This is a genomic window from Streptomyces sp. NPDC048523, assembly GCF_043199815.1.
GTDB lineage: Bacteria > Actinomycetota > Actinomycetes > Streptomycetales > Streptomycetaceae > Streptomyces.
On sequence record NZ_JBICWQ010000005.1, the window covers coordinates 619,827 to 674,899 of the forward strand.

The following is a 55,073-nucleotide window of genomic DNA, read 5'->3' on the forward strand; positions in this document are numbered from 1 at the left end:
TCGGTGGACTGCTCCGGATCGCGGGCGTAGCTGCCGCGCGACGTGGTCAGGATGAGCCCGTCCTCGCGGAGGATCGCAAGGGCGCGCTGCACCGTCATTCCCGAGATCTTGAACCGTGTGGCCAAGTCTCGCACGGAACCCACGTGGGCCCCCGGCTTGATGTCGCCACGCAAGATCTCCTGCCGCAGAATGTCGGCCGCCTGCTCGGATTCCGGTCTGGGGTCGTCTTTCGAGATTTCAGCGCTCATCACGCCATCGAGCGTACCCACCCCTAGTACGACCTAGCACGAATCTTCGCGGCCCTCTTGCGCCGTGGTACGTGCTAGTACACGCTGTTACATGTCAGCACGGCAAGCCCGAAAGGGCTTCGCCGGACTGCGCCTGCAAGTGCTTGACCTGCAAGACCGCACGACCAGGAGCCCCGCATTGGACGGGGGGAGGCGACCCGGCGCCTTGTCATTAACCGGAGGGCTTAGACCGAAAGGTCACGTCTCCATACGCCTACTTCGAGGCCGGACAGCTCTACCTGACACGGGAGCGCGGTCGCGATGAAGGAGACATGCACTACCGCCCCGATGGTCGTAGGCCGGGTTCGACTCCCGGTCGGGGCGCTGCGGGACGGCCGCCGTCTCACCACCTCACTGCCGCGGCCGTCTCGCCTTCGCGCACTTCAGGTCCCACTCCAACAACCTGGGAGCATCCCCATGACCGAGCGCACCTTTGACTCGAAGACCTCCGGCCCGATCGTGCTGGGCCTGTCGCTGCCCGTCGGCAACGTCCACGTGCAGGTGCTCAACAGCATCACGACCGCCCGCATCACGCTGCACACCGAGGACAGCACGGGGCCCGCGGCCGACGCGGTCAACCAGGCCCGCACCCACCAGGACGGGCAGGCGCTGGCCATCGAGGTTCCGGAGATGCCGGGCAACGTGATGGTGCAGAGCATCCGAGGCAACCGCATCGTGCAGAGCGTCGGCACGGTCTACGGCTCGATGACCGGCGTGACCATCATCAACGGCCGCGTCGTCTCCGGCGGGATGAGTAACGCCCAGACGGTCAGCCCGATCACGGCCACGGTCATGCTGCCCGCCGGGTCGTCCCTCGCCGTGGTTGCCACCTCCGCGGATGCGTTCGTGTCCGGCTACATCGAGCGCATGGAGTTCCGCTCCGTCTCCGGCGACCTGGACGCCGACGGAGTTCGGCAGCTCACCGCCAACACCACCTCGGGAGACATCAACGTCGGCCGGGTCACCGAGCAGGTGACCGCGCAGTCCGTGTCCGGTGACATCGAGGTAGGGCTGTACGACGGCCGCACCGCCACCCTGAACACCACCTCCGGAGACATCGAGGTGCAGGCGACCGGTGCCGCATCCGGGCACGTGAGCGCGCGCAGCGTCTCCGGTGACGTCCGCATCTCCGGCGCCCGCCACCTCAGCGTGTCCGCCGACAGCGTCTCTGGCCGCGTCCGCAACCGCTGATCTCTCGCACTTCCGCCCCGATGGTCGCAGGCCGGGTTCGACTCCCGGTCGGGGCACTTTCCCCTGCCGTGTTGCGGCTCGGGTTCTTCCGGAGTAGTCGCCGTCTCACCAAACGCCTGCGGCTCTCCGGCTCCGTGTCCCTCCCACTTCAGGAGCTGTCATGCGTACGTACATCGGCCACCAACAGGCCGTCTCTGCCGCGGACTTCGCGGAGCTGGCGCTCGGCACCCCGGTTGAGCTGTGGCTCGGGGTCGAGGGCGAGACGGACGAAGAGCGCGCAGCCCGCGAGGACGCGGCGCGCGACATCCTCGCCGACGACCCCGGCCTTCCCGACGACCTGATCCGCATCGCCGCGCAGGTCATTGAGGAGAACCCGGACCTGTTCGACGTCACGCCCCTTACCCGCCCCGCCCGGCGCCGCCGCGCGGCACGCAAGGGGGTGGCCGCATGAGTGCCCAGGACACCATGCTTGCCGCCGCTCACGCGGAGGTGAAGGCGGAGATCGCACGGACCGACACTAAGACCGGTCTCCTGCTCGCGTTCGTCGGTGCGGTCCTCGCCGGATCGTGGACAGTCGCCAAGGACATGCCGCTGAACCTCCCCGCCTGCATCGTGGGCGGTCTCGGGATGGCTCTGTTGGTTGCGGCGGCCGGTCTGCTGTTGCGGTCGGTGCGCCCGAACCTTGGCGGCCGTCACGGCTTCCCGCTGTGGGCCACGCTCACCGCGGACGAGATCACCGCCACCCTGACTAACGACCGGGCCGCGGACATTGCGGTCCTGTCCCGCATCGCCGTGGCCAAGTTCACCGGCCTGAAGCGCGCGGTCGACCTGACCTGTGCGGGCGGCGCGCTGCTCATCATCGCGGCCCTGATCACGGCGGGAGGTGCGGCATGAGCACCCACTCTGCACCCCAGATGCCCGCCCCCGGGGTACCGCCACTGACAAAGCCTGAGATGGGGCTCGCCGGTATCGGCGCGCTCGCCGCGGCCGGAGTCGGTGCGCTCGGTCTGATCTCCTCCTTCGACGCCGTGTCCGAGGCTGCGGCCCGTTGGGGCTTCAGCGAGGCGTGGATGCTGCCGGTCGGTATCGACGTGGCTATCCCGGTGTTCACCGTGGCCAACCTGCTGTTGATCCGGATGGACATGGCGCTCGCCTGGGTGCGGTTCGTGCCCTGGGTGCTCACCCTGATCACCTGCGGGCTGAACATCGCGGCCGGACACGACGTGTGGGCCAAGGTCGCGCACGGCACCATGCCGCTGCTGTGGGTGGTTTTCTCCGAGATCGGCGCGCACATCTACGCCGTCCGCATCGGCGCGGCCACCGGCCGCCGCATGGAAAAGATCCGATTCTCTCGCTGGCTGCTGGCCTTCCCCTCCACCTTCGCGCTGTGGCGCCGGATGACGTTGTGGGAGGTCACCTCCTACTCGGAGGCGCTGGCGCGGGAGAAGGAACGGCAGTTGGCCCGCGCGGACCTGCGCGAGCGCTACGGCCGCAAGTGGCGCTCGAAGACTCCGCGGCGCGAGCGCGTGATGCTGCGCATGGGCGAACTCGCCCCCGCCACCGAGCAGGAGACGCCCGCGCCGCCCCCGGTGGAGAATCCGCCGGCACGCCCGGCTGAGCCCAAGCCGCGTCCGCGTCGCCGGACGACCACCAAGGCCAAGGGCACGGCTCAGCGCACCTTCGAGGAGGCGCTGACCGAGGCGCGCACGGTCACCGCTGAGTGGACCGAGGCGGAGCTGACCGCGGACCGTCTGCGCACCACGCTGCATGTCTCGCAGGCCAACGCCCGCAAGTTGCGGGAGCAGTTGAAGGGCGAGCGCGTCGACGGCCGTCCGCTGCACGCGGTCGACGAAAACGCCGTTACCGATTCGCGTCAGGATGACGCATCGGCTGAGGCTGCCTGATGTTCGCCAAGTGCTTCGACCCGACCGGCGCGAGGCACGGACTGCCCACCTACCCGTGGCGCTACGCCCCCGACGGGCTCGCCACAAAACGGCAGTTACGGGCCCGCGGCTTACGGCCCGGTGGGCAGTCCATCGCGGCGCAGATCATGCGCCCGCGCTACAGGCGCGGCCCGCTGGTCGCCTACCTCTACCGCGTCGACCGCGCCAAGCCCGTCCGGCCGATGACGCCGGGCAAGTGGGCCGCGCTCGCCAAGGCGAACCGTGCCCGCCGCACGTGCCCCGCCTGCCGACAGGACGCCGGATACGTCATCCCCACGTCGCTCGGCATGTGCGTGCCCTGCGCCTACCCCGAGGAACAGCGCGCCGCCTGACCTGCACATCACGATCCGGCGGGGCCCGTCCGCCCACCTCCTACAGCGACGGCCGGGCCCCGCCTTTCCTCCCCTTGGAAGGGACGTTCAGTGAAGCACCCCGACGACGACAACGAACTGTTCAACCGACTCGAAGCGGAGATGAGTGCCGACTCCGGGGGCGAGGTAGTCGACCTCGACAAGGCGCGGTCGGCCCGTACCGAGTCGGCCGACCCGACCGCCCGACCCGACTCCGACCCGTCGGCCGACTCCGAGACCGGTCGGTCGGGTGCCGAGTCGGGCGACCCGACCGCGCGCGTGATGGTCGACCTGCCGACCCCGACGGCCACCGGTCCGGGCTACCTCGGTCGGCTACTCGGTGCCCAGCGCCGTGCGGTCGTTCCCGTGTGGCTGCGGTCGGTGGCGGAACTGCGGACTGCCACGGCGTGGGTGGCCCGTCACTACGCCCACGCTGCCGGGTATCACGCGCTGCGTGCCCCGGTCTACGCCGCCCGGCTCGCCCTGCAAGCCCCGACCGGCGCCGCCCGGTTCGTGGGCGGCACGATGCGTTGGGTGGCCGACCGAGAGGGCGAACCGGTCCGGCTCGCCGCGGTCCGGCGTGAGGACGCCGCGGAGTACCTGAAGCTGTCGCGGCAGCGCGATGGACGGGTCCGACTGCGCACCCTCGTTGCCGTGCTCGCCATGTTCGTCGGGCTCGGCTCCGCGCTCGCCATCTACGTGCTGGCCCCCGACTGGCTTCAGGCGGTGTCGGTGAGCGCGGTCGTCATGGCGCTCGGGTTCGCCGGACGCCGCGCGGATGCCCCGGTCATCCACCGCGCCGTGGAACTGCCCAAGGCGGTCAAGCTCACCAGTGACATCGTGCTGCGGGCGCTGGGTGCTCTCGGTATCCCCGCCATCAACCAGGCGCAGGCCAAGGGGCGCGACGGGTTCGAGTTCACCGCCCCGATCACCCGTGACGGCCCCGGATGGCGCGCGGAGGGCAACCTCCCGTACGGCGTCACGGTGACCGACGTCATTGAGCGTCGCGACCGGCTCGCTTCCGGCCTGCGCCGCCCGCTCGGGTGCGTGTGGCCCGAGGCGGTACCGGATGAGCACACCGGTCACCTCGTGCTGTGGGTGGGGGATCAGGACATGTCTCGCGCCAAGCAGCCCAAGTGGCCGCTGCTCAAGTCGGGTTCGGTGGACCTGTTCAAGCCGGTCGCCTACGGCACTGACCAGCGTGGACGCTGGGTCGAAGCGACGCTGATGTACATCGCGGGCGTCATCGGCGCCATCCCGCGCATGGGCAAGACCTTCCTGCTCAGGCTCCTGCTGCTCATCGCTGCGCTGGACCCGCGCGCGGAGCTGCACACCTACGACATGAAGGGCACGGGCGACCTGGACCCGGTCGGTGACGCCGTCTCCCACCGCCACGCCGCGGGCGACGATGACGAGTCCATCGAGTACTGCCTGAACGACTTCCGGGCACTGCGCGAGGAACTGCGGCGCCGTACCAAGGTGATCCGCTCGCTTCCGCGGGATGTCTGCCCGGAGTCGAAGGTGACCAGCACTCTCGCCGACAAGCGCTCCCTGGGTCTGCACCCGATCGTGATCGGAGTGGATGAGTGCCAGGTCCTGTTCGAGCACCCCGAGCACGCCAAGGAGTTCGAGGAGATCGCAACCGACCTGGTCAAGCGCGGTCCGGCCACCGGCATCGTGCTGCTGCTCGCCACGCAGCGCCCGGACGCCAAGGCGCTGCCCACCGGCATCAGCGCGAACGCGTCGGCGCGTTGGTGCCTGAAGGTCATGGGTCAGCTCGAAAACGACATGGTGCTCGGCACGTCCGCGTACAAGCGGGGCGTGCGGGCGACCATGTTCGCCTGGGGTGACAAGGGCATTCACTACTTCGTCGGTGAAGGCTCCGACGCCCGGATCGTGCGCTCCGTCTACATCGACGGCCAGGGCGCCGAAGCCATCGGCGCCCGCGCCCGCCGCCTGCGCGAGGAAGCGGGCACGCTGTCCGGGCACGCGCTCGGGGAGGCACCCGAGCCGGTCACCAGCGCGTATGACCTGCTGCGCGACATTCTCGCCGTTGTGCCGGCCGATGAGCCCAAGGTGTGGTCCGAGACCGTCGTCGCCCGGCTCGCAGAGCTGCGCGAGGAGGTCTACGACGGCTGGGACCCCGAGGGACTGGCCGCGGCCCTGAAGCCGCACGGCGTCTCCACGATCCAGGTGGGCCGCCGGGTCAAGGGCAAGGTCGTCAACCGGCGCGGCATCGACCGCTCCCACATCGTCGCCGCGATTGCGGAGCGTGACGGAAAGCGGGACGCGGGCTGACTGTCCGGGGCCGCTAGCGCTAGCGGCACACCCCGCTAACGTTAGCGGCCCCGCTAGCGCCCCAAACCTGCTCTGATCAGGCCGCTAGCGGATAGCGGCCCACCTGCGGAAACCCTTGAAACCCGCCTGGAAGGGCCCGTCATGACCCCTGTCCTGCTCGCTATCACCCTGATTCTTGGCGTAACGCTGTGTTACGTCGCCGTGTGCGCTGCCTCGCCGTTCGGCAACTGCCGCAAGTGCAACGGCTGGGGCTTCGCGATGAAGACCGACCGCAAGGGCCGCATGAAGCGCGGCAAGGACTGCCGCCGCTGCAAGGCCACCGGCAAGCGCATACGCGTCGGCCGCTGGCTCTACAACCGCTGGGCCCGCATCTACCGCGCCGGTACGAACACCCCCTGACTGGAAGGCTCCCGATGATCCTGAACATCTCCGCCGTCCTGCTGTTCGGCGCCGCATCCGCCCTCGCCGTCAAGACCAAGTCCGCCGGAGGGGGTTCGGCCATCGTGCTGTTCCTGTTCGGGTTCTTCGTCGCCGGGACCGGCGCGTACGAGCCCATCCACAACCTCGTGCAGGCGTCCGCCGACGCCCTGTCCGCCCTCGGCAACTGAAGGAGGCTCGCTGTGCACGAACACGCCAACCTCGTACCCGGCCGTCGTGAGGCGACCGTGGAAGTCCACCGGCCCACTCCGCTCGCCCCGATGCCGTCGGCGCCGGTCGTACCGATGCAGCCGGGCACGATCCCGGCTGTGACGAGCGTCGTCCTGCCGGACGGCCGTGTCGTCACCGGCTACACCCTCGAACCCATCAAGCCCGAACCCGTTGCGGTCAAGCCGCCCGTCTCCCGCGCGGCGGTGAACATCGCCCTCGGGGGCATCGGGTTCGGCGCGGTGTGCGGCGGGCTGTTCCTGCTGACCGCGTTCATCACCGCGCTGACCGCGCTCATCACTCAGCTCATCACCCTCGCCGCCGTCATCTTCGGCGGCTGGGTCGCCGTACAGGTCTTCAGCGCGAGCGGCCACGGCAGCGGGACCACGGTCAACATCCGCAAGGCCGTCTTCAAGCGCAACCACTTCCACGGCTAGCTACGCCCGAGGCGGGCGCCGTCTCACCACAAGCCTGCGCCCGCCCCGGTTCTCCAGTCCCTCCAAGAGAGCAGGAGACATCCAGCATGACCCAACGAGCGTCATTCGGCGAGGGCCGTCCGGCCCATGCCATCCCATCGAGCGTGACGGGGGTGACGGCATGAACCGTCACCTCCTGTTCGCCGCCCTGGATGCCGCGGAGCGAGGATGGGCCGTCCTCCCGCTGCGTCCCGGCGACAAGCGTCCGGCCCTGCATGGTGAGGACGTCTGCCCCGGCATCGGGGACTGCGCGGGCGGTCACCGCAAGTGGGAAGAGCGCGCCACCATCGACCCGGACCGCATCCGCCGCGCGTGGGGCGACCTGCCGTTCAACGTCGGCATCGCGACCGGCCCGTCCGGGCTGGTCGTCGTCGACCTCGACATGCCCAAGCGGAAGAGCGGTACGGACACGCCTAACGGCGTGACGACCTTCACGGCGCTCTGCGAGCGCGCCGGGCACGCCGTCCCCACCACCCGTACGGTGCGGACCGCGAGCGGTGGGGTCCACCTGTACTTCACCGCCCCGTCCGGCATCCGGCTCGGCAACACTGCCGGACGGCTCGGCAAGCGCATCGACACCCGCGCGTGGGGTGGTTACGTCGTTGCACCCGGCAGCCTCACCCCCACGGGCGCCTACGCGGTCGTCAACGACACGCCGCCCGCACCCCTGCCCGATTGGCTGTACGCCTGCCTGACGGTCCGTCAGACTTCGCGGGCACTAACGGCTGCACCATCGTCCGTACGGGCGTCCAGCTACGCCGCAGCGGGCCTGAACGCGGAAACCGCGTCTGTGCGACAGGCCCCGGAGGGCGAGCGCAACGCCACGTTGCTGCGGGCGGCGCGAGCCTTGGGGCGGTTCATCGCGTGGGGCGACCTTCCCAGGGAGCAGGTTGAGGAGGCTCTTCAGTGGGCGGGGGAGCAGGCCGGTCTGTCACCGCGGTCGTGTGAAGCGACCATTCGCAGCGGTCTGAACTGGTCGATTGCCCGCAACGGTCAGGGGAGGGCGGCATGAGCACCCCGCCCCGCCATGCACTGAAGAGCCTTCCCGCCACCCCGACCGGTCCGGGTGCCGCCGCACAAGCCGCACCCGGTCCGGCCGTGGGCGAGCCGAAAGGCGCCGCCCGCAAGGGCGTCCGAAGTGCTCTTCGTCCTGACCCGCGCCGGGGTGATGGCCGGTACCCGATCGCGTGGCTGTGCATCTGCGCTCCCCTCGGCGCCGTGCCTACCGCCACCTCGAAGTGCCTGTGCGGCAGGGACCGCAGCGCCGTCGGTCACACGAAGGTGCTCGCCCTGATCGAAGACCACACCGCCCACCGCGACGTATGCCCGCTCCGCACCAACCAGGAAGGGAGGCAGGCGGCATGAGCGCCAACCCGCCGGCACCCGCCATGGACGGCTCCGCACTGCTCGATGAGGTGGAAGCCTTCCACCGACGCTTCAACATCTTCCCGCTCGAAGCCGCGTACGTCGCCGTGACGCTGTGGGACGCACACGCGCACCTGCTCGACTGCTTTGACTCCACACCGCGGCTCGCGTTCCTGTCGCCGGAGCCGGGTTCGGGCAAGTCCCGCGCGTTGGAGATCGTAGAAACCCTCGTGCCGCAACCGATGGTGGCGGTCAACGCCTCGGCCTCCGCGCTCTTCCGTGCGGTGTCCGGGATGGAGGGACGGCCGACCATCCTGTTCGACGAGATCGACACTGTCTTTGGCCCCAAGGCCGGGGAGAACGAACAGCTCCGCGGGTTCCTGAACGCTGGGCACCGCCGCTCCGGCGTCATGTGGCGCTGCGTGGGCGACGGCTCCAATCAGCAGGTACAGGAGTTCCCGTCGTTCTGCGGGGTCGCGGTCGCCGGTCTCGGCTCGCTGCCGGACACGATCCTGACCCGCTCGGTCATCGTCCGCATGCGCCGCCGGGCACCGAACGAGCGGGTTGAGCCGTTCCGGCAGCGCATCCACGAGAAGGAGGGCCACGCGCTGCGTGACCGGCTCGCCGCATGGGCACAGTCCGTGCGCCACCTGGTCGACGGGGTGTTCCCGGCACTGCCGGAGGGCATCAGCGACCGGCCCGCGGACGTGTGGGAACCCCTGCTCGCCATCGCGGACGCCGCGGGCGGCGCGTGGCCGGAGCGGGTCCGAACCGCGTGCATCGAGCTGGTGAATGCGGCCAAGACCAGCGACAAGGGCAGCATCGGCATCCGCCTGCTCACGGACCTGCGCGACTACGTGTTCAACGGCATCGACCGCCTGCCCACAGTCGCCATCCTCGACAGGCTGCACAGCCTCGAAGAGGCGCCGTGGGCGGACATGAGCGGCAAGCCGCTCGATGCCCGCGGGCTGTCTCGGATGCTGCGCGAGTACATGACCGCGGACAACACACCCATCGCGGCCCGCAACATCAAGGCAGGCGGGAGCGTCATGAAGGGCTACTACGCGAGCGATCTGCACGACGCGTGGCAGCGCTACTGCCCACCCCCCGCGGAAAGTGCGCTACTTCCGCTACCTCCGCTACCGGGCAGCTCAGAGGCGGTTTCTGGGTAGCGGCAAGCCGCTCCGCATCCGCTACCGCAACACCCCATCCGCTACCCGCCCCGCGGTCACGAACCCGGGGCCGGTAGCGGCTCCATCCGCTACCGCTACCCCTATCCGCTACCTGGATCATGTCCCTGACCAGGGAGGTAGCGGAGGTAGCGGAAGTAGCGGACCTGACAGGAAGGGGGCCACCGTCCCCGGAACCCTGCCGAGGAGGCACCGCCGCATGGCCACCGTTGCTGAACCTGCCGAACAGCTCCTATATCGCCCCGAAGAAGCGGCCAAGGCACTCAGGATCGGACGCTCCATGGTCTACGAGGAGATCCGCCTCGGACGCCTTCAGACCGTCCGCATCGGCCGCCGCCGACTCGTGCCGCCGGAGTACATCGCGCGGTACGTCGAACTCCTCAAGAGCGAGGCAGAAGCCACCGCCTGAATCACCTTCACCGCAGATCTACAGGGCCGCGTCCATCAGGGCGCGGCCCTGTCTTATGGAGGAACAACAGAACATGAGCGAGACCCCGAAGCGAGCCCAAAGGGCAGGCCACGGTGCGGACACGATCTATTGGGACCCCGCCAAGAAGAGCTATGTGGGAGCCGTGTCCCTGGGATTCGCCCCGAACGGCAAGCGCCGTCGACCGAAGGTGTACGGCAAGACGAAGACCGAAGTCCGCAACAAGATCCGAGACTTGAAGAAGGAGATGCAGACCGGCGTCAAGGCCCCGGCGAACTACACCGTGGCCGACGCGGTGAACGACTGGTTGGAGCGTGGACTCAAGGGTCGCGACGAGAAAGGCACCATCGGCAAGAACCGTTCGATGGCGAACAAGCACCTGATTCCGTTCATCGGCAAGGCCAAGCTGAAGGATCTCAGCGCGGACGATGTCGACGACTGGTTGGACGACAGGGCCGAATTCCTCGCGACGCGAAGCCTGCGCGACCTGCTTGCCATTCTGCGCCGCTCCGTCGCCCACGCTCAGCGCAGGGACAAGGCCGCGCGGAACGTCGCCCTGCTCGTCACCGCCCCGGAGGGGCGCCCCGGCCGACCGAGTAAGGCGCTGAACTTGGAGCAGGCGAAAGCGGTACTCATTGCCGCGCGCCCGTCACGGCTGTACGCCTACCTCGTGCTCTCACTGCTCAGCGGTGTACGCACGGAAGAGGCGCGGCCTCTCACCTGGGATCACGTTTTCCTGGAGCCGAAGGACGGGGCCCCGCCGCACGTCGCGGTGTGGCGCTCGGTCCGCAAGCACGGTGAGACCAAGACCAGGAAGAGCCGCCGGACCATCGCTCTGCCGAAGCAGGTGGTCGACGTCCTCGAAGAGCACATGCGATGGCAGAAGCAGGAGCGGGCATCGCGGGGGATGGAGTGGAGCCCGACCGGCCGCGTCTTCACGACCCGGAGCGGCGAACCACTCGACGCGGCCAACGTCCGGCGAGACTTCAAGGCCATCGTGAAGAAGGCCGGGCTGAAGCCTGAGTGGACCCCGCGGGAGCTCCGGCACAGCTTCGTGTCCCTGCTCTCCGACCATGGCATCCCGCTGGAACGCATCGCGCTCTTGGTCGGTCACAGCAGCCAGGCGACCACAGAGGCGGTCTACCGCAAGCAGCTCCGGCCGGTCATCACTGAGGGCGCCGAAGCGATGGACGACATCTTCGCCGAAGATCAGGAAGGGGAGGATGCGGAGGAGGAAGGAGAGGGCGACGCGGTGGCCTGACCGGATTCGTTTGGCCCCCTGTTTGGCCCCCCGGGCATGAAAGAGGCCACCTAGTAAATTTACTAGGTGGCCTCTGACCAGCGTCGGGGTGGCGGGATTTGAACCCACGACCTCTTCGTCCCGAACGAAGCGCGCTGCCAAGCTGCGCTACACCCCGATCGTCGCTGCTCATCGCGGCGACGTCGTTTACTTTAGCCCACCGGTGGCTGGAGACGAAATCCGGTTTTGCCGCGGTGGCGGGTGGGGTTCGGGCGGGCGTGGTCCAGGGCTACCAGGAGGATCGCGAGGGCGTAGAAGGAGAGGCCGAGGAGGAGGGCGTTGCCGAGGACGTTCTTGTAGCCGTGGAGGTCCACGTCCAGGAAGGGGTAGAGGTAGCGGACCGGGTTGCCCGGAGGGATCAGTTCGCCTCGGGTGAAGGAGAACAGCAGGTACGCCAGGGGGTACAGCAGCCACGTCGCCGCCTGGCGCAGGTGCAGGCGACGGCTTGGCGTCAGCAGGAGCCAGTCCGCCAGCGCCGCCGCGGGGATCGCCGTGTTCAGGAGGTGGGCGGTCACCGCGTGCCAGCCCGCCGGGTTCGCCGCCGCCCCCGTCAGGGAGAAGGGGCTTGCCGCGTTCGCCAGCAGCAGGTGGTGCACCAGGGCCGTGATCGTGACGTAGAGGAGGGCCGCGCCCGTCAGGGCGGACGGCAGGGGGCGGCGGGCGCTCCACGCCCTGCGGGCCGACAGCAGGAGCACCATCGCCAGCAGGATCGTGCTCTGGATCGAGAAATAGCTCAGAGTGCGGACCGCGCTGCTCAGGAGCAGTTCGACGGTCACGGCCCCCGCGGCCACCAGTGCCACCAGCACGCGGAAGGCGGCGGCCACGGGATGGCGTACGGGAGCCACCACCGCCGTGGCGGGGACGGGCGAGGGCAGGAAGGTGGGCATGCCCGGGAGGGCGGGGAGGTCCGGGATGTTCCGCGGTATAGGCGTGGTCATGCCCTCACGCTAGACAGACATGACAAAAGGGGCGATACGGGCGGGCTGTGCGGGTTAATGCCCCACTCCCCGGACACCTTCCCGTACGACTACTCCCGGCCCACCAGCGTCAGCAACGTCACCTCCGGCGGGCAGGCGAACCGTACCGGTGTGTAGCGGTTCGTGCCGCAGCCCGCCGACACGTGGAGGTACGACCTGTGGCCCTCCGCCTCGTGCGTGGACAGACCCTTCACGCGGTCCGTGTCCAGGTCGCAGTTGGTGACGAAGGCGCCGTAGAAGGGGAGGCAGAGCTGGCCGCCGTGGGTGTGGCCGGCGAGGATCAGCGGGTAGGCGTCGGCGGTGAAGGCGTCCAGGACGCGGAGGTACGGGGCGTGCACCACGCCCATCGAGAAGTCGGCCGCACCCGACGGGCCGCCGGCCACCTCGGCGTAACGGTCCCGCTTGATGTGCGGGTCGTCCAGGCCGGTCAGCTCCACCGACACGCCCTCGATCTTCAGCATGCCCCGCGTGTTCGTGAGGTTCTGCCAGCCCGCCGCGTCGAAGCCGTCCCGCAGGTTCTCCCACGGGTTGTGGATGACCCCTACGGCGGGCGCGTTGCCGTTCAGGCCGTGGCGGCCCTGGGTCTTCTCGTACAGGTAACGGGCGGGGTTACGGAACTTGGGGCCGTAGTAGTCGTTGGAGCCGAAGACGTACGCGCCCGGGAACTCCATCAGCGGGCCCAGCGCGTCCAGGACCTCCGGCACGCCCTCCGGGTCCGACAGGTTGTCGCCCGTGTTGATCACGAAGTCGGGGCGCAGGCCCGCGAGCGATCGCAGCCATCGCTGCTTCTTGCGCTGGCCGCCGACCATGTGGATGTCGGAGATCTGGAGCACCCGCAGTGGGCGCATGCCGGACGGCAGGACGGGGACCGTCACTCGCCGCAGCCGGAAGGAACGGGCTTCGAACCCCGCCGAGTAGACGAGGCCGGCGGCGCCAACCGCCGCGATTCCCAAGGGGACTCCGTATCGCGCGCGCATGTCTCCATCGTGTCAGATCACGAGGACATCCTTGACCGGGCGTCCAGCGTCCCGTAATGCCGGGGGCCCACTGTCCCGTAATGCCGGCGTCCGCAGTCCCACAAGGCCGGCCCCCCCCACCAGCCCACAACGCGAGGCACCCCCCACACCCACCCCGCAAGTCCAGCCACCCCCACCCCCACCCAATAAATCCGCACGCCCCCCTCCCCCGCACCTGCGACAATCAAACCCATGACCACGCTCAAGTCGAAGCTGCAGGAAGACCTCAACGTCGCGATCAAGGGGCGTGACGAGCTGCGCTCCTCGACGCTCCGGATGACGCTCGCCGCGATCACCAACGAGGAGGTCGCGGGCAAGGAGAAGCGCGAGCTGTCCGACGCCGAGGTCCTGAAGGTGATCGCCAAGGAGGCGAAGAAGCGCCGCGAGGCCGCGGACGCCTTCGCCCAGGGTGGTCGCGCCGAGTCCGCCGAGCGGGAGAAGGCGGAGGGCGGGGTTCTCGCCGAATACCTGCCCAAGCAGCTCAGCGACGAGGAGCTGAACGACATCGTCGCCCAGGCCGTCGAGGAGGCGAAGGCGGCCGGGGCCGAGGGGCCGCGGGCCATGGGTGCCGTCATGAAGATCGTGAACCCGAAGGTCGCGGGCCTGGCCGAGGGCGGCCGGGTCGCCGCCGCGGTGAAGAAGCTCCTGGCCGGCTGAGCGCCCGTCCGCCCCGCCAGGCGTACCCATGGACGAGAGCCCGGTCCCGCATGATCAGCGGGACCGGGCTCTCATTTGTAGGTACGCCTGCGGGCGTCAGCCGCGCCCGCCCCCGTTGCCGCCGTTCCCGTTCCCGTTGCTGTTTCCGTTGGTCGTGCCCTGGATGAAGTTCTCCGGGATCGAGAAGGTCGGCGTCGGGAAGGTGGTGTTGCCGTCGTCTCCGCCGTCGTTCCCACCGTTGTCGTTGCCGCCGTTGTCGTTCCCGCGGTTGTCACCGTTGTCCCCGTCGTCGCCCTTGTCGGGGTCTTCCTTCTTCGGCATGTCCGGGATGTAGACGGTCTTGAACTGCGGGGCGTCCTTGCCCTCCAGCGCGCCGGTCATCATGTCCCGCCAGATCGGGCCGGGGACCTTGCCGCCGAAGACCTTTCCGTACCCGATGCCGCCGATGGTGATGTTCTGCATCTTGCGCTTGTGCGCCGGGTCGCCGACCCAGACCGCGCCGGCCATGTTCGGCGTGTAGCCCACGAACCAGGCCGCGTAGCGCTCGTCGGTCGTACCCGTCTTGCCCGCGCTGTCACGGCTGGGGCCGAGGCCCGCCTCGGAGCCCGTGCCGTCCTCGACGACGCCCTTGAGGAGCGTGTTGATGGTGTCCGCGGTGTTCTCCGACATCGCCCGCGAGCAGGTCGACTTCGGGACCTGGAGGGACTTCGACTTCTCGCCGGCCCGCTGGGTGATCGACTCGATGGCGACCGGGGTGCAGTACATCCCGCGCGCGGCGAAGGTCGCGTACGCGTTCGCCATCGTCAGCGGGGACACCTCCTGGGTGCCCAGGGCGATCGACGGGGCCTGCTGGATCTTGCCGCCGTCCGCCCGCCCGACGCCCATCTTGGCGGCCATCTCCGTCACCGGGCAGATGCCGATGTCGCTGATCAACGACACGTAGTAGGTGTTGACCGACTTCGCGGTCGCGGTCTTCATGTCGTACGGTCCGACCTCGGACTCGTTCTCGTTGGAGACCGAGACACCCTTCTCGTTCCAGACCTTGCCGTTGCACGCCTGGACCGGGGCCGGGTAGTCCATCTTGTACGGCGAGGGGTAGATCTGCGTCGCCGGCTTGCCGCCCTCTATGGCAGCCGCGGCCACGATCGGCTTGAACGTCGAACCGGGCTGGTAGCCCGCTCCGCCGCCCATGTCCTGGTCGACCGAGAGGTCGAGCGTCGTCTCGTTCTTCTTGTTGTTGATGCCGTACGGCCGCGACTGGCCCATCGCCAGAACCTTGCCGGTGCCCGGCTGGACGATGGTCGCGGCGGTGGCCACCTGGTCGTCCTGGTAGACGTGGTCCTTGATGGAGTTCTGCACCGACTTCTGGGCCTGCGGGTCCATGGTGGTACGGATCGTCAGGCCGCCCTGGTTCCAGACCTTGGCCCGGGCCTCCTGGGTCTTGCCGAAGACCGGGTCGGTCAGGAAGACCTGGCGGACGTAGTCACAGAAGAAGCCGGCGCCCTTGACCGCCGTGATGCAGCCGTTCTTCGGCTTGCTGACCTTGAGGCCCAGCGGCTGCTCCTTGGCCTTGTCGGCCTCCGCCTGGGAGACGTCGCCGACCTCGGCCATGCGCTGGAGCACGGTGTTGCGCCGCTTGGTCGCCTCGGCCTCGTCGTTGACCGGGTCGTAGCGGCTCGGGGACTGGACGATGCCGGCGAGCAGCGCCGACTGCTCCAGGTTGAGGTCCTTGGCGTGCCGGGAGAAGTAGCGCTGGGCGGCCGCCTCGACGCCGTACGCCTGCTGGCCGAAGAAGGTGATGTTCAGGTAGTTCTCGAGGATCTTGTGCTTGCCGAGTTCCTCTTCGAGCTGGATCGCGTACTTCAGCTCGCGGATCTTGCGTCCGATGGTCTGCTGGGTGGCCTCGGCGACCTTCGTCGGGTCGTCGCCGGCCTCCTCCACCGCGACGTTCTTCACGAGCTGCTGCGTCAGGGTGGAGGCGCCCTGGGCGACCCCGCCGCTCTGGGCGTTCTTGTTGAGCGCGCGCAGGACGCCCTTCAGGTCGACCGCGCCGTGCTGGTAGAAGCGCGAGTCCTCGATCGCGACGATCGCCTTCTGCATGTACGGCGAGATGTTCTTGAGGTCGACCACCGTACGGTCGCGCGAGTACACCGTGGCGATGGTGCCGCCCTCGCTGTCGAGGATCGTGGTGCGCTGGCTCAGCGGCGGGGTCTTCAGGTTCGTCGGGAGTTCGTCGAAACTCTCCACCGACCCCTTGGCCGCGAGCCCCAGCGCGCCGGCCGCGGGCAGCGCGATGCCGGCCATCACCGCTCCCGCGAGAACACTGACACCGAGGAACTTGGCGGCCTGCTGCGTGGGCGACAGACCGCCGCCCGAGCGCTTCTTCGACATAGGGGGCAGCCTAATCCGTACTCATGAGCGTTCAGAGGGAGCCCGTGTCACGGCATGGCGACAGAAGCGCGACGGAAGCGGGTACGACCGCACCGGAGCGGGCATGGCGACAGGAGCGCCCTACCTTCTCATTCGCCGGACACGCGCACAGGCGTTGGCCTAAGCTGCTCTCAACTGTCACAGCAGTAGGGCCACGTATCAATACGTCCGGCGACCCCGAATCGTTCCGGATGTTCCCCGATTTTTTCGGTGGGGACGTGTCCGAATCCGCCTCGTGTGTCATCAGGTGCCCGTTGTGACGCAAGACAAGTGTCCTGGTTTGCCGGGATAGTCATGTATGTCGCGGGCTCACTCCCCCGGGTGATCTGCCGCTTACGCATAGTCCGTTCGGGCCATTCAAGATTGGGCCCGAAGGGGGTGTTGCGCTGTGCCTGCCTTCCGTAACGTCCTCAACTGGCGGCGGTGAATATGCCGCTGCCGCCGTGGGGGAGCCTCGATTCGGGAGAGGACGGCGCCGGTATGGGCTGGGTAGTCGACTGGAGTGCGCAGGCGGCCTGCCGCACTACCGATCCGGATGAACTGTTCGTTCAAGGAGCAGCGCAGAACCGGGCGAAGGCGGTGTGCACCGGATGTCCGGTGCGTACGGAGTGCCTCGCCGACGCGCTGGACAACCGCGTCGAGTTCGGCGTGTGGGGAGGCATGACGGAGCGCGAGCGCCGCGCACTGCTGCGCCGGCGGCCGACCGTCACTTCGTGGCGCAGGCTGCTGGAGACCGCGCGCACGGAGTACGAGAGGGGCGTCGGCATCCTGCCCCTCGAGGACGACGAGCTCTACGAGAACTACGCGGCGGTGAGCTGAGGAGGACACCCCCGGCGCCGAGGAGGACACCCCTCGGGGCGCCGAGGGGAGCACCCCTCGGGTCAGTCCACGGCAGCCTCGGGCAGCTCCGGTCGCCCGGCCGCGAGCCGGTTTCCGATGTCCCGCAGCCCCGCGAGGTCGTGCACATCGCCGGGCAGCGCGGCCACTTCGGCCACCGCCACCTCGGGGTGGAGCGCGGTGAAGCGGTCACGCGTGCGCTGCTCGCGGGAGAGCAGCTGCATACGGTCGGCGTGCAGCCTCAGCAGGCCTGCGGTGAGCCTCTCCGTGCGCTCCGGGCTCGGGTTCTTCGGGTCGGCGGGGGAGCCTGCGTCAGGAGCCGGTGCCTCGGAAGCGGGAGATTCTGAACTGCCGTACGTGTCGGGAGAGTTACGAAGTCCAGCTTTCCCGCCCTCCTGATCGACAATGCGGGGCTCTTCAAGATTTTCCACGGGCTCGGGATGTGCCACCGATTCGGGACTCTCGGCGGCTTCGAGGTTTTCCGCGGCGGCGAGCGCCCGCTCGGCCGAGAGCCGGTCGGCGCCGCTGCCGTGGACCCGGTTGAGCACCAGACCGGCGAGGGGCATGCGCTCCGCGGCCAGCCGCTCCACGAAGTACGCGGCCTCGCGCAGCGCGTCCCGCTCCGGGGCCGCGACCACCAGGAACGCCGTCCCGGGCGCCTGGAGCAGCTTGTACGTGGCGTCCGCGCGGGTGCGGAACCCGCCGAAGGTCGTGTCCATCGCGGCCACGAACGTCTGGACGTCCTTGAGCAGTTGACCGCCCAGCAGCTTGCCGATGGTGCCGGTCATCATCGACATCCCGACGTTCAGGAACTTCATCCCCGCCCGTCCGCCGAGCTTGGCCGGGGCGGTGAGCAGCCGGATGAGCCGTCCGTCGAGGAAGGAGCCGAGCCGCTTCGGCGCGTCCAGGAAGTCCAGGGCGGAACGGGAGGGGGGTGTGTCGACGACGATCAGGTCCCACTCGTCCCGGGCCCGCAGCTGCCCGAGCTTCTCCATCGCCATGTACTCCTGCGTGCCCGCGAAGCCCGCCGAGAGCGACTGGTAGAAGGGGTTGCTCAGGATGGTGGCCGCCCGCTCGGCGTCCGCGTGCGCCTCGACGATCTCGTCGAAGGTGCGCTTCATGTCGAGCATCATCGCGTGCAGTTCGCCGCTCGCGGAGTCGTCGAGGCCCTTCACCCGGCGTGGCACGTTGTCCAGCGAGTCGATGCCCATCGACTGGGCGAGCCGGCGTGCCGGGTCGATGGTGAGCACGACCACCTTGCGGCCCCGCTCGGCGGCGCGCAGGCCGAGGGCCGCCGCGGTCGTGGTCTTGCCGACGCCGCCCGAGCCGCAGCACACCACGATCCGGGTCTTCGGATCGTCGATCAGGGGGTCGAGGCCGAGCACGGGCGCGGGGGAGAGGCGGTGGTGGCGGTCCGGGGGCGGATTCTGGGACGTTCGGTCGTACCGGTCGGCGTCCGGGCTCATGACATCCCCTGCTTCCGCAGCTCGGTGGCCAGTTCGTACAGACCCGCCAGGTCCATGCCCTCGGTCAGCAAGGGCAGTTCGTGCAGCGGCAGCCCCAGTTCGCCGAGAACCGAGCGCTGTTCGTGCTCCAGGTCGTACCGCTCGGCGTACTCCTCGGCCTGCTGGATCAGCGGGTCGACCAGTTTCTCCGCGTTGCCCCCGCGGCGGGCGCCGCCGAGTCCGGCCGAGGACAGCGCCTTCGCCACGGCCGAACGCCGTACCGTCCGTACGAGTTCCAGGTCGTCCCCGTCCAACACCTCCGGGCGCACCATGTTCACGATGATCCGGCCCACGGGGAGACGGGCGGCCCGTAGTTCGGCGATGCCGTCCGCGGTCTCCTGGACGGGCATCTCCTCCAGGAGGGTCACCAGGTGGACGGCCGTCTCCTTGGACTTCAGCACTCGCATCACGGCCTGCGCCTGATTGTGTATCGGGCCGATCTTGGCGAGTCCCGCGACCTCGTCGTTCACGTTCAGGAAGCGGGTGATACGGCCCGTGGGGGGCGCGTCCATCACGACGTAGTCGTAGGCGAACCGGCCGGACTTGTCCTTACGGCGGACCGCCTCGCACGCCTTGCCCGTCAGCAGGACGTCTCTGAGGCCGGGCGCGATGGTGGTCGCGAAGTCGATCGCGCCGAGTTTCTTCAGGGCGCGTCCCGCTCCGCCGAGTTTGTAGAACATCTGGAGGTAGTCCAGAAGGGCCAGTTCGGGGTCGATGGCCAGTGCGTACACCTCCCCGCCCCCTGGAGCGACGGCGATCTTCCGCTCCTCATAGGGCAGCGCCTCCGTTTCGAAGAGCTGCGCGATTCCCTGGCGACCCTCCACCTCGACGAGAAGCGTCCGCTTCCCCTCGGTGGCGAGGGCCAGCGCGAGGGCTGCGGCGACCGTGGTCTTGCCGGTCCCGCCCTTGCCGCTGACGACCTGGAGCCTGCTCACGTATTCGAGCGTAACCAGTCGGCGGCGAACCTAAGCAGGAGGCTGTGGATAACGCGGGTGCCGACTGCGGGGAACAGCGGCTGAAACCCGGGGGTGAGCAGCGGCTAAAGTCGGCCGCATGACCAAGAAGTGGGAATACGCGACCGTGCCGCTGCTCGTCCACGCCACGAAGCAGATTCTGGACACCTGGGGCGAGGACGGGTGGGAGCTCGTGCAGGTCGTGCCCGGGCCGAACAACCCCGAGCAGCTGGTGGCGTACCTGAAGCGGGAGAAGACGGCGTGAGCGTGCGTGAGGGCGGGGCGGTCGAGGCGCGGCTCGCCGAGCTGGGGCTGACGCTGCCGGCGGTGGTGCCGCCGCTGGCCGCGTACCAGCCGGCCGTGCAGTCCGGGGTGTATGTGTACACCTCGGGTCAGCTGCCCATGGTCGACGGCAAGCTTCCGGTCACCGGGAAGGTGGGCGCGGAGGTCACGGCCGAGGAGGCGAAGGCGCTGGCCCGTACGTGTGCGCTGAACGCGCTGGCGGCGGTGAAGTCCGTGGCCGGTGATCTGGACCGGATCGCGCGCGTGGTGAAGGTCGTGGGGTTCGTGGCGTCCGCGGCGGACTTCACGGGGCAGCCGGGTGTGATCAACGGCGCGAGCGAGTTGCTGGGCGAGGTGCTCGGCGAGGCGGGTGTGCACGCGCGGAGTGCGGTGGGGGTGGCTGTGCTGCCGCTGGATGCGCCGGTCGAGGTCGAGGTGCAGGTGGAGCTGGCCGGGGGTTGACCGGGTTCGGGTTCGGGTGCGGGTTCGTTGGGGGCGGGCGTTGTGCGCAGTTCCGCGCGCCCCTGGATGCCTGCGGCGGCCTGCTTGGCTCCGGTGGGGGCGTGTGTAGCGCGTGCGGTTCGGTGGGTGGGTCACCCCGTCCCCTCGCCGCCGTACGCGGGTGCACGAGTCCGACCCAGGGGCGCGGGGAACTGCGCGACCAGCCACAACTCATCCGCACCCGCCCCACAACCTGACCCGGCACCCCCCGAGGCGCCCCCTCTCGAACATCCGGCCGTCAGGAGTTAGCCTCCGGCCATGGCAAACGGGCAGTGGTACCCAGCGGAATGGCCGGACCGTATCCGCGCGCTCGCGGACGGCTCGCTTCGGCCGGCCGTGCCCAGACGTGCCGCCACCGTGATGCTGCTGAAGGACACGGCGGCCGAAACCGTCGTGCACATGTTGCGCAGACGGGCCTCGATGGCTTTCGCGGGCGGCGCCTACGCCTATCCCGGCGGTGGCGTCGACCCCCGTGACGACGAGCACCAGATCCACTGGGCGGGCCCCACGCGCGCGTGGTGGGCGGCTCGGCTCGGGGTGGACGAGACGGCGGCTCAGGCGATCGTCTGCGCGGCCGTGCGGGAGACGTACGAGGAGGCGGGCGTCCTGCTCGCCGGGCCGACGGCCGAGTCGGTGGTCGGTGACACCACGGGCGAGGAGTGGGAGGCGGACCGGGCCGCTCTGGTGGCGCGGGATCTGTCCTTCGCGGAGTTCCTGGAGCGTCGGGGGCTCGTGCTGCGGTCGGATCTGCTCGGGGCCTGGACGCGCTGGATCACGCCCGAGTTCGAACCCCGTCGCTATGACACGTGGTTCTTCGTCGCCGCCCTCCCACACGGCCAGCGCACCCGCAACGCCTCCACCGAGGCCGACCGTACGGTGTGGATCCGGCCGCAGGACGCGGCGGACGGCTACGACAAGGGCGAGCTGCTGATGATGCCGCCCACCATCGCCACGCTGCGGCAGCTCACCGCGTACGGCAGCGCCGCCGCCGCACTGGCCGCCGCCCCCGGCCGTGATCTGACCCCTGTGCTCGCGCAGGCCCGGCTGGTGGACGGCGAGATCGTGCTCTCCTGGCCGGGGCACGACGAGTTCACCAAACACATCCCGACCGGTGGAGCCTCCGCATGACCGACGCCGCAGCCCTCCCCGGCCAGCCACGGGGCGGGGTCCTCTCGGGCCCCGCCACCCCACGGGCCGTCAACGTCCTCGCGCCCAACGCCTCCGCGATGACCCTGGACGGGACCAACACCTGGATCCTCTCGGAGCCGGACTCCGAGCTCGCGGTCGTGGTCGACCCCGGGCCGCTCGACGAGGGGCATCTGCGTGCCGTCGTCGACACCGCCGAGGCCGCAGGCAAGCGTGTCGCGCTCACGCTGCTCACCCACGGCCACCCCGACCACGCCGAAGGCGCCGTCCGTTTCGCCGCGCTGACCGGCACCGAGGTGCGGGCCCTCGACCCCGCGCTGCGGCTCGGGGAGGAAGGGCTCGGCGCGGGGGAGGTGGTGCGTGTCGGCGGGCTGGAGCTCGTGGTCGTGCCCACTCCCGGGCACACCGCGGACTCGCTGTGCTTCCATCTCCCGGCCGATCAGGCCGTCGTGACCGGTGACACCGTCCTCGGGCGCGGTACGACCGTCGTGGCCCATCCCGACGGCCGCCTGGGCGACTATCTCGACTCCCTGCGGCGGCTGAGGTCCCTGACGGTCGACGACGGCGTCCACACCGTCCTGCCGGGCCACGGGCCCGTCCTGGAGGACGCCCAGGGTGCCGTGGAGTTCTATCTCGCCCACCGGGCCCACCGGCTCGCCCAGGTCGAGACGGCCGTGGAGGACGGATACCGGACGCCCGGTGCCGTCGTGGAACACGTGTACGCGGATGTCGACCGGTCGCTCTGGCCGGCCGCCGAGCTGTCGGTGCGGGCCCAGCTGGAGTATCTGGAGGAGCACGGGCTCATCTAGGGGTCTTCGTGCCGTGCACGCGCGTGTACTCGGCTGCCAGCCAGGGGCCCAGGTCGTCGACGTACGCGCGCAGTACGGCCGTGTCGGCGGTCGGGGCGTGGCCCAGGGCGGCCGCCGTTCTCAGCCGGTCGGCGCGGTCCGGGTAATACGCGGCGAAGACCTCCGCCATCTCTCGCAGATCGCTCGTCCAGCCGTTCCAGCGGGGCATGACCAGGGTGAACGCGGTGCGGACCAGGTGGCGCGACATGAAGCGGACGAGACGGGTCCGGGTCTCGTCCGAGTCCGCCGCCTCGATCCGTTCGCGCCAGCGGGGGAGCAGGAGGGCGAGGTCGCCGTTGGTCTCGCGGGCCAGGAGGGAGTCGGGGCGGTAGCGGGGCAGGTACTCCGCCAGGTCGTCGCCGAGCAGCGGGGTGCACAGACAGGCCACGAACCAGCCCAGGTCGTGTCGTTCCACGTCGCTCAGCAGGAGATCCCGGCTGTGGAGCAGCGTTCCGACGCCGTCGATCTGCGGGAACTCCTTGTCGAGCGCCTGCCCGAGCTCCCGTACGCCCTCCCGGTCCGCGTCGGTCGGCTCGTCCCGCAGGGCGAGCAGGAGGTCGAGGTCGCTGCGGCCCACGCGCGCGGTGCCGCGCGGGACGGAGCCGTAGAGGTACGCGCTGTGCAGCCTCGGCCCGAACAGGTCCAGCACCCGGTCGCGCGCGGCGGCGACGACCGGGCGGAAGGGCTGCGGGATCCGTCCGAGGGAGCCCTCGCGCTCGATGTAGCCCTGGGCGTCGAGTCCCTTGGGGGCGATAGGGGGAAGTGTTTCGGCGGCCATGCGATCACTGTGCCGGGGGGCAGGCCCGGGGACAGCTCATTTACGGCCCTGGGCGGCCCGTGTGGGGCCGAACGTGGCCGAAGCCCGGCCGGGGTCGGTGGGAGTCGGTGGGGTCTCGTCCACGGCGGTGTCGTCCGTCGCCTGCGGGCCGGCGGCCTGTCGGGGAACGAGAAGGGCCCTGCCACACGGCAGGGCCCTTCTCCGTCGTACGACGATCCGTGCTCAGCGCGAGCGCTTGGCGAGCCTCTCGACGTCCAGGAGGATCACCGCGCGGGCCTCCAGGCGCAGCCAGCCGCGCTGGGCGAAGTCCGCGAGGGCCTTGTTGACCGTCTCGCGGGAGGCGCCGACCAGCTGGGCCAGCTCCTCCTGCGTGAGGTCGTGGACGACGTGGATGCCCTCTTCGGACTGCACGCCGAAGCGGCGGGAGAGGTCGAGCAGCGCGCGGGCCACACGGCCCGGCACGTCCGAGAAGACCAGGTCCGACATCTGGTCGTTGGTCCTGCGCAGACGCCGCGCGATGGCGCGCAGGAGCGCGGAGGCCACCTCGGGACGCGCACTCAGCCAGGGCTGGAGGTCACCGTGGCCGAGGCCGAGCAGCTTGACCTCGGTCAGCGCGGTGGCGGTCGCCGTGCGCGGGCCCGGGTCGAAGAGCGACAGCTCGCCGATGAGTTCGCCGGGGCCGAGAACGGCCAGCATGTTCTCGCGGCCGTCGGGGGAGGTGCGGTGGAGCTTCACCTTGCCCTCGGTGACCGCGTAGAGCCGGTCGCCCGGGTCGCCCTCGTGGAACAGGGAGTCACCACGCGCGAGCGTCACCTCACTCATGGAGGCGCGCAGTTCCGCGGACTGCTCGTCGTCGAGTGCCGCGAAGAGCGGGTTGCGCCGCAGAACGTCGTCCACGAGTTCTCTCCTTGTCGACCTGCTCAGGGGATCTTGTTCCCCCTTGGTACCAGGGGAACCCGGTGCCCATTTTGCCGGACGGTCCAAACAGTGTGATCTGTCACAAGGATGCCGCACACATGTCCCGGGGTAAGCGGCAGGGGTCCAATTGGGGGCCGGTCTTCGAGGTCCGGCGCGTATGTCAGTGCCGGGCTCTAGGCTGGCCGGGTGTCCAAAACGCCGGTGAGAGCACAGGCCGAGGGGGCTGGACGGGTGGTTGCACGTCGAGATTCCGCTGTCGGCGAACAGGGCGCCGGGGGTGGAAAGAAAACGGCAAAAGCGGCAGGGAAGGCTCCGGTGGAGAAGAGGGCTTCGGCGAAGGAAAGCGCGAACACGGCGGCGAAGAAGGCGGCTCCCGTGCGGAAGGCCGCCGCCGTGAAGAAGGCGACTGTCGCTCCCAAGAAGGCGGCGGCCACGGTGAAGAAGGCCTCGGCCACGAAGACGGTCGGCACGAAGGCGGTTGCCGCGAAGACGGTTGCCGCGAAGCCGCCGAGGAACGAGTCGCACACCGCCCTCGTGCGCCGCGCCCGGCGCATCAACCGCGAGCTCGCGGACGTGTTCCCGTACGCGCACCCCGAGTTGGACTTCGAGAACCCCTTCCAGCTGATCGTGGCGACGGTCCTGTCCGCGCAGACCACCGACCTGAGGGTCAATCAGACGACCCCCGCGCTGTTCGCCAAGTACCCGACCCCCGAGGACCTGGCCGCGGCCAACCCCGAGGAGGTCGAGGAGATCCTGCGGCCGACCGGGTTCTTCCGGGCCAAGACCAAGTCGGTGATAGGGCTGTCCAAGGCCCTGGTGGAGAACTTCGGCGGTGAGGTCCCGGGCCGGCTCGAGGACCTCGTCACGCTGCCCGGTGTGGGTCGCAAGACCGCCTTCGTCGTGCTCGGCAATGCCTTCGGACGGCCCGGCATCACCGTCGACACGCACTTCATGCGGCTGGTCAGGCGTTGGCAGTGGACTGACGAGACCGACCCCGACAAGATCGAGGCCGCCGTGTCCGCGCTCTTCCCGAAGAGCGACTGGACGGACCTGTCGCATCACGTCATCTGGCACGGTCGCCGCATCTGCCACGCCCGCAAGCCCGCGTGCGGCGTCTGCCCCATCGCCCCGCTCTGCCCGGCCTACGGCGAGGGCGAGACGGACCCGGAGAAGGCGCAGAAGCTCCTGAAGTACGAGAAGGGCGGCTTCCCGGGGCAGCGGCTGAATCCCCCGCAGGCCTACCTGGACGCGGGTGGAAAGGCCGCACCGCCGCTGGGGGCCACCGGGTGAGGATGCGCACGGCATGCCCGGGAGCACCGGCACGGGGCGACGGGCCGCACCGGCTCACCGGGATCGCCCACGCGCTGCGTCCGTCCGAGCTGCGCGGAGCACGGGTACGGGTCGGCAGGGCAGCCCGGCGGGGCGTGGAGACCGGTCGTACGGGGTGGCGCCGTACGGGTGGGTGCTGCCGTAGGGCGGCGGGAGTGCCGCGCTGGGCCGAGGCCTCGGATTGGGCGGGAGCGCCCGGCCGGGTGGCAGAGCCGAGTCGGTCCGGGGCAGTTGCCTGGGAAGTGGCGCCGGGCCGGGCGGTGGTGCTGGGTTGGGCAGGGCCGCTGGGCTGGCCTGAGGTGTCCGGTCGGGTGGGAGCGCCTGCCGGGGAAGTGGCCCCGATCTGGGCCGCAGTGCCGAGGCGGGTGGGGGCGCCTGTCGGGGCAGTAGGAGCGCCGGGCCGAGCGGTGGCACCGGAGCGGACAGGGCTGCTGGGCTGGGCTGAGATGTCCCGTCGGGCGGGCGTGCCGGGCCGCACAGTAGCTCCGGCCCGGCCGGAACAACCAGACCGGGCCGGAGTGCCGGGCCCGACCGGAATTCCAGGCCGAACCGGAGCGGGAAGCCGGGCCGGAGTGCCGGGCCCGACCGGAATTCCAGGCCGAACCGGAGCGCGAAGCCGGGCCGGAGTTCCGGGCCGAACCGGAGTCCGAAGCCGAACCGGGGTGCCGGTCCAGACCGGAGCTCCGGGCCGAACCGCAGCGCGAAGCCGGGCCGGAGTGCCAGGCAGAACCGGAGTCCGAAGCCGAACCGAGGTGCCGGTCCAGACCGGAGCTCTGGGCCGAACCGCAGCTCCGGGCCGAACCGCAGCGCGAAGCCGGGCCGGAGTGCCAAGCCGAATCAGAGCCCTGATCCGAACCGGAGCCCTGAGCGGGGGCCGCTCCCTGTTGGGGCCCCCGTTGGCGGGCAGGTGTGATGTCCGGATGGAACGATCCAGGGTCCCTCGGGCGTTGGGCAGTGCAGAAAGACGGGGGTGGCGATGACACGGGCGAGCGGTACGACGGGCGCGACGCTCAGCAAGGACGGCCTGCCGAGCTGGCTGGACCCGGTGGTGCGCGCCGTGGAGACGGTCGAGCCGCTCCAGTTGAGCCGCTTCCTGCCGCCGGCGGACGGCGCGGGGCGGCAGTCGGCCGTGCTGGTCCTGTTCGGCGAGGGCGAGCGCGGGCCCGAGCTGCTGCTCATGGAGCGGGCGAGTTCCCTCAGGTCGCACGCCGGGCAGCCGTCGTTCCCCGGCGGCGCGCTCGACCCGGAGGACGGTGATCCCCAGGGCGACGGGCCGCTCAGGGCCGCCCTGCGCGAGGCCGAGGAGGAGACCGGCCTGGACCCGTCCGGGGTCCAGCTCTTCGGCGTGCTGCCCAAGTTGTACATCCCGGTCAGTGGCTTCGTGGTGACCCCGGTGCTCGGCTGGTGGCGCGAGCCGACCCCGGTCGGGGTCGTCGATCCGAATGAAACCGCCCGCGTCTTCACGGTTCCCGTGGCGGATCTCACGGATCCCGGCAACCGTGGGACGACCGTCCACCCCAGCGGACACCGAGGTCCGGCATTCCTGGTCGAATCGGCCCTCGTCTGGGGCTTCACCGCCGGAATCATCGACCGGATCCTGCACTTCGCGGGCTGGGAGCGCCCCTGGGACCGCGAGAAGCAGGTCCCGCTCGACTGGCGCGCATGACAGGGTGGCGTCCGTGCTGTGTCTTCCCGGGACAGCCCCCGACCGGCCGACCTGTGGTGAACGCGAAGTGATGAGGCGAGGCTCGAACCGGTGAACGTGCTGGACATCCTGTTGCTGGTCGCCGCCGTGTGGTTCGCGATCGTCGGCTACCGCCAGGGCTTCGTCGTAGGCATCCTGTCGGTGATCGGATTCCTGGGCGGCGGTCTCGTCGCCGTCTACACCCTCCCCGTCATCTGGGACGCGCTGACCGACCACGCGGAGGTCGGCACGGTCGCCGCTGTCGTCGGCGTCGTCATCGTGATCGTCTGCGCCTCCGTCGGCCAGGCCCTGACCACCCATCTCGGCAACAAGCTGCGCCGGTACATCACCTGGTCACCCGCGCGTGCCGTCGACGCCACCGGCGGCGCCCTCGTCAACGTCGTGGCGATGCTCCTGGTGGCCTGGCTGATCGGTGCCATGCTCGCGCAGACCACGATGTCCACGGTGGGCAAGGAGGTGCGCGGCTCCAAGGTGCTCCTCGGCGTCCAGGAGGTGCTGCCCTCCGACGCGGACACCTGGTTCAAGGACTTCACCTCGGTCCTCGCGGACAACGGCTTCCCGCAGGTCTTCAGCCCGTTCTCCAACGAGCCGATCAAGGCGGTCCAGCCGCCCGACCCCGAGCTCGTGCACAGCGCCGTCGCCATCCGCGCCCAGCGCTCCATCGTCAAGGTCATGGGCACCGCGCAGAGCTGCGGCAAGGTCCTGGAGGGCACCGGCTTCGTCTTCGGCGACCGCCGCGTCATGACCAACGCCCATGTCGTCGGCGGCGTCGACGAGCCCACGGTCCAGATAGGCGGCGAGGGCAGGAAGTACGACGCCACGGTCGTCCTCTACGACTGGCAGCGCGACATCGCCGTCCTGGACGTGCCCGATCTGGACGCGCCCGCGCTGCGGTTCACGTCCGAGGACGCCGCCAGCGGGGACAGCGCGATCGTCGCGGGCTTCCCGGAGAACGGCGCGTACGACGTCCGCTCCGCGCGCGTGCGCGGACGTATCGACGCCCACGGACCGGACATCTACCACCGCGGCACCGTCGACCGCGACGTCTACTCCCTCTACGCGACCGTCCGCCAGGGCAACTCCGGCGGCCCGCTGCTCACCCCGGAGGGCAGGGTGTACGGCGTGGTCTTCGCGAAGTCGCTCGACGACCCCGACACCGGCTACGCGCTCACCGCGGACGAGATCCAGGAGGACATCGCCAAGGGACGCACCGCGAACCAGCAGGTGGACAGCGACAGCTGCGCGTTGTGAGTGCCCCGGGGCGGCTGCGTCAGCCTCGGGGGTGACGCAGCCGCACCGAGACCCAGCGGGCCCGGCGGCGCAGGATGCGCGGGATACCCACCCTCAGATCCGTGCCGCCCGGCAGTTGCGGGGCACCGCCCTGATGGTGGGAGCTCAGGGCAGCGCCCGAGCGTCGATTGCGTGCCACGTCACCGTAGTCGTGCGTCCAGCCCATACCCGGACGTGTGCCCCCGCCCCAAGGTCGATAACCGCCCCCACGCCCCCCAATTGGCCTATGCGCCGGGCAAGTAACCGTTCGTGTGACAGGCGTTCAGATCCGGACACCTGGCGCGGCGAAACGGTCACCGATCGGGTTCGGGATCCTTCAGCCAATTGATCAGTTCTGTCGAGAACGCGACCGGATCCTCCTCGTGCGGGAAGTGCCCCAGCCCGTCGAACAACCGCCAGCGGTACGGCGCTTCGACGTACTCCCCGGACCCGGCCGCACTGCGAGTGCGCATCACCGGGTCGAGCGAGCCGTGCAGATGCAGGGTCGGCACGCGGACGGGCCGCTTCATGCGCCGGTTGAACTGGATCCCGTCGGGACGCGCCAGGGAGCGCACCATCCACCGGTACGGCTCGACCGAGCAGTGCGCCGTCGAGGGGATGCACATCGCCCTGCGGTACGTCTCCACCACCTTGTCGTCCGGCAGCCGCGGGCCGGACCAGTCCCGGATCAGCTCGGCGACCAGGGCGCCGTCGTCCGCGGTCAGCCGCCGCTCGGGGACCCAGGGCCGCTGGAACCCCCAGATGTAGGAACCGGCACGGGTCTGCTTGACGTCCGAGAGCATCGCCGAGCGCCAGCGCCGGGGATGCGGCATCGAGGCGACCGCGAGCCGGCGTACCAGCTTGGGACGCATCGCGGCCGCCGTCCACGCCAGATAGCCGCCCAGGTCATGGCCGACCAGGGCGGCGTCCGGCTCGCCGAGCGAGCGGATCACGCCGGTGACGTCCAGGGCGAGGTTGGCGGGGTCGTAGCCGCGCGGAGTGCGGTCGCTGCCGCCGACGCCGCGCAGGTCCATGGCCACGGCCCGGAAGCCGGCGTCGGCGAGCGCCTCCAGCTGGTGGCGCCAGGTCCACCAGAACTGGGGGAAGCCGTGCAGGAACATCACGAGCGGTCCGTCGCCCAGTTCGGCGATGTGGAAGCGCGCGCCGTTGGCGGCCACGTCCCGGTGCGTCCAGGGACCGTCGGGCCGTACGAGAGAGGCGGGCTGCTGCGCCGAAGAAGCGGCGGGATCGGTCATGACGACGAGCGTGCCACAGCCTCGATGGCCTTCGCGTTGCGGACCCGCTCCTCCAGGACCTTGGTGTCGCTGTCGGCCCGCGGGTGGGGCTTGGCGTTCTGGAGCACGCCCGCCGTCTCCTTCATCGACGCGGCGACCTTCTGCGGCCCCTTGCTCTTCTGCGCCTTCTTCGCGAAGACGACACCGATCAGCGCGAGGACCAGCGCGACGAGGACGTTGGCGGCGAAGGACAGCAGGAAGCAGACCGCGAGGTTCCAGTCGCTCCACGTCCGGATGCCGTACGCCAGGGCGAAGTTGAGCATCGGCAGGGAGAACAGCAGGACCCCGCCGGCCACGCTGAACGCGCCGCCGCTCATCGCGCCCTTCTTGACGTCCTGCTTGAGCTGCGCCTTCGCCAGCGCGATCTCGTCGTGCACCAGTGCCGACATCTCGGTCGTCGCCGAGGCGAACAGCTGGCCGATGCTGCGTTCGGCGCCGACCGGGCTGCCGTCGGGTGCGCTCATCGCGGTCTCCCTCTTCACTGCCTCTGAATGGGCCGTGACTGTGTGTGGGTCGTGACTGTGTATGGGCCGTGTCTTTTGTACCGTCCCGTCAGATCATGCCCGACGGTGGTCCTCCTCGCCTGCCCCGCCCGTCACTTCGGCAAGCCGCTCGGCCGTCTTGCGCTCGGCGATCCGGCGGTGCTCGGCGGCCTTGCGGTCGTAGATCGCCGCCATGCGCAGGTGGTACGCCGGGTCGTCCTCCTCGTAGATGTCCGGAATGCCGTCGAGATCCTCGTCGCGCTCCTCGGTCTCGTACAGCCTGCGGTACTTGGCGTTGCGCAGCTTCAGCAGCACGGTGGCGAGAGTGGCCGCGATGAGCGAGCCGAGGAGTACGGCGGCTTTGACCTCGTCGGTCAGTGTCGCGTCGCCGTCGAAGGCGAGCTCCCCGATGAGCAGCGACACGGTGAAGCCGATGCCGGCGAGGGTCGCCACCGCGAACACGTCGGCCCACTCGAGGTCGTCGCTGAGCGAGGCCCGGGTGAAGCGGGCCGTCAGCCAGGTCCCGCCGAAGATGCCGAGCGCCTTGCCGAGGACCAGCCCGAGCACCACGCCCAGCGTCTCCGGCCGGGTGAACACATCGCCGAGTGCGCCGCCGGAGATCGAGACACCCGCGCTGAAGAGGGCGAACAGCGGAACGGCCAGGCCCGCCGAGAGCGGCCGCACGACATGCTCGATGCGTTCGCCGGGGGAGACCTTCTCGTCCTCCTGCCTGGTGCAGCGCAGCATCAGGCCCATCGCGACGCCCGCGATGGTGGCGTGGATGCCGCTGTTGTACATCAGTGCCCAGATCACGAGCGCGAGCGGAACGTAGACGTACCACCCGCGTACGCCCTTGCGCAGCAGCGCCCAGAAGACCGCGAGGCCGGCGGCCGCGCCGGCGAGCGCGGCGAAGTCGATGTCGGCGGTGAAGAAGACCGCGATGATCAGGATCGCGAAGAGGTCGTCGACGACGGCGAGGGTCAGCAGGAAGGCGCGCAGCGCGCTCGGCAGCCAGGTGCCGATGACGGCGAGCACGGCGAGCGCGAAGGCGATGTCGGTGGCGGTGGGCACGGCCCAGCCGGCCAGGGAGCCACCGCCGGTGAGGTTGGTGAGGGTGTAGACGAGCGCCGGTACGGCCATGCCGCACAGGGCCGCGACGACGGGCAGCGCGGCCGCCTTGGGGTCCTTCAGGTCACCGGCGACGAGCTCGCGTTTGAGTTCGATGCCGGCCACGAAGAAGAAGATCGCGAGGAGTCCGTCGGCGGCCCAGTGGGCGATGGACAGGTCGAGTCCGAGGGCCGCGGGGCCGAGGTGGTAGTGGCTGACGCTCTCGTAGCTGTCGTGCAGCGCGGGGACGTTCGCCCAGATCAGCGCGGCGACCGCGGCGACGAGCAGGAGCACCCCGCCGACCGTCTCGGTGCGCAGCGCGTCCGCGACGAAGGTGCGCTCGGGCAGGGAGAGACGGCCGAGGACCTTACGCGTGGGCGCGGGCATCAGGGGGACCTCCGGTCGGTGGGCAGGGCTGAGCTGTTCGCCGACCAGACTTCCCGGCACACCATGAGGGTCACTTTGTTTTGTTTAGCTTAGCTAAAAGGGGTGCCGGGCGCGTTCCCCCGCCCGGCACCCCCCTTGTTCAGGAAGCCGGTCAGTCCTCGCTGGGCGAGGCCGGCAGTTTGGCCTGGATGAGGTCCATGACCGTGGAGTCCGTCAGCGTGGTGACGTCACCGAGCTGGCGGTTCTCGGCGACATCCCGCAGCAGCCGGCGCATGATCTTGCCGGAGCGGGTCTTGGGCAGCTCGGCCACCGGCAGGATCCGCTTCGGCTTGGCGATCGGACCGAGGGTGGCGCCGACGTGGTTGCGCAGGTCGGCGACGAGGCCCTCGTCCTCGGCGTTCGCCGTGCCGCGCAGGATCACGAAGGCGACGATCGCCTGCCCGGTCGTCTCGTCCGCCGCGCCGACCACGGCCGCCTCGGCGACCGAGGGGTGGGAGACGAGCGCCGACTCGACCTCGGTGGTCGAGATGTTGTGGCCGGAGACCAGCATGACGTCGTCGACGCGGCCCAGCAGCCAGATGTCGCCGTCGTCGTCCTTCTTCGCGCCGTCACCGGCGAAGTACTTGCCCTCGAAGCGCGACCAGTAGGTGTCGAGGAAGCGCTGGTCGTCGCCCCAGATGGTGCGCAGCATCGACGGCCACGGCTCGGTGAGGACCAGGTAGCCGCCCCCGCCGTCGGGGACTTCCCGGGCCTCGTCGTCCACCACGGTGGCCGAGATGCCGGGCAGCGGTGTCTGCGCGGAACCGGGCTTGGCCGCGGTGACGCCCGGCAGCGGGGAGATCATCATCGCGCCGGTCTCGGTCTGCCACCAGGTGTCCACGATCGGGGTGCGGTCGGCGCCGATGTGCTTGCGATACCAGATCCACGCCTCGGGGTTGATCGGCTCACCGACCGAGCCGAGGACGCGCAGGCTGGACAGGTCGAACTTCGCGGGGATGTCGTCGCCCCACTTCATGAACGTACGGATCGCCGTCGGCGCCGTGTACAGGATCGTCACCCCGTACTTCTGGATGATCTCCCAGAAACGGCCCTGGTGCGGGGTGTCCGGCGTGCCCTCGTACATGACCTGGGTGGCGCCGTTGGCGAGCGGGCCGTAGACGATGTACGAGTGCCCGGTCACCCAGCCGACGTCGGCCGTGCACCAGTAGACGTCGGTTTCCGGCTTGAGGTCGAAGACGGCGTGATGGGTGTACGCGGTCTGGGTGAGGTAGCCGCCGGAGGTGTGCAGGATGCCCTTCGGCTTACCCGTCGTACCGGACGTGTAGAGGATGAACAGCGGCTGCTCGGCGTCGAAGGCCTGGGGGGTGTGCTCGGCGGGCTGCCGGTCGACGATCTCGTGCCACCACACGTCCCGGCTGTCGTTCCAGGCGACCTCCTGGCCGGTACGGCGGACGACCAGCACGTGCTCGACGTTCCCGGCCTTGTCGGCGGCCTCGTCGACGGCGGGCTTGAGCGCGGACGGCTTGCCGCGCCGGTAGCCGCCGTCCGAGGTGATGACGACCTTGGCGTCCGCGTCCTGGATACGGGTGGCGAGCGCGTCCGCCGAGAAGCCGCCGAAGACCACGGAGTGCGCGGCGCCGATCCGGGCGCACGCGAGCATCGCGACGGCGGTCTCGGGGATCATCGGCATGTAGACGGCGACCCGGTCGCCCTTCTGGACCCCCAGTTCCAGCAGGGCGTTCGCGGCCCTGGAGACCTCGTCCTTGAGCTCGGCATAGGTGATCGCGCGGCTGTCGCCCGGCTCGCCCTCGAAGTGGATGGCGACCCGGTCGCCGTTCCCCGCTTCGACATGCCGGTCGACGCAGTTGTACGCCACATTGAGCTCGCCGTCCTTGAACCACTTGGCGAACGGCGGGTTCGACCAGTCCAGGGTCTCGGTCGGCTCCTTGGCCCAGCTCAGTCGACGGGCCTGCGCGGCCCAGAAACCGAGTCGGTCAGCCTTGGCCTGCTCATACGCCTCCGCCGTGACGTTGGCGTTCGCGGCCAGGTCGGCGGGGGGTGCGAACCTGCGCTCTTCCTTGAGCAGGTTGGCCAGGCTTTCGTTGCTCACGGCATCTGCCTTTCCCAGGGTGTCCGTTGTGTCCCAGGCCACAGCTCATCAGACCGGGGGTGCGATGACAAGGGTCGACCGGAAATTGGTTTAGACCTGTGCGGGTCGAGTCCGTCGGCCATGGTCATCCGTACCCACGTACGCCGACCAGGCGGAGTTCAGTGCCTGTAACGCCTTTCACACTCCCGCCCAAGTACGGGTGAAGCGTCGCCGACGTCCGGCGCACCGACGCTCGACGAGAAGCTCGACGAGAAGGGAGCCCGAGTGGAGGGGATACGGGGCGGTCCGCGGGCCGCGGTTCGCGACCCACAGCTCTTCGAAGAGTTCTACCGGCGCCATGTGGACGCGATGACGTCTTTCGTGGCCCGGCGTGTCGCGGACCCCCATACGGTCGCCGACCTGACGGCCGAGATCTTCCTGGCGGTCCTGGACTCCGCCCACACCTACCGCCCGTCCAGGGGCAGCGAGCGGGCGTGGCTGTACGGCATCGCGCGCAACGTGGTCGCCGGGGAGCGCCGTCGGGTCGCCCGCGAGACCGACCGCGACCGGCGCATCTCGGGCCGGCGGCTGCTGGCGGCCGACGACATCGCCCGCCTGGAGGACAAGCTCGACGCCCAGAGCCCTGGCCGCCGCGCCCTGGCCGCACTGGAACGGCTCCCCGCGGGGGAGAGAGCCGTCCTGGAACTGGTCGCGGTCGACGAACTCACGGTCGGCGAGGCCGCGACGGCGCTCGGGATCAGCCAGGTGTCGGCGCGCGTACGGCTGCACAGGGCGCGCAAGTCGCTGCGCGCGGCGGCGGAATCCCCTGGCGGGAAGCCGCAGGGCGCCGCACCGCCGTACGTCACCGGAGGAATCGTCACGGAAGGAACTGGGGGAGAGGCATGACGACGAGGACGACGTTCGAGGACCGGCTGCTGGTGGAGTTGCAGGGGGAGATCGAGCGACGGGAGTCCGTGCCTGGGCCGGTGCCGGTGCCGGTGCCGGTGCCGGTCGCACGGCGTCCTGTGTTCAGGGGGCGCCGGATCGCCATGGCCGCGGGGCTCTGCGCGGCGGCCGGGCTCGCGGTGGTGCTGTCGCCGGGCACGCCGGCCCAGTCCCCGGCGTACGCGCTCGAGCGCCACGAGGACGGAACCGTCACGCTCACCGCCCATGAGCAGTACATCGATGTCGACGACCAGCGCGCACTCGCACGGCAGCTGCGCCCGAACGGCATCGAGGTGGACGTGCAGATCCTGCGTCCCGGTTATGTCTGCGCGGGGGACCTGGTGATCTGGGCACAGGCTCCTCAGGGGGAGCGCGTCCCGATCTCCACCCTCCACTGGGCCCGGAAGCTCACCCTGCACCGTGGCAATGTGCTGGTCTTCGTGAACTTCAACGACGGGTCGGAGCCGCACAAGGTCGACGTCTACCCGACCGGGGCCGACGTCGAGCCCTGTGTCCCGGTGAAGCCGACGCCGAGCGGTTCCTAGGGAGCGGTGTGCGGCTCCTGAAGGAGGGGCCGCACACCGCGAGGCTCACGCCGACAGGTCCGCCGCCGCCTCCACATGGTCGAACAGCCCGTCCCCGGCCGCCCCGGTGAGCAGGTAGGCCTGGGCCTCGCCCACGTGGAAGTACATCCCGTGCAGCTCCAGCTCCCCCTTTTGGAGGGCCCGGGCGACCGAGTCATGGGCGCTCAGCTGCTCCAACTGCTGGACCACGTTGGTCAGACAGAGCTGCTCGACCGCGTCGGCGGGGGCCCGCCCGGCGAGCCTGGCCCTGGGCCGGCTGCCGTCGGCCATCCGCTCCAGGCTGGGCCGTCCGTGCCGCAGCCACCGCTGCAGCGGGGTGCGGGCGCCGCCCGGCTCCGAGGTGAGCAGAGCCTGCATGGCCCCGCAGCCGGAATGCCCGCACACGGTGATGGAGCGCACCTTCAGCACGTCCACCGCGTACTCGATCGCGGCCGCCACCGAGTCGTCCCCGCTCTCCTCACCGGGCAGGGGGACGAGGTTGCCCACGTTGCGCACCACGAACAGGTCACCCGGACCACTGGAGGTGATCATCGAGGTGACCAGCCGCGAGTCGGCGCAGGTGAGGAAGAGCTGGTCCGGCTGCTGGCCCTCACGCGCCAGCCGGGCCAGCTCACCCCGCACGATCGGCGCGGTGTTGCGCTGGAACGCGCTGATGCCACGCGCCAGTTCGGACCCGCTCGACTCGCGGGACCCGCCCGGAGCCTGCGCGGCACCGGGTGCGCCGGACGCGCTGGCCTGTCCGGCGGGCTGCGCGGTGTAGGGACGCTCGCACTGGTGGTTGCGCCAGGCCGTCCAGGGGCGGCAGCGGCAGTGGTCGGAGTCGGACAGCTCGGCGATGCGCGTGCCCGGTCTGCGCCCGGTCAGCTCGACGGAACCGCCCTGCGCGGTGTGCGTCTTCTGCCAGTCCTGCAGCGATTCGTACGCCGCGTGGTCCATGAACGACCCGTCCAGCTCCACGACGGCGTCCGCCCCCTGGGGCACGAGATGCAGGGTCCGGCTGAGCCGGGGCACCGCGAGGAACGTCAACTGCCCCCGTACGTGTACGTGATGGACTCCTTCCCTCTCGCAGTGGGTGATCCGGGTGCGGGTGAGGCGGTGCAGGGCGACTCCGACGGCGACGGCGATGCCCAGCGACACGCCCTCCAGGACGCCGAACACGACCACGCCGAGGGTGGTGACGGCGTACACCAGGACCTCTCGGTGGCGGGTCACCGTGCGGATGTGGTGCAGGGACACCATCTGGATGCCGACGGCCATCACCAGGGCGGCGAGCGAGGCGAGCGGGATGAACTCGAGGACCGGGACCATCAGCAGCGCGGCGATCACTACGAGAACGCCGTGCAGCATCGTGGAGTTCCGGCTGACGGCACCCGCCTGGACATTCGCCGAACTCCGCACCGCCACACCGGCGACGGGCAGTCCGCCGAGGGAGCCGGAGACGATGTTGGCGGCGCCCTGTCCGAGCAGTTCGCGGTCCAGCTCCGAGCGGCCGACGCGCGGTCTGCCACCTGGACCGGTGCTCGCGGCGAGCAGGTCGGGTCGGCCGGCCGCCAGCTTGTCGACGGCCACCGCACCCAGCAGCGACTGCACACTGCACACCAGCGTGGTGGTGAGCACGGCGGCGACGAGCCCCAGCACGGGCCCCTCGGGCAGTCCGGCCAGGGCATGGCTGCTCCAGGACGGCAGATCGACCTTCGGCACGGCGAGCCCGGCGAGGGAGGCGGCGGTGGTGGCTCCGGCCACGGCCACGAGCGCCGCCGGGATCCTGCGCAGGAGCCGGCCCGCCCGGCCCGGGATGCGCGGCCAGAGGAGGAGCAGCGTCAGGGTCAGCGCGCTCACCGAGACGGCGGCGGGCTGCAGGTGCGCCAACTGGGCCGGCAGGGCGCGGAGGTTGTCCAGGACGGAGCTCTGCGGGGTGCCGCCGAGGACGATGTGCAACTGGGCGACGGCGATGGTGACGCCGATGCCGGCGAGCATGCCGTGCACGATCGCGGGGCTCACGGCGAGCGCGGTACGGGCCACCCGCAGGCAGCCGAGGCCCAGTTGGACCACTCCGGCGAGGACGGTGATGGCGCAGGTCGTCCGCCAGCCGTAGCGGTGGATCAGGTCGGCGGTGACCACGGTGAGTCCGGCGGCCGGGCCGCTGACCTGGAGCGGGCAGCCCCCCAGCCGGCCGGCGACGATCCCTCCGACGGCGGCGGCCACGAGGCCGGCCTGAAGGGGAGCGCCGGTGGCGAGGGCGATGCCCAGGGACAGGGGCAGGGCGATCAGGAAGACCGCGATCGAGGCCGACACGTCGGCGCCCGCGATCCGGAAGCGGCGGGGCGGGGTCGGCGGGGGGCTGTGGGCAGGGTGGATGCGCCTCGTGTGGTGCGAGTCGCTCGGGTCGGTGGCTCGGGTGGGTACACAGGCTGACATTTTTCCCGTCTCCTCCGGGGCAGCGCGGTCGCGGAACAGGTGGTCCCCCGTCGATGGCGGGGGTCGGGTCGCGGCCGTGGGTCACGGCGTGCAGCGGCGGGATGAATCAACGCTCGGTAAATGGATCGTAATGCAGAGTAAAGGGCTGGCATAGACTTTCCGGGCAAATGGGTGAAGTGTCCACCTGAATGGGTGAAGTGGCAATTTCATCGGCTTGTCGTACTAATCCCTCCTCGGGCCCATGCGAACTTGGCGGCGCTGTCGTTGCCCCGAGAGAAGGAAGAAGGTGGGCGGAACATGGCCGCCACCCACAGGATTGCCGCGGGAGCCGTGGTCGCCGCGGTCTGCGCCGCCTCGCTCGCCGGTTGCGCGACCGGCTCCGACGTCTCCGAGGGAGGAGCCGCCGGCCCGCAGAAGGCGAAGCCCCTCCAGGTCCCGCCCAAGCGGGTGTTCCGTCTGATCGGTGACGGCTCCACCGCGTACACCGGAGCGCAGCCGCACCTGCCGAGAGCCCAGCGCCTCAAGCCCGGTCAGAAGCCCCCGCAGTTCGTGGTGTTCTCCTGGGACGGCGCCGGCGAGGACAGCCAGAAGCTGTTCTCCCGTTTCCGTGCGGTCGCCAAGGCGAACCACGCCACGATGACGTACTTCCTGAGCGGCGTGTACATGCTGCCGGAGGACAAGCGCGACGAGTACAAGCCGCCGCAGCACTCCCCGGGCCGCTCCGACATCGGCTTCAACGACGAGCAGGGCATCGCCGACACCGTCAGGCAGCTGCGCCTCGCGTGGCTGGAGGGCAACGAGATCGGCACCCACTTCAACGGCCACTTCTGCGGCAGCGGCGGCGGGGTCGGCCAGTGGTCGGTCGAGGAGTGGAAGGACGAGATCGCCCAGGCGAAGAGGTTCGTGAAGTCCTGGAAGACCAAAACCGGGATGACGAAGGCCTCCCCGCTGCCCTTCGACTACGACAGGGAGCTCATCGGCGCCCGCACCCCCTGCCTGGAGGGCCAGAAGAACTTCATGAAGGCCGCCCGCGAGCTGGGATTCCGCTACGACACCAGCGGGGTCAACGAGCAGCTGTGGCCAGCGAAGAAGCAGGGTCTGTGGGACCTGTCGATGCAGCTCGTGCCCTTCCCCGGGCACTCCTACGAGCAGCTCACCATGGACTACAACTTCATGGTCAACCAGTCCGGCACCCGGACCCAGGGCGACCCCGCCAAGTACGAGTTCTGGGGCGACCAGATGCGCGACGGCCTCCTCCAGGGCTTCCACCGGGCCTACGACGGCAACCGCGCGCCTCTGATCATCGGCAACCACTTCGAGTCCTGGAACGGCGGCACCTACATGCGCGCCGTCAAGGAGACCATCGAGCACGTGTGCAACAAGCCCGACGTGCGCTGCGTCTCCTTCCGGCAGCTCGCCGACTGGCTGGACGCACAGGACCCGAGGACCCTGGAGAAGCTGCGCGCTCTGAGGGTCGGCGAGGCGCCGAAGCAGGGCTGGGCCGCCTTCCTGTCCGGCCGGCCCGCCCCGGCACCGAAGGGCGTACCGGGGGCACCGGCGGCCAAGCGCCCGTAGTCGGCGGGCGGTTGCCGCCGCATCGGACAGCGCGGCTGCTTCAGACGCTCGCGGCACTCACCGCGCTCTCGCCGAGGACGAACGAGGGGTCGATCTGCGCCGCCAGATCGGCCCCCGTGCGCTCGTTGCCCCAGGACCGGGCGTTCTTCAAGTGGAAGTGCACCATCTGCTGGGTGTAACGCTGCCCGTCACGCAGGTCGTACGTCGCGTCGGCGGCCGTCCGCAGCTGGTGCAGGGCACGCCGGTTGACATCCTCCAGGAGCGCGAACCGGGGCGGCCGGCCCTTCTCCAGGGCGCGTACCCAGTCGGAGTGCCCGACCGTCACCAACAGGTCGTCCCCGACCTCGGCGCGGAGGAAGTCGAGGTCGTCCCGCCCCTGCACCTTGTTGCCGACGACCTTCAGGACGACGCCGAAGTCGCGGGCGTACTCCTTGTACTGGCGATAGACGGAGACCCCCTTCCGGGTCGGCTCGGCGACGAGGAAGGTGATGTCGAAGCGGGTGAACATGCCGGAGGCGAAGGAGTCCGAGCCCGCCGTCATGTCCACCACGACGTACTCGTCCCGCCCGTCCACCAGGTGGTTCAGGCAGAGCTCCACCGCCCCCGTCTTGGAGTGGTAGCAGGCGACCCCCAGGTCGGCGTCCGTGAAGGGGCCGGTGACCATCAAACGGACGATGTCGCCCTCGAGTTCCACCGGCGTGGCGCAGGCTTCGTAAACCGGGTTGTCCTCGCGCACCCGCAGCAGCCGCGAGCCCTCGCCGGGCGGGGTGGTCTTGATCATCTCCGCGGCCGAGGCGATCCGCGGATTGGTGCCGCGCAGGTACTCCTTGATCAGCGGCAGCCGCTCGCCCAGGGCGGGCAGCGCGGCCGCCTCCGCCTCGTCCAGGCCGAGCGCCGGCCCCAGGTGCTGGTTGATGTCGGCGTCGACGGCGATCACCGGTGCCCCGGTGGCCGCGAGATGGCGGATGAACAGGGAGGACAGGGTCGTCTTGCCGCTGCCGCCCTTCCCGACGAAAGCAATTTTCATGTTCACAAAGAGTAGTCGAGTGGTAGCTTTATGTGGCAGTCGGGCGTGAAGAAGACCACTCCATCGAGGGGTGTGCCGCTGGGTTGCGTAATGTCGTACTCATGAGTACGACAGGCGCGAACGCCGATCCGCTCGCGGCCCTGGGCTCGCTGCCCGGCGTGGCCGAGTCCGTGGAGTCCGTGCGCAAGTCCGTGGACCGGGTCTACGGACACCGTGTCATGCGGCGCCGCAGCAACGAGATCACCTCCGAGGCCGCCCTGCGCGGGGCCCGCGGCTCGGCCGCACTGTCCGGCGCGGACTGGGCTCTCGAAGAGGTGCGCCGACGCTCGGACTTCAGCGTCGACGACGAGTCGCGGGTCATGGGCGCGGCCCTCAGGCTGACCGCCGAGGCCGGCCAACTGCTGTCCATCTGGCGGCAGTCGCCCCTGCGGGTGCTGGCCCGGCTGCACCTGGTCGCCGCGGCATCCGACCGCGCCGAGATCGGGCGTCCCCGCCAGGCCGGCGAGAGCGTCGACGAACCGCTCATCGAGCTGCCCCTGCCGGGTGCGGCCGAGGTCTCGGGCCGGCTGGAGGGCCTGTCCGAGCTGATCATCGCGGGCGGTTCGGCCCCGGCCCTGGTCACGGCCGCCGTCGTGCAGGGAGAGCTCCTCGCCCTGAGGCCCTTCGTCTCCCACAACGGCCTGGTCGCGCGCGCGGCCGCGCGGATCGTCCTGGTCGGCAGCGGCCTTGACCCGAAATCGGTCTGCCCCGCGGAGGTCGGTCACGCGGAACTGGGCCGCGCGGCCTATCTGGCGGCGCTCGACGGTTACGTCTCCGGCACTCCCGAGGGCATGGCCGCCTGGATCACCCACTGCGGCAGCGCGATCGAACTGGGTGCGCGCGAGTCCACGGCGGTGTGCGAGGCGCTCCAGCGGGGAGCGGCGTAGAGCCCCTGGAACAGGGTTGCGGCGGTACGAGGACTCGTACCGCCGCTGGCATGTTCACCGTGTTACCAAGCGTCCTCGAGATATTGCCCATCAGGTCGGGAACTTTGCCCGTCCCTGGTGCGGCTGGCCCGTAATCGACGGGTCGACGTCGCGTGGGTGCCCGGTGTTCATGCTCGGTCCGTGGGGCCAAATGCGTTTTTAAGGTGATCCTCTCGGATGTCCTTGGTCTCGCGGGCCGTTAACCCCTTTGTACTCCTGGACCCGGGCAAGCGGAACCCCTGGCCGCCGTTCTTTACTTTTGGTCTCAAATAGGCGTCAAGTGGCCGCAATCGCCTCAGGCGACTGTCGACCGCCGCCGATTGGCGTACCAGACGAGGCCCGCCGTCGCCGCCGCCGCTCCTATCGCGGCGACCGCGACGAGCGCCGGGCGGGGCGGTACGGCGAATCCCGGCAGCCGCTGCTTGAGCCGGACCGGCCGGTGGAAATCGAGAATCGGCCACCCGCGCGCGAGGGCCTCGCGACGCAGTGCGCGGTCCGGGTTGACCGCGTGCGGATGACCCACGGCCTGGAGCATCGGCAGGTCGGTCGCCGAGTCGCTGTAGGCGTAGCAGCGCTCCAGGTCGTAGCCCTCGGACTCCGCCAGCTCCTTGACGGCCTCGGCCTTCGTCGGGCCGTACGCGTAGTACTCCACCTCGCCGGTGAAGCAGCCGTCCTCGCCGACGACCATGCGGGTCGCCACCACCCGGTCGGCGCCCAGGAGTTCGCCGATCGGCTCGACCACCTCGGCGCCGGACGTGGAGACGATGACGACGTCCCGGCCGGCGGTGTGGTGCTCCTCGATGAGGGAGGCGGCCTCGTCGTAGATGATCGGGTCGATCAGGTCGTGGAGGGTCTCGGCGACGATCTCCTTGACGTGCTGGACGTTCCAGCCGCGCACGAGCGCGGAGAGGTACTCGCGGGTGCGCTCCATCTGGTCGTGGTCCATACCGCCGACGAGGAAGACGAACTGGGCATATGCGGTCCGCAAGGCGGCCCTGCGGTTGATCAGCCCGCCTTGGTAGAACGACTTGCTGAACGTGAGCGTGCTCGACTTCGCAATGACCGTCTTGTCCAGGTCAAAGAAGGCAGCTGTGCGGGGCAAGGAGTGGTTTTCCACGACCCCGAGCATAGGCGCAGCCCATTCGGCGTAAGGTGAGGCGCGTGGGTTTGCCTGAGAGGGCTCTCGGGTACACCATGGAAGTCACGGATCGTTCGCGACCGTGCTAACGCGGTCCGGCTCCTCCCCCCCCGAGTCGGCCGTGAAGGCGACCCCCACTCTCCCCCCCGGTGGGGGTCGTCGCATGTCCGGGTGTGTTTTTCCTCTTCCCTGCGCGGTTGTGCGACCGCACCGAGACGGCTGGGGCCGTCCCTTCGGCATGCTCATGATTCGTCACTGCGTGTAGTCACCGCACTGCTCTGTGGAAGGCGTAGGCAGACGCCACGACCTCACCGGTATGGGTGACGGCGATATTCACAGGCGCGGAGTTGTCCACAGTTATTGACCAAGATCCACACGATTTCCCGGATCGCTGCACCGTGATTCCCACACGTCCCGCTCCTGCCGACTTCATGGCCGGTTCTGGTTTGTCGGGTGTGTTTGGCCGGTTCGTATCGGCCGTTCATATGGAGGCCGGTTGCCGGTTCTTCACATGTATGGGAACCGCGGGGCCGAAGGGGCCCTGCGGAAGAGGCGCCGTGCGGGCCCTTGGAGGGGCCTCGCGTGGCGCGGTGAAGGGGGATGGAGACCGTGACCGCAGCCGTCACACACGAGGGACAGCCCGCCGCCGGAGGGCGGCCGGGCCGGCCGTTGATCGTCACGGAGGACGAGGATCTGCTCGACGACCTGCTGCGGCTGTGCGCGGCGGCCGGGGCGACGGCGGAGGTCCATCACGGGGTGCCGCAGCCCAGAGGCAGCTGGGAGGCCGCCCCGCTCATCCTGGTCGGCGACGACGCCGCACGGCGGGTGCGCGGGGCCGCCCGCAGGCGCGGAGTGGTGCTGGTGGGCCGAGACCAGGACGACTCCGGGGTATGGAAGCGGGCCGTCGAGATCGGCGCCGATCACGTCCTGATGCTGCCCGACGGCGAGCAGTGGCTCGTCGACCGGATCGCCGACGTCACCGAGGGCGTCGGCCGCCCCGCCCTCACCGTCGGCGTCATCGGAGGCCGGGGCGGGGCCGGAGCGTCCACGCTCGCGTGTGCCCTCGCCGTCACCTCCGCGCGTGAGGGCCTGCGCACGCTCCTGGTGGACGCCGATCCACTGGGTGGCGGACTCGACGTACTCCTCGGCGGCGAGAGCACCGAGGGGCTGCGCTGGCCCGCGTTCGCCGCCTCGCGAGGGCGGGTCGGCGGCGGCGCCCTGGAGGAGTCGCTGCCACGGCTGCACTCGCTGCGGGTCCTGAGCTGGGACCGCGGCGACCGGATCGCCGTCCCGCCCCAGGCAGTCCGGGCGGTGCTCGCGGCGGCCCGGCGCAGGGGCGGCACCGTCGTCGTCGACCTGCCCCGCCGCCTCGACGACGGCGTCGCCGAGGCCCTCGCCCAGCTGGACCTGGGGATCCTCGTGGTCCCCGCCGAGCTGCGCGCCGTCGCCGCGGCCGGCCGCGTGGCCTCAGCGGTCGGGATGGTCCTGCGCGACCTGCGGGTGGCGGTACGCGGCCCGTACGCACCCGGCCTCGACGACCGCGAAGTGGCCCGACTGCTCGGCCTGCCCCTGGTGGGCGAGGTCCCGGTCGAGTCGGCACTCCAGCGGTCACAGGGGAGCGGATCACCACCGGGGGCGGCGGTACGGGGGCCACTGGCGCGGTTCTGCAAGGAGTTCTGGGAGCGGGCGTTGACCGAGGCGGGGACGGGGCCGGGGGCGGGGTCGGCATGAGCGGGTTCTCCAGGTTCTCCGGGTTCTCGGGGTCCTCCGGGTTTGCGGGGTTCCAACGGGTGGACGGCGCCGGGGTCGGCTCTGCCGAGGTGCGGCGGACGGGTGATTTGGCAGCGGGTCCCGTTGAGCGACGACGGTCGGGTGAGGCGCCGGTCGCCACGGTCGGGCGGCCGCGGACAGCCCCGGTGGGTGTTTCCACGGCCTCCGCGGCGGCCGGCACGGACACGGCCTCCGGGCTGCTGGACGGCGTACGGCAGTGGCTGGCCGAGAGCGGGGCCGAACCGACGCCCGCGCGTGTGGCACAGGCGCTGCGGGAGCAGGGACGGGTCCTCGGGGACGCCGAAGTGCTGGGCGCGGCCGAGCGGTTGCGGTCCGAACTGGTCGGCAGCGGACCCTTGGAGCCGTTGCTCGCCGACCCGTCGGTGACGGACGTGCTCGTGTCGGCGCCGGACCGGGTCTGGGTGGACCGGGGCGGCGGACTCGAACTGACCGCCGTCTCCTTCGCCGACGCGGCCGCCGTACGACGACTCGCGCAGCGGCTCGCCGCGGTGGCGGGGCGGCGCCTCGACGACGCACGGCCCTGGGTGGACGCCCGGCTGCCGGACGGAACGCGGCTGCACGCGGTGCTGCCTCCGGTCGCCGTCGGCTGCACCTGCCTGTCACTGCGAGTCGTCCGGCCGCGCGCGTTCACGCTGGACGAACTGATCGCGGCCGGCACCGTGCCGCCGGGCGGGGACCGGGTGCTGCGGGCGTTGCTGGACGCGCGGCTGTCCTTCCTCATCAGCGGCGGGACAGGCACCGGGAAAACCACCCTGTTGAGCGCGCTGCTGGGGCTCGTCGGGCCGGGTGAGCGGATCGTGCTCGCGGAGGACTCGGCGGAGCTCAGGCCGGACCATCCGCACGTCGTCCGGTTGGAGACGAGACCCGCCAACCAGGAGGGCGCCGGGCACGTCACGCTCGAGGACCTGGTGCGACAGGCACTGCGGATGCGGCCCGACCGGCTGGTCGTGGGTGAGGTGCGCGGGCCCGAGGTCGTGCATTTGCTGGCGGCCCTGAACACGGGCCACGAGGGCGGGTGCGGGACCGTGCACGCCAACGCGGCGGCCGACGTACCCGCCCGTCTGGAAGCACTGGGTACGGCAGCCGGGCTCGACCGGGCGGCGTTGCACAGCCAGTTGGCGGCCGCGCTGTCGGTCGTACTGCATCTCGTGCGGGACCGGGCCGGGCGGCGGCGGATCGCCGAGGTGCGGGTGCTGGAGCGGGATTCCACCGGGCTGGTGCGGACGGTGCCGGCGCTGCGGTGGGGAGCGGAGGCGTTCGCGTACGAACGGGGGTGGGAGCGGCTGCGGGGGCTGCTCGGGGAGGCGATGCGGGGGCGAGGGGAGGGCGGATGACCTGGGCGGATGGCAGCGACGGGTGTGGCGACGAGCGGGCTCGGACGGTTCGGATGGCTCCGACGATTCGGACGGTGAAAGGACGTGGTGATCGGGATGGGGGAGATGTCGGTGGGGTCGGCGGGAGTGGCTGTGGGATGCCTCGGGATGGCCGTGTGGCTGTGGGGCGGTCGGCGTTCCGGGGCGCGGCGGGCGCAGATGCTGCTGGCCGGAGGCGGGGTGGGGGGAGTCGGGCCCCCGCCGTGGCGGCGGCTGGAGGAGGAACTGCGGCGGATTCGTGGGCGGCTGGGATTCGAGTGGTGGGCGGCGGCCGCCGGGCTGGTGCTGGCCGTGCTGGGGGCCTCGGTGCTGCCGGTCCTCGCGGGGGCGGCCGGAGTGCCGTTGCTGCGGCGGGTGCGGCTGGGCCGGGAGGAGCGCCGGGTGCGTGAGCGGCGGGCGGCCGCGGTGATCGCGCTGTGCGCGGTGATCGCCGGGGAGGTGCGGGCCGGGCGCCAGCCGGGGGAGGCGCTGGTGCGGGGTGTGCGGGACTTCGAGGAGGCGGGAAGCGGTGGAGTCGGCTCGGGTGGGTCCGGGTCGGGGGCGGCGGGAGTTCTTGGGGGCGGCGCTGGGTCCGGGTCTGGGTCCGGGGCTAGGTCTGGGGTGCCGACGATCGGTGGGCTCGGGGAGACACAGGCCGCTTTGTTGGCGGCGGCCCGGTTCGGCGGGGATGTGCCGGGGGCGCTCGCGGCGGCGGCCAGGCGACCTGGCGCCGAGGGACTGCTGGGGCTTGCCGCGTGCTGGCGAGTGGCCGTGGACCAGGGCGCGGGGCTCGCTGCCGGGCTCGATCGGCTCGAAGGGGCGTTGCGGGCCGAGCGTGACCAACGGGCCGATCTGCGCGCCCAGTTGGCGGGAGCGCGGTCCACGGCGTGGATGCTCGCCGGGTTGCCGGTACTGGGGCTGAGCCTCGGTGCCGCCCTCGGCGCCGATCCCCTGCACGTCCTTCTGCACACCGGGACCGGGCTGGGCTGTCTGCTGGTCGGCGGTCTGCTGGAGGGCGTCGGGATGTGGTGGGCGACGCGGATCGTGCGGGGAGCGGAGGCAGCATGAGCGCGGAAGTTTTCCACAGGCTGGGGGCGGTTCTGGGGACAGCACTGGTGGTCGCCTGGCTCGCCCGGTGGGCCGCGGCGGTGCGGCATGAGCGGAGACTGCGGCGGCGCCTCGGGGAACTGCTGGCCGCCGCGGAGACCACGGCCGAGGGTCCGCGGTTCGAGGGGCGTGAGTTCGCTCGGCGGTGGCTGCCCGTGCTCGGCGTCGGCTGTGCCGGGTGGGTGCTGGTCGGCGGTGTCGCCGGTGCCGTGGTCGGGCTGGTCGTCGCGGCGGGGGCGTGGCGGTGGCGTCTGAGGCAGCCGGCCGGCGTGAGTGCCGGGGAGACCGACGCGCGCGAGGCGGCCCGGCAGCTACCGCTCGCCGCCGATCTGCTGGCCGCCTGTATCGCGGCGGGCGCCGGTCCCGTGATCGCGGCCCAGGCCGTGGGCGAGGCGCTGGGCGGCCCCGTGGGGGAGGGACTCGCGCGCGGGGCAGCGGAGGTACGGCTCGGCGGCGAACCGGGCGAGGCATGGCGAAGGCTCGCCTCGACACCGGGCGCGGGGGCGCTGGCCCGGCTGCTGGAACGCGCCGATGTGACCGGACTGCCCGCGGCCGGGCCGGTCGCCGGGCTCGCGGCGGACGCCCGCGCCGACTGGGGGCGCGCCGCGACGGCACGGGCACGGAAGGCCGCCGTACTGGTCACGGCGCCGGTGGGGCTGTGTTTCCTGCCCGCGTTCATCGCCGTGGGCGTACTGCCGATCGTGATCGGGCTCGCGGGAGGAGTGCTGGGAGGGGGTGGGCGATGACGGCCGAGGGTCGCTGAGCAGACGTACGAACAGTCGGGCGAGCAGTCAGACAGTAATCAACAGGACTGATCCTTACGGGGGTTGAGATGTACAAGACGGTACGGGCGCGGATGGGTGCCCTGGTGTGCAGGACGATGTGCCGGCTGCGGTCGATGCGCGGGGACGAGGGAATGGTCACCTCCGAGTACGCGATGGGGATCGTCGCGGCGGTGGCGTTCGCGGTGGTGCTCTACAAGGTGGTCACGAGCGGCGCCGTCAGCGCGGAACTCCAGGCCATCGTGAAACGGGCGCTCGATGCGAAGGCGTGAACGGGCGGCGGACGAGGGGTTCGTGACGGCGGAGTCGGCGATGGTGCTGCCCGTGCTGGTGATGTTCGCGATGGCGCTGGTGTGGGGGCTGCTCGTGGTGGCCGCCCAGATCCAATGCGTGGACGCGGCCAGGACGGGCGCCCGCGCGGCGGCCCGCGAGGATCCCGACGAGGCGGTCGTCCGGGTGGCTCGGGACACGGCACCGCGCGACGCGGAGGTGACGGTGGCGCGGGAGGGTGACCGGGTCCGTGTCGTGGTCGTGGCGAAGCCACCCGCACTGCACGGCCTGCCCTTCGAGGTGCGGGAGGAAGCTGTGGCCCTGGTGGAGTCGACGGTGGGGGAAGGGGGATGAGCGGCGGACCTTCGGAGCGCGAGGCTGCCGCCGGGGCCTCCGCGGGCGCTCGGTGCGGCGGCGGGGGGTTCGACAACGCGGGGTCGGACGCCGTGCGGTTCGGGAAGGCCGGATCGGGCGCCGCGCGGTGTGCGAACGCCGGCTTGGGCGCTGCGCGGTGGGCGAACCCTGGGTTCGCCGCCGTCCGGTCCGCGAACGCCCGGTTCGCAAGGGTGGGTGTAGTCGACTCTCGGGTCGCGTGGGCGGGCGTCGCCGGCGCCTGGTTCGCGAAGGCGACGGCCGCCCACCCCAGGGTCTGCATCCTGCGGTCCGCGAAAGCCCGGTTCGCTGGGGCGGGCGTAGCCGACGTGCGGGTCGCGTGGGCGGGCGTGGCCGGCGTCTGGTTCGCGAAGGTGGGGCCTGTCCACCCCCCGCTCGCCACCCTGCGGTTCGCGAAAGCCTTGTTCGCGCAGGTGGGCGTCGCGTCCTCCTCGTTCGTCCAAGGCGCCGGCCTCGCCCGCGCCCGATTCTCCACGGTCGGCTTCGTCAACGCCCTGTTGGCCCGCGGCCGTCGCTGGGCCGTCCGGTTCGCCGGTGCTCAGGTAGGTGTGGCCCGTTCGGACCGGGGTTCCGCCACGGTCTGGAGTGTCGGTGCCATCGCGGTGCTGTGTGTGGTGTTCGGGGCCGTGCTGGCCCTCGGGCAGGCCGTCGCCGTACGGCATCGGGCGGCCGGTGGGGCGGATCTCGCGGCGCTCGCGGCGGCGGACCACTGGGCCGACGGACCGGCGGTGGCCTGCGCTCGGGCGGAGGACGTGGCGCGGGAGCAGGGGACGCGGCTCGTGCGGTGCGTGATGGTCGGTGAGGTCTCCGACGTGACGGCGGCCTCGGGGCGGGGGCCGTTCACGGCGGAGGTCAGGGCGCGGGCGGGGCCTGCGGGGCCGGTTCCGTCGGAGGCTCTGCCATTGCCGAGCCTCGGTCCGGCCCTCGGTCCGGCCCTCGGTCCTGAAGCCCGGGTGCCAGGACTTCAGGGTGCCCCTCCTGCTCCCCGGAGGGCCTCTCCTCCGGTGCCCCCCGCAACAGCACCGTGAGGAGCCGCACCGCACCCCTCTTGTGCAGCGGATCGTTGCCGTTGCCGCACTTGGGGGACTGGATGCAGGAAGGGCAACCGGCGTCGCACTCGCAGGAGGCGATGGCCTGGCGGGTGGCGGTGAGCCAGGCGCGGGCGGTGTGGAAGGCGCGCTCCGCGAAGCCCGCGCCGCCCGGGTGGCCGTCGTAGACGAAGACCGTGGGGAGCAGCGTGTCGGGGTGCAGCGGGATCGACACGCCGCCGATGTCCCAGCGGTCGCAGGTCGCGAAGAGGGGCAGCAGGCCGATGGAGGCGTGTTCGGCGGCGTGCAGGGCGCCGCCGAGGATCTCCGGGTTGATCCGGGCCTCGTCGAGCTGGTCCTCGGTGACCGTCCACCACACCGCGCGCGTACGGAGCGTACGAGGAGGGAGGTCGAGTTTCGTCTCGCCGAGCACTTCGCCGGTGATCAGACGTCTGCGGAGGAAGGACACCACCTGGTTGGTGACCTCGACGGAGCCGTAGCACAACCTGCCCTCGCCCCAGGGGACTTCGACGTCCGTCTCCAGGACGGAGATGGCCGTCGTGTCACGGGCCACCGTCGAGTACGACGGGTTCGCCTCCTCGACCAGGGCGACCGAGTCCTCCAGGTCCAGGGAGCGGACGAGATAGGTGCGGCCCTGGTGGAGGTGGACCGCGCCCTCGTGGACGGCGGTGTGGGCGGAGCCCGCGTCGACCGTTCCGAGGAGGCGGCCCGTGCCCGACTCGACGATCTGGATGGGCCGGCCGCCCTCCCCGCGGATGTCGGTGAGGTCGGCGGCCCGCTCCCGGCGGGTCCAGTGCCAGGCCTTGGTACGGCGGCGCAGCAGCTTCGCGGACTCCAACTGCCCCAGCAGGCTCTCGGTCTCCGGCCCGAACAACTCCATGTCCTCCTCCGTCAACGGCAGTTCCGCCGCGGCCGCGCACAAGTGGGGGGCGAGGACGTACGGGTTGTCGGGGTCGAGGACCGTGGACTCCACCGGCTGGTCGAACAGGGCCTCCGGGTGGTGGACGAGGTAGGTGTCCAGGGGGTCGTCGCGGGCGACCAGGACGGCCAGGGCGCCCTGGCCCGCCCGTCCGGCCCGGCCCGCCTGCTGCCACAGGGAGGCGCGCGTGCCGGGGTAGCCGGAGATCAGTACGGCGTCCAACCCCGAGACATCGATGCCGAGTTCCAGGGCGGTGGTGGCGGCCAGGCCCAGCAACTCTCCCGAGTGGAGGGCCTGTTCCAGGGCGCGGCGCTCCTCGGGGAGATAGCCGCCGCGGTACGCCGCCACGCGGCGGGCCAGGGATCGGTCGACCTCGGCCAGCCGCTCCTGGGCGATCACGGCGATCAGCTCGGCGCCGCGCCGGGAGCGCACGAAGGCGACCGAGCGCACGCCCTGCACGGCGAGGTCGGTGAGGAGGTCCGCCGTCTCCGCCGTGGCCGTACGGCGGACCGGGGCGCCCTTCTCGCCCTGCATCTCGGTGAGCGGGGGCTCCCAGAGGGCAAACACCAGTTCGCCGCGCGGTGAGGCGTCGTCGGCGACCTCGACCACCGGAAGGCCGGTGAGGCGGCGGGCGGCGACCGACGGCTCGGCGGCCGTCGCGGAGGCCAGCAGGAAGACGGGGGAGGAGCCGTAGCGGGCGCAGAGCCGGCGCAGGCGGCGCAGCACCTGGGCGACGTGGGAGCCGAACACGCCCCGGTAGGTGTGGCACTCGTCGATGACGACGTACTTGAGCGCTTTCAGGAAGGAGGACCAGCGGGAGTGGGACGGGAGTATCCCGCGGTGCAGCATGTCGGGGTTGGTCAGCACGTAGTTGGCGTACTGGCGGATCCACTCGCGTTCCTCGAACGGCGTGTCGCCGTCGTAGACCGCGGGGCGTACGGAATTGGCCAGCGGTTGTGAAAGTTCCTTCACCGAACGGCACTGGTCCGCCGCCAGGGCCTTCGTGGGGGACAGGTAGAGCGTGGTGGCGCCGCGGCCGTTCGGGGCCTCGGAGCCGTCCAGGAGCGTGGAGAGGACCGGCACGAGGTACGCCAGGGACTTGCCGGAGGCGGTGCCGGTGGCGACGACGACCGACTCGCCGTCCAGGGCGTGTTCTGCCGCGCGTGCCTGGTGGGCCCAGGGGTGCTCGATGCCGCAGGCCTGGACGACCGCGATGACCTCCGAGCGGATCCGGTCGGGCCAGACGGCATGGCGACCCGCACGTGGGGGCAAGTGCTCCGTATGAGTGATGCGCGCACCCCGGCTCGGCCCGGCGGCGAGCCGGTCCAGGACCGTGCTCGGCGTGGGGCGGGAACCGGTGTCCGCCGAGGGTCGATCGGATCGGAGATTCTTGGCCATCGGCACCGAGTGTGTCACTGGCGTGACGGACAATGGGACCAAGGCGTCGTGCACGCCTGCCGGTAAGTGATTGAATGCCATCGCGGCTGGCGAACCGTCCGGGGGCTTCAAGCCGAGGTGTCCCGAGGGGCGACCGCTCGATAGCAAGGTGCTGGAGGATCCGTGGACCTGTCTCTGTCGACCGAAACCATCGGCGATCGCACGATCGTCAGGGTCGGTGGCGAAATCGACGTATATACCGCGCCCAAGCTGCGCGAGCAGCTGGTCGAGCTGGTGAATGACGGCAGTTTCCACCTTGTCGTCGACATGGAGGGCGTGGACTTCCTCGACTCCACCGGGCTCGGCGTACTGGTCGGCGGACTGAAGCGGGTGCGTGCCCATGAGGGCTCGCTGCGCCTGGTCTGCAACCAGGAGCGCATTCTCAAGATCTTCCGTATCACCGGCCTCACCAAGGTGTTCCCGATCCACACCTCGGTCGAGGAAGCGGTGGCGGCGACCGACTGATCCGTTCCCGGGCCCGTGCCCGGATCGGCAGAAGGACGCCGACAGAAGCAAAAGAAGGGGGTCCGGGCTTTCGGCGGCCCGGTCCCCCGACAGCACGCCCGTAGTTCCGAGGGGGACGCATGGCCACCGTTGAACTCCGTTTCAGCGCGCTGCCCGAGCACGTCAGGACCGCCCGACTGGTGGCGGCAGCGGTGGCGCGCAGGGCCGGAGTGGACGAGGCCGTCCTCGACGAGGTCAGGCTCGCCGTCGGCGAGGCCTGCACCCGTGCCGTCGGACTGCACCAGAACGGCGGCATCACCGCGCCGGTCCAGGTGCTGCTGATCGACGAGGAGAAGCAGTTCTCCATCGAGGTCGGCGACGAGGCACCCCATTCGGCCCCGGGCGACCGGGCGCCGGGTGCGCCGGGCGAGGAGCCCGACGTGGAGACCGAGGAGGACGAGATGGGCCTCGCGGTCATCAGCGGCCTCGTCGACGACGTCGAGGTCACCGCAGGGGAGCACGGCGGACAGATCCGTATGACCTGGCCGACCATGCCGCCGGCCGTAGCGCTTCCCTGACTTTCTCCCCGTTCGAATCAGATTTCTGTTCGACATGCGGAAGGGCCCCACCACACCGGTGGGGCCCTTCCGCATGTCGGCTCGGGCTTTCTGTGCCTACAGTGGTCTGGTGCGATGCCTTTCGTGAATTGATTCACGATCAAGATATCGGCCATGAATGCCTTCGGGGCATTACTGCTTTCAGGTTCTGTAAAGGCGAATTCCGTTTACCGCGCCCTGTTTTGATCAGGACGGGGTACCTACAATCCGTCCACATCTTGAGCTCAGCCCAAGCGTCAAGGAGGACGAATGGCGGGGCTTTCTACCCCTGATCAGTTGGACCAGCCCACAACCTTCGCGGCTGCGGTGCTCACCGACGACAACCGGGTGCTGATCGCGGTCATCGCGGTCGTCGCCCTGGCGGCGCTCGCGGTGGCAGGCGTCCTGGTACGCCAGGTGCTCGCGGCCGGCGAGGGCACCGACAGCATGAAAAAGATCGCGAAGGCCATCCAGGAAGGCGCGAACGCCTATCTGGCACGCCAGCTGCGCACGCTCGGCGTATTCGCCGTCGTCGTGTTCTTCCTGCTCATGCTGCTGCCCGCGGACGACTGGAATCAGCGCGCAGGCCGATCCCTGTTCTTCTTGATCGGCGCCGGCTTCTCGGCGGCCACCGGCTATATCGGCATGTGGCTCGCCGTGCGCAGCAATGTGCGTGTGGCCGCGGCGGCGCGAGAAGCCACTCCGGCGGCAGGCGAGCCGGAAAAGGATCTCACCGCCGTCTCGCACAAAGCCATGAAGATCGCTTTCCGTACGGGCGGCGTGGTCGGCATGTTCACAGTGGGGCTCGGTCTGCTGGGCGCCTCCTGTGTGGTGCTGGTGTACGCGGCCGACGCGCCGAAGGTCCTGGAGGGATTCGGTCTCGGCGCGGCGCTCATCGCGATGTTCATGAGGGTCGGCGGCGGCATCTTCACCAAGGCCGCCGACGTCGGCGCCGACCTGGTCGGCAAGGTCGAGCAGGGCATCCCGGAGGACGACCCGCGCAACGCCGCGACCATCGCCGACAACGTGGGCGACAACGTGGGCGACTGCGCGGGCATGGCGGCCGACCTCTTCGAGTCGTACGCCGTGACCCTGGTCGCCGCGCTGATCCTCGGCAAGGCGGCCTTCGGCGACTTCGGACTCGCCTTCCCGCTGCTCGTCCCGGCGATCGGCGTGATCACCGCGATGATCGGCATCTTCGCGGTCGCCCCGCGCCGCGCCGACCGCAGCGGCATGTCCGCGATCAACCGCGGGTTCTTCATCTCCGCGGTGATCTCGCTCGTGCTGGTGGCGATCGCCGTCTTCGTCTACCTGCCGGGGAAGTACGCCGACCTCGACGGCGTCACCGACACGGCGATCAGCGGCAGGGACGGCGATCCGCGGATCCTCGCGCTCGTCGCCGTGGCGATCGGCATCCTGCTCGCCGCCGTCATCCAGCAGCTGACCGGCTACTTCACCGAGACCAACCGCCGCCCGGTCCAGGACATCGGCAAGAGCTCTCTCACGGGGCCCGCCACCGTCGTCCTCGCCGGTATCTCGATCGGTCTCGAGTCGGCCGTCTACACCGCCCTGCTGATCGGCCTCGGCGTCTACGGGGCGTTCCTGCTCGGCGGCACCTCGATCATGCTGGCGCTGTTCGCGGTGGCGCTGGCCGGCACCGGCCTGCTCACCACCGTCGGTGTGATCGTCGCCATGGACACCTTCGGGCCGGTCTCCGACAACGCGCAGGGCATCGCCGAGATGTCCGGCGACGTCGAGGGCGCGGGCGCGCAGGTGCTCACCAACCTGGACGCCGTCGGCAACACCACCAAGGCCATCACCAAGGGCATCGCCATCGCCACCGCGGTCCTCGCGGCATCGGCGCTCTTCGGGTCGTACCGTGACGCCATCACGACCGGCGCGCAGGACGTCGGCGAGAAGCTCAGCGGGGACGGCGCGCCGATGAGCCTGATGATGGACATCTCGCAGCCCAACAACCTCGTCGGCCTGATCGCCGGCGCCGCGGTCGTCTTCCTCTTCTCGGGGCTGGCGATCAACGCGGTGTCGCGGTCGGCGGGTGCCGTGGTGTACGAGGTACGGCGGCAGTTCCGCGACCATCCCGGGATCATGGACTACAGCGAGGAGCCGGAATACGGCAAGGTCGTCGACATCTGCACCAAGGACGCCCTGCGCGAACTCACCACGCCCGGTCTGCTCGCCGTGCTGGCGCCGATCTTCATCGGGTTCACCCTCGGGGTCGGCGCGCTCGGCGCGTTCCTCGCGGGCGCGATCGGCGCGGGCACCCTGATGGCGGTCTTC

53 protein-coding genes, 1 tRNA gene and 1 pseudogene (2 of these 55 cut by a window edge) are annotated in these 55,073 nt (G+C 70.5%); 37 read left to right on the forward strand and 18 right to left on the reverse strand.

What is annotated here, in order from left to right:
• Positions 1–248, reverse strand: partial view of a GntR family transcriptional regulator gene (locus ACGFWE_RS28480; RefSeq protein WP_393602804.1) — the 5' portion only. 133 nt of this gene lie to the left of the window's left edge; 248 of the gene's 381 nt are visible here — the first part of the coding sequence; the start codon lies at positions 246–248; its stop codon lies off the left edge, out of view.
• Between the two features lie 456 nt (positions 249–704).
• Between ACGFWE_RS28480 and ACGFWE_RS28485 the strand changes: the two genes are divergently transcribed.
• The 14 genes from ACGFWE_RS28485 (at position 705) to xerC (ending at position 11,433) form a co-directional block, all read left to right on the forward strand.
• Complete coding sequence (locus ACGFWE_RS28485) at positions 705–1,478, forward strand: DUF4097 family beta strand repeat-containing protein (RefSeq protein WP_393602634.1); 774 nt, start codon at positions 705–707, stop codon at positions 1,476–1,478.
• A gap of 160 nt (positions 1,479–1,638) precedes the next feature.
• Positions 1,639–1,929, forward strand: coding sequence for a hypothetical protein (locus tag ACGFWE_RS28490; RefSeq protein WP_393602635.1), 291 nt, complete (start codon positions 1,639–1,641; stop codon positions 1,927–1,929).
• Positions 1,926–2,372, forward strand: a complete 447-nt coding sequence (locus tag ACGFWE_RS28495; RefSeq protein WP_393602637.1) for a Pycsar system effector family protein — start codon at positions 1,926–1,928, stop codon at positions 2,370–2,372. Before ACGFWE_RS28490 ends, ACGFWE_RS28495 begins: the two co-directional genes overlap by 4 nt.
• A 59-nt stretch (positions 2,373–2,431) precedes the next feature.
• Complete coding sequence (locus ACGFWE_RS28500; protein WP_393602639.1) at positions 2,432–3,382, forward strand: DUF2637 domain-containing protein; 951 nt, start codon at positions 2,432–2,434, stop codon at positions 3,380–3,382.
• On the forward strand, positions 3,382–3,753 hold the full coding sequence (locus tag ACGFWE_RS28505) for an RRQRL motif-containing zinc-binding protein (RefSeq protein WP_141206197.1): 372 nt from the start codon (positions 3,382–3,384) through the stop codon (positions 3,751–3,753). The genes ACGFWE_RS28500 and ACGFWE_RS28505 overlap by 1 nt, the downstream gene beginning before the upstream one ends.
• Positions 3,754–3,843: 90 nt before the next feature.
• Positions 3,844–6,069, forward strand: coding sequence for a cell division protein FtsK (locus ACGFWE_RS28510; protein WP_393602641.1), 2,226 nt, complete (start codon positions 3,844–3,846; stop codon positions 6,067–6,069).
• Positions 6,070–6,210: 141 nt separating this feature from the next.
• Positions 6,211–6,468 carry a hypothetical protein gene (locus tag ACGFWE_RS28515; protein WP_037724281.1) on the forward strand — a complete coding sequence of 86 codons (258 nt, stop codon included), beginning with the start codon at positions 6,211–6,213 and terminating at the stop codon, positions 6,466–6,468.
• Between the two features lie 14 nt (positions 6,469–6,482).
• The gene (locus ACGFWE_RS28520; RefSeq protein WP_020134511.1) at positions 6,483–6,677 is read left to right on the forward strand and encodes a hypothetical protein; all 195 of its coding nucleotides are present in this window, start codon (positions 6,483–6,485) and stop codon (positions 6,675–6,677) included.
• 12 nt (positions 6,678–6,689) lie between these two features.
• Positions 6,690–7,151, forward strand: a complete 462-nt coding sequence (locus ACGFWE_RS28525) for a hypothetical protein (protein WP_393602643.1) — start codon at positions 6,690–6,692, stop codon at positions 7,149–7,151.
• A gap of 160 nt (positions 7,152–7,311) precedes the next feature.
• Positions 7,312–8,202 (forward strand): bifunctional DNA primase/polymerase, encoded by an 891-nt coding sequence (locus tag ACGFWE_RS28530; protein WP_393602645.1) that lies wholly within the window; start codon positions 7,312–7,314, stop codon positions 8,200–8,202.
• Between the two features lie 206 nt (positions 8,203–8,408).
• Positions 8,409–8,555: a hypothetical protein gene (locus ACGFWE_RS28535; protein ID WP_393602647.1), complete on the forward strand. Its 147-nt coding sequence runs from the start codon at positions 8,409–8,411 to the stop codon at positions 8,553–8,555.
• Positions 8,552–9,727 carry a DUF3631 domain-containing protein gene (locus tag ACGFWE_RS28540; RefSeq protein WP_393602649.1) on the forward strand — a complete coding sequence of 392 codons (1,176 nt, stop codon included), beginning with the start codon at positions 8,552–8,554 and terminating at the stop codon, positions 9,725–9,727. Before ACGFWE_RS28535 ends, ACGFWE_RS28540 begins: the two co-directional genes overlap by 4 nt.
• 217 nt (positions 9,728–9,944) lie before the next feature.
• On the forward strand, positions 9,945–10,154 hold the full coding sequence (locus ACGFWE_RS28545; protein WP_356110404.1) for a helix-turn-helix domain-containing protein: 210 nt from the start codon (positions 9,945–9,947) through the stop codon (positions 10,152–10,154).
• Positions 10,155–10,227: 73 nt separating this feature from the next.
• Positions 10,228–11,433 (forward strand): tyrosine recombinase XerC, encoded by a 1,206-nt coding sequence (gene xerC / locus ACGFWE_RS28550; protein WP_381061437.1) that lies wholly within the window; start codon positions 10,228–10,230, stop codon positions 11,431–11,433.
• A gap of 83 nt (positions 11,434–11,516) precedes the next feature.
• On the opposite strand, the gene ACGFWE_RS28555 is transcribed toward xerC, so the two are convergent.
• From ACGFWE_RS28555 to ACGFWE_RS28565, 3 genes are all read right to left on the reverse strand, one after another.
• Positions 11,517–11,590 (reverse strand) — tRNA-Pro (locus ACGFWE_RS28555).
• Between the two features lie 34 nt (positions 11,591–11,624).
• Positions 11,625–12,410: a Pr6Pr family membrane protein gene (locus ACGFWE_RS28560; protein ID WP_393602652.1), complete on the reverse strand. Its 786-nt coding sequence runs from the start codon at positions 12,408–12,410 to the stop codon at positions 11,625–11,627.
• Positions 12,411–12,499: 89 nt separating this feature from the next.
• The gene (locus ACGFWE_RS28565) at positions 12,500–13,426 is read right to left on the reverse strand and encodes a metallophosphoesterase (protein WP_352387778.1); all 927 of its coding nucleotides are present in this window, start codon (positions 13,424–13,426) and stop codon (positions 12,500–12,502) included.
• Positions 13,427–13,657: 231 nt separating this feature from the next.
• On the opposite strand from ACGFWE_RS28565, the gene ACGFWE_RS28570 reads away from it, so the two are divergent.
• A complete protein-coding gene (locus tag ACGFWE_RS28570) occupies positions 13,658–14,122 on the forward strand; it encodes a GatB/YqeY domain-containing protein (RefSeq protein WP_352387780.1) in 465 nt (154 codons plus the stop codon).
• 96 nt (positions 14,123–14,218) lie between these two features.
• On the opposite strand, the gene ACGFWE_RS28575 is transcribed toward ACGFWE_RS28570, so the two are convergent.
• Positions 14,219–16,513: a transglycosylase domain-containing protein gene (locus tag ACGFWE_RS28575; protein WP_352387782.1), complete on the reverse strand. Its 2,295-nt coding sequence runs from the start codon at positions 16,511–16,513 to the stop codon at positions 14,219–14,221.
• Positions 16,514–17,032: 519 nt separating this feature from the next.
• Here ACGFWE_RS28575 and wblA point away from each other — a divergent pair.
• On the forward strand, positions 17,033–17,371 hold the full coding sequence (gene wblA / locus ACGFWE_RS28580; protein ID WP_031043210.1) for a transcriptional regulator WblA: 339 nt from the start codon (positions 17,033–17,035) through the stop codon (positions 17,369–17,371).
• A 62-nt stretch (positions 17,372–17,433) separates the two neighbouring features.
• Here the strand turns inward: wblA and ACGFWE_RS28585 are convergent, their stop codons facing one another.
• The gene (locus ACGFWE_RS28585; protein WP_393602655.1) at positions 17,434–18,855 is read right to left on the reverse strand and encodes an ArsA family ATPase; all 1,422 of its coding nucleotides are present in this window, start codon (positions 18,853–18,855) and stop codon (positions 17,434–17,436) included.
• Positions 18,852–19,829 carry an ArsA-related P-loop ATPase gene (locus tag ACGFWE_RS28590; RefSeq protein WP_352387787.1) on the reverse strand — a complete coding sequence of 326 codons (978 nt, stop codon included), beginning with the start codon at positions 19,827–19,829 and terminating at the stop codon, positions 18,852–18,854. The genes ACGFWE_RS28585 and ACGFWE_RS28590 overlap by 4 nt, the downstream gene beginning before the upstream one ends.
• 118 nt (positions 19,830–19,947) lie before the next feature.
• On the opposite strand from ACGFWE_RS28590, the gene ACGFWE_RS28595 reads away from it, so the two are divergent.
• The 4 genes from ACGFWE_RS28595 (at position 19,948) to ACGFWE_RS28610 (ending at position 22,585) form a co-directional block, all read left to right on the forward strand.
• Complete coding sequence (locus tag ACGFWE_RS28595; protein ID WP_086724107.1) at positions 19,948–20,112, forward strand: DUF4177 domain-containing protein; 165 nt, start codon at positions 19,948–19,950, stop codon at positions 20,110–20,112.
• 2 nt (positions 20,113–20,114) lie between these two features.
• Positions 20,115–20,591: a RidA family protein gene (locus tag ACGFWE_RS28600; RefSeq protein ID WP_352388064.1), complete on the forward strand. Its 477-nt coding sequence runs from the start codon at positions 20,115–20,117 to the stop codon at positions 20,589–20,591.
• 297 nt (positions 20,592–20,888) lie between these two features.
• Complete coding sequence (locus tag ACGFWE_RS28605; protein ID WP_393602658.1) at positions 20,889–21,758, forward strand: NUDIX hydrolase; 870 nt, start codon at positions 20,889–20,891, stop codon at positions 21,756–21,758.
• Positions 21,755–22,585 (forward strand): MBL fold metallo-hydrolase, encoded by an 831-nt coding sequence (locus ACGFWE_RS28610; protein WP_393602660.1) that lies wholly within the window; start codon positions 21,755–21,757, stop codon positions 22,583–22,585. Before ACGFWE_RS28605 ends, ACGFWE_RS28610 begins: the two co-directional genes overlap by 4 nt.
• On the opposite strand, the gene ACGFWE_RS28615 is transcribed toward ACGFWE_RS28610, so the two are convergent.
• Positions 22,578–23,402 carry a nucleotidyltransferase domain-containing protein gene (locus ACGFWE_RS28615; RefSeq protein ID WP_393602662.1) on the reverse strand — a complete coding sequence of 275 codons (825 nt, stop codon included), beginning with the start codon at positions 23,400–23,402 and terminating at the stop codon, positions 22,578–22,580. The two genes, ACGFWE_RS28610 and ACGFWE_RS28615, sit on opposite strands and share 8 nt — an antisense overlap.
• A gap of 222 nt (positions 23,403–23,624) precedes the next feature.
• Positions 23,625–24,299, reverse strand: coding sequence for a Crp/Fnr family transcriptional regulator (locus ACGFWE_RS28620; protein ID WP_007383667.1), 675 nt, complete (start codon positions 24,297–24,299; stop codon positions 23,625–23,627).
• A 336-nt stretch (positions 24,300–24,635) separates the two neighbouring features.
• On the opposite strand from ACGFWE_RS28620, the gene nth reads away from it, so the two are divergent.
• The 3 genes from nth to ACGFWE_RS28635 all read left to right on the forward strand — a co-directional run bounded on the left by nth (position 24,636) and on the right by ACGFWE_RS28635 (position 28,605).
• The gene (gene nth, locus ACGFWE_RS28625; RefSeq protein ID WP_352387795.1) at positions 24,636–25,610 is read left to right on the forward strand and encodes an endonuclease III; all 975 of its coding nucleotides are present in this window, start codon (positions 24,636–24,638) and stop codon (positions 25,608–25,610) included.
• A 1,015-nt stretch (positions 25,611–26,625) separates the two neighbouring features.
• Positions 26,626–27,315, forward strand: coding sequence for an NUDIX hydrolase (locus ACGFWE_RS28630; RefSeq protein WP_393602664.1), 690 nt, complete (start codon positions 26,626–26,628; stop codon positions 27,313–27,315).
• A 90-nt stretch (positions 27,316–27,405) separates the two neighbouring features.
• Positions 27,406–28,605 carry a MarP family serine protease gene (locus ACGFWE_RS28635; protein ID WP_393602666.1) on the forward strand — a complete coding sequence of 400 codons (1,200 nt, stop codon included), beginning with the start codon at positions 27,406–27,408 and terminating at the stop codon, positions 28,603–28,605.
• Positions 28,606–28,624: 19 nt separating this feature from the next.
• Here ACGFWE_RS28635 and ACGFWE_RS28640 read toward each other — a convergent pair whose 3' ends face one another.
• From ACGFWE_RS28640 to acs, 5 genes are all read right to left on the reverse strand, one after another.
• Positions 28,625–28,810, reverse strand: coding sequence for a hypothetical protein (locus tag ACGFWE_RS28640; RefSeq protein WP_007383671.1), 186 nt, complete (start codon positions 28,808–28,810; stop codon positions 28,625–28,627).
• A gap of 127 nt (positions 28,811–28,937) precedes the next feature.
• Positions 28,938–29,879, reverse strand: a complete 942-nt coding sequence (locus ACGFWE_RS28645; protein WP_352387799.1) for an alpha/beta hydrolase — start codon at positions 29,877–29,879, stop codon at positions 28,938–28,940.
• Complete coding sequence (locus tag ACGFWE_RS28650) at positions 29,876–30,382, reverse strand: phage holin family protein (RefSeq protein ID WP_007383673.1); 507 nt, start codon at positions 30,380–30,382, stop codon at positions 29,876–29,878. The genes ACGFWE_RS28645 and ACGFWE_RS28650 overlap by 4 nt, the downstream gene beginning before the upstream one ends.
• A 93-nt stretch (positions 30,383–30,475) precedes the next feature.
• Entirely contained in the window at positions 30,476–31,894 is a 1,419-nt protein-coding gene (gene nhaA, locus ACGFWE_RS28655; protein WP_393602669.1) for a Na+/H+ antiporter NhaA, read from the reverse strand.
• Positions 31,895–32,045: 151 nt separating this feature from the next.
• Positions 32,046–34,004 carry an acetate--CoA ligase gene (gene acs, locus ACGFWE_RS28660; RefSeq protein WP_393602671.1) on the reverse strand — a complete coding sequence of 653 codons (1,959 nt, stop codon included), beginning with the start codon at positions 34,002–34,004 and terminating at the stop codon, positions 32,046–32,048.
• A 264-nt stretch (positions 34,005–34,268) separates the two neighbouring features.
• Between acs and ACGFWE_RS28665 the strand changes: the two genes are divergently transcribed.
• Entirely contained in the window at positions 34,269–34,889 is a 621-nt protein-coding gene (locus ACGFWE_RS28665; RefSeq protein WP_352387803.1) for an RNA polymerase sigma factor, read from the forward strand.
• A complete protein-coding gene (locus ACGFWE_RS28670; protein WP_393602673.1) occupies positions 34,886–35,473 on the forward strand; it encodes a hypothetical protein in 588 nt (195 codons plus the stop codon). The genes ACGFWE_RS28665 and ACGFWE_RS28670 overlap by 4 nt, the downstream gene beginning before the upstream one ends.
• Before the next feature lie 45 nt (positions 35,474–35,518).
• Here the strand turns inward: ACGFWE_RS28670 and ACGFWE_RS28675 are convergent, their stop codons facing one another.
• Positions 35,519–37,930, reverse strand: a complete 2,412-nt coding sequence (locus ACGFWE_RS28675) for a SulP family inorganic anion transporter (RefSeq protein ID WP_393602675.1) — start codon at positions 37,928–37,930, stop codon at positions 35,519–35,521.
• A 297-nt stretch (positions 37,931–38,227) separates the two neighbouring features.
• On the opposite strand from ACGFWE_RS28675, the gene ACGFWE_RS28680 reads away from it, so the two are divergent.
• Positions 38,228–39,505, forward strand: coding sequence for a hypothetical protein (locus tag ACGFWE_RS28680; RefSeq protein ID WP_393602677.1), 1,278 nt, complete (start codon positions 38,228–38,230; stop codon positions 39,503–39,505).
• A gap of 40 nt (positions 39,506–39,545) precedes the next feature.
• On the opposite strand, the gene ACGFWE_RS28685 is transcribed toward ACGFWE_RS28680, so the two are convergent.
• Positions 39,546–40,532: an ATP-binding protein gene (locus tag ACGFWE_RS28685; protein WP_393602679.1), complete on the reverse strand. Its 987-nt coding sequence runs from the start codon at positions 40,530–40,532 to the stop codon at positions 39,546–39,548.
• 101 nt (positions 40,533–40,633) lie between these two features.
• Between ACGFWE_RS28685 and ACGFWE_RS28690 the strand changes: the two genes are divergently transcribed.
• A complete protein-coding gene (locus ACGFWE_RS28690; RefSeq protein ID WP_393602681.1) occupies positions 40,634–41,458 on the forward strand; it encodes an oxidoreductase in 825 nt (274 codons plus the stop codon).
• 334 nt (positions 41,459–41,792) lie between these two features.
• On the opposite strand, the gene ACGFWE_RS28695 is transcribed toward ACGFWE_RS28690, so the two are convergent.
• Complete coding sequence (locus ACGFWE_RS28695; RefSeq protein ID WP_352387815.1) at positions 41,793–42,626, reverse strand: HAD family hydrolase; 834 nt, start codon at positions 42,624–42,626, stop codon at positions 41,793–41,795.
• A 609-nt stretch (positions 42,627–43,235) separates the two neighbouring features.
• Here ACGFWE_RS28695 and ssd point away from each other — a divergent pair.
• The 7 genes and pseudogenes from ssd to ACGFWE_RS28730 form a co-directional block, all read left to right on the forward strand.
• On the forward strand, positions 43,236–44,366 hold the full coding sequence (gene ssd, locus ACGFWE_RS28700) for a septum site-determining protein Ssd (protein WP_352387817.1): 1,131 nt from the start codon (positions 43,236–43,238) through the stop codon (positions 44,364–44,366).
• Positions 44,363–45,760 (forward strand): TadA family conjugal transfer-associated ATPase, encoded by a 1,398-nt coding sequence (locus ACGFWE_RS28705; protein WP_393602684.1) that lies wholly within the window; start codon positions 44,363–44,365, stop codon positions 45,758–45,760. The genes ssd and ACGFWE_RS28705 overlap by 4 nt, the downstream gene beginning before the upstream one ends.
• Positions 45,761–45,856: 96 nt before the next feature.
• On the forward strand, positions 45,857–46,846 hold the full coding sequence (locus ACGFWE_RS28710; RefSeq protein ID WP_393602806.1) for a type II secretion system F family protein: 990 nt from the start codon (positions 45,857–45,859) through the stop codon (positions 46,844–46,846).
• On the forward strand, positions 46,843–47,631 hold the full coding sequence (locus tag ACGFWE_RS28715) for a type II secretion system F family protein (protein WP_352387821.1): 789 nt from the start codon (positions 46,843–46,845) through the stop codon (positions 47,629–47,631). Before ACGFWE_RS28710 ends, ACGFWE_RS28715 begins: the two co-directional genes overlap by 4 nt.
• 86 nt (positions 47,632–47,717) lie before the next feature.
• A complete protein-coding gene (locus ACGFWE_RS28720) occupies positions 47,718–47,939 on the forward strand; it encodes a DUF4244 domain-containing protein (RefSeq protein ID WP_352387823.1) in 222 nt (73 codons plus the stop codon).
• The gene (locus tag ACGFWE_RS28725; protein ID WP_352387825.1) at positions 47,926–48,291 is read left to right on the forward strand and encodes a TadE family type IV pilus minor pilin; all 366 of its coding nucleotides are present in this window, start codon (positions 47,926–47,928) and stop codon (positions 48,289–48,291) included. The genes ACGFWE_RS28720 and ACGFWE_RS28725 overlap by 14 nt, the downstream gene beginning before the upstream one ends.
• A 536-nt stretch (positions 48,292–48,827) precedes the next feature.
• Positions 48,828–49,265 (forward strand): annotated as a pseudogene (locus ACGFWE_RS28730) (Rv3654c family TadE-like protein); the annotation flags it as partial.
• On the opposite strand, the gene ACGFWE_RS28735 reads toward ACGFWE_RS28730, so the two are convergent.
• Entirely contained in the window at positions 49,183–51,777 is a 2,595-nt protein-coding gene (locus ACGFWE_RS28735; protein WP_393602687.1) for a DEAD/DEAH box helicase, read from the reverse strand. The pseudogene ACGFWE_RS28730 and the gene ACGFWE_RS28735 overlap by 83 nt on opposite strands.
• An 81-nt stretch (positions 51,778–51,858) precedes the next feature.
• On the opposite strand from ACGFWE_RS28735, the gene bldG reads away from it, so the two are divergent.
• The 3 genes from bldG to ACGFWE_RS28750 all read left to right on the forward strand — a co-directional run.
• Positions 51,859–52,200 carry an anti-sigma factor antagonist BldG gene (bldG, locus tag ACGFWE_RS28740; protein WP_024885807.1) on the forward strand — a complete coding sequence of 114 codons (342 nt, stop codon included), beginning with the start codon at positions 51,859–51,861 and terminating at the stop codon, positions 52,198–52,200.
• Between the two features lie 119 nt (positions 52,201–52,319).
• Positions 52,320–52,757, forward strand: a complete 438-nt coding sequence (locus ACGFWE_RS28745) for an ATP-binding protein (RefSeq protein ID WP_393602689.1) — start codon at positions 52,320–52,322, stop codon at positions 52,755–52,757.
• Positions 52,758–53,045: 288 nt separating this feature from the next.
• On the forward strand, positions 53,046–55,073 hold the 5' portion of the coding sequence (locus ACGFWE_RS28750; protein ID WP_352387831.1) for a sodium-translocating pyrophosphatase. It continues 378 nt past the right edge of the window; only the first 2,028 of its 2,406 coding nucleotides appear in the window; the start codon lies at positions 53,046–53,048; the stop codon falls past the right edge of the window.

What these genes read in the sequence shown, in the direction of transcription:
- ACGFWE_RS28670 (WP_393602673.1), top strand. Translation starts at nt 34,886, where the DNA reads ATGACGACGAGGACGACGTTCGAGGACCGGCTGCTGGTGGAGTTGCAG.
- nhaA (WP_393602669.1), bottom strand. Translation starts at nt 31,894, where the DNA reads ATGCCCGCGCCCACGCGTAAGGTCCTCGGCCGTCTCTCCCTGCCCGAG.
- ACGFWE_RS28745 (WP_393602689.1), top strand. Translation starts at nt 52,320, where the DNA reads ATGGCCACCGTTGAACTCCGTTTCAGCGCGCTGCCCGAGCACGTCAGG.
- ssd (WP_352387817.1), top strand. Translation starts at nt 43,236, where the DNA reads ATGGAGACCGTGACCGCAGCCGTCACACACGAGGGACAGCCCGCCGCC.
- ACGFWE_RS28530 (WP_393602645.1), top strand. Translation starts at nt 7,312, where the DNA reads ATGAACCGTCACCTCCTGTTCGCCGCCCTGGATGCCGCGGAGCGAGGA.
- ACGFWE_RS28495 (WP_393602637.1), top strand. Translation starts at nt 1,926, where the DNA reads ATGAGTGCCCAGGACACCATGCTTGCCGCCGCTCACGCGGAGGTGAAG.
- ACGFWE_RS28520 (WP_020134511.1), top strand. Translation starts at nt 6,483, where the DNA reads ATGATCCTGAACATCTCCGCCGTCCTGCTGTTCGGCGCCGCATCCGCC.
- ACGFWE_RS28695 (WP_352387815.1), bottom strand. Translation starts at nt 42,626, where the DNA reads ATGCTCGGGGTCGTGGAAAACCACTCCTTGCCCCGCACAGCTGCCTTC.
- ACGFWE_RS28675 (WP_393602675.1), bottom strand. Translation starts at nt 37,930, where the DNA reads ATGTCAGCCTGTGTACCCACCCGAGCCACCGACCCGAGCGACTCGCAC.
- ACGFWE_RS28645 (WP_352387799.1), bottom strand. Translation starts at nt 29,879, where the DNA reads ATGACCGATCCCGCCGCTTCTTCGGCGCAGCAGCCCGCCTCTCTCGTA.
- xerC (WP_381061437.1), top strand. Translation starts at nt 10,228, where the DNA reads ATGAGCGAGACCCCGAAGCGAGCCCAAAGGGCAGGCCACGGTGCGGAC.
- ACGFWE_RS28585 (WP_393602655.1), bottom strand. Translation starts at nt 18,855, where the DNA reads ATGAGCCCGGACGCCGACCGGTACGACCGAACGTCCCAGAATCCGCCC.
- ACGFWE_RS28705 (WP_393602684.1), top strand. Translation starts at nt 44,363, where the DNA reads ATGAGCGGGTTCTCCAGGTTCTCCGGGTTCTCGGGGTCCTCCGGGTTT.
- ACGFWE_RS28570 (WP_352387780.1), top strand. Translation starts at nt 13,658, where the DNA reads ATGACCACGCTCAAGTCGAAGCTGCAGGAAGACCTCAACGTCGCGATC.
- ACGFWE_RS28735 (WP_393602687.1), bottom strand. Translation starts at nt 51,777, where the DNA reads ATGGCATTCAATCACTTACCGGCAGGCGTGCACGACGCCTTGGTCCCA.
- ACGFWE_RS28540 (WP_393602649.1), top strand. Translation starts at nt 8,552, where the DNA reads ATGAGCGCCAACCCGCCGGCACCCGCCATGGACGGCTCCGCACTGCTC.
- ACGFWE_RS28615 (WP_393602662.1), bottom strand. Translation starts at nt 23,402, where the DNA reads ATGGCCGCCGAAACACTTCCCCCTATCGCCCCCAAGGGACTCGACGCC.
- ACGFWE_RS28490 (WP_393602635.1), top strand. Translation starts at nt 1,639, where the DNA reads ATGCGTACGTACATCGGCCACCAACAGGCCGTCTCTGCCGCGGACTTC.
- ACGFWE_RS28485 (WP_393602634.1), top strand. Translation starts at nt 705, where the DNA reads ATGACCGAGCGCACCTTTGACTCGAAGACCTCCGGCCCGATCGTGCTG.
- ACGFWE_RS28640 (WP_007383671.1), bottom strand. Translation starts at nt 28,810, where the DNA reads ATGGGCTGGACGCACGACTACGGTGACGTGGCACGCAATCGACGCTCG.
- ACGFWE_RS28690 (WP_393602681.1), top strand. Translation starts at nt 40,634, where the DNA reads ATGAGTACGACAGGCGCGAACGCCGATCCGCTCGCGGCCCTGGGCTCG.
- ACGFWE_RS28720 (WP_352387823.1), top strand. Translation starts at nt 47,718, where the DNA reads ATGTACAAGACGGTACGGGCGCGGATGGGTGCCCTGGTGTGCAGGACG.
- ACGFWE_RS28565 (WP_352387778.1), bottom strand. Translation starts at nt 13,426, where the DNA reads ATGCGCGCGCGATACGGAGTCCCCTTGGGAATCGCGGCGGTTGGCGCC.
- ACGFWE_RS28575 (WP_352387782.1), bottom strand. Translation starts at nt 16,513, where the DNA reads ATGTCGAAGAAGCGCTCGGGCGGCGGTCTGTCGCCCACGCAGCAGGCC.
- ACGFWE_RS28650 (WP_007383673.1), bottom strand. Translation starts at nt 30,382, where the DNA reads ATGAGCGCACCCGACGGCAGCCCGGTCGGCGCCGAACGCAGCATCGGC.
- ACGFWE_RS28500 (WP_393602639.1), top strand. Translation starts at nt 2,432, where the DNA reads ATGGGGCTCGCCGGTATCGGCGCGCTCGCCGCGGCCGGAGTCGGTGCG.
- ACGFWE_RS28545 (WP_356110404.1), top strand. Translation starts at nt 9,945, where the DNA reads ATGGCCACCGTTGCTGAACCTGCCGAACAGCTCCTATATCGCCCCGAA.
- ACGFWE_RS28610 (WP_393602660.1), top strand. Translation starts at nt 21,755, where the DNA reads ATGACCGACGCCGCAGCCCTCCCCGGCCAGCCACGGGGCGGGGTCCTC.
- ACGFWE_RS28725 (WP_352387825.1), top strand. Translation starts at nt 47,926, where the DNA reads ATGCGAAGGCGTGAACGGGCGGCGGACGAGGGGTTCGTGACGGCGGAG.
- ACGFWE_RS28630 (WP_393602664.1), top strand. Translation starts at nt 26,626, where the DNA reads ATGACACGGGCGAGCGGTACGACGGGCGCGACGCTCAGCAAGGACGGC.
- ACGFWE_RS28505 (WP_141206197.1), top strand. Translation starts at nt 3,382, where the DNA reads ATGTTCGCCAAGTGCTTCGACCCGACCGGCGCGAGGCACGGACTGCCC.
- ACGFWE_RS28715 (WP_352387821.1), top strand. Translation starts at nt 46,843, where the DNA reads ATGAGCGCGGAAGTTTTCCACAGGCTGGGGGCGGTTCTGGGGACAGCA.
- ACGFWE_RS28710 (WP_393602806.1), top strand. Translation starts at nt 45,857, where the DNA reads ATGGGGGAGATGTCGGTGGGGTCGGCGGGAGTGGCTGTGGGATGCCTC.
- ACGFWE_RS28515 (WP_037724281.1), top strand. Translation starts at nt 6,211, where the DNA reads ATGACCCCTGTCCTGCTCGCTATCACCCTGATTCTTGGCGTAACGCTG.
- ACGFWE_RS28680 (WP_393602677.1), top strand. Translation starts at nt 38,228, where the DNA reads ATGGCCGCCACCCACAGGATTGCCGCGGGAGCCGTGGTCGCCGCGGTC.
- ACGFWE_RS28595 (WP_086724107.1), top strand. Translation starts at nt 19,948, where the DNA reads ATGACCAAGAAGTGGGAATACGCGACCGTGCCGCTGCTCGTCCACGCC.
- ACGFWE_RS28560 (WP_393602652.1), bottom strand. Translation starts at nt 12,410, where the DNA reads ATGACCACGCCTATACCGCGGAACATCCCGGACCTCCCCGCCCTCCCG.
- ACGFWE_RS28685 (WP_393602679.1), bottom strand. Translation starts at nt 40,532, where the DNA reads ATGAAAATTGCTTTCGTCGGGAAGGGCGGCAGCGGCAAGACGACCCTG.
- wblA (WP_031043210.1), top strand. Translation starts at nt 17,033, where the DNA reads ATGGGCTGGGTAGTCGACTGGAGTGCGCAGGCGGCCTGCCGCACTACC.
- ACGFWE_RS28605 (WP_393602658.1), top strand. Translation starts at nt 20,889, where the DNA reads ATGGCAAACGGGCAGTGGTACCCAGCGGAATGGCCGGACCGTATCCGC.